This is a genomic window from Bacteroides cellulosilyticus DSM 14838 (assembly GCF_000158035.1).
Classification (GTDB): domain Bacteria; phylum Bacteroidota; class Bacteroidia; order Bacteroidales; family Bacteroidaceae; genus Bacteroides; species Bacteroides cellulosilyticus.
Genome location: NZ_EQ973491.1, coordinates 549,627 through 597,843 on the forward strand (window position 1 = coordinate 549,627; position 48,217 = coordinate 597,843).

The following is a 48,217-nucleotide window of genomic DNA, read 5'->3' on the forward strand; positions in this document are numbered from 1 at the left end:
AATAATTGTTTCCTGAAAGGCGACAAATGATCTATATACAGTTTCCCTTCCGTATGCTCAAACTCATGTTGGATGATTCGTGCCGTATATCCGTGGTAAACCTTGACTTGCTCATTAAATTCCTTATCCTGATACTTTATTGTTATGGACCAGGGTCGTGTCACTTCCTCATACAGATCGGGAATACTCAGACAGCCTTCTCCTGTAGTCCATACCTCGTCACTGTATCCTGTTATTTCCGCATTTATGAATGTTTCTTCTATCCCGCAATCATCTTTTGAAAAGAAACGTTCCCTCTCTCTAATAGACATACATGCATAGCTATCCCGGCTGTTCACTACAAATAACTTGATAGGAAGATTGATTTGTGGAGCAGCCAGACCGCAACCGTCTGCATTTCTCTGTGTCTGCCACATCGTCTCTATGACTTCCTGGATACCCGGATAAGTTTTCTCTATACTCACACATTCTTTTCTCAGTACGGGATTCCCGTAAATCGTTATTGGCTTAATCATATTACTTTTTTAGGCAAAAGTAGTCCATAGCCATCAACCCTTATGGTAAATTTTAGACATATCGTTCTGTACTATCTTATATTTGTGTACTTTTGCACACATGCCGGTAAGCCTATTAGAACATATCATATCACATCCTTTCGCCTCTCTTGGCGGGATAAGAGCAATGACTCCTGCAAAAGATTTGCAAGAGTATGTCGATAGTTTCTTTATCTTTCCTTGCTGCGATTTATCCGATAGTCTGGCGTATAATGACGGAACACCTATGTTAGCATTCCTGTCCGAGGCGGAAGATGAAGTAGAGTTGGAGTATAATGGGGCAACTTCCAGATTCAAATCCGGTTGGTTCAGTACAAGGTCTTTTGAAAAGATGACTGTCTGCTTCTCCGGAAAGGGCACTTATCTACTGATAGTACGGTTTAAACCTGCATCTTTTTACCGTCTGTTTGGGTTGGATGCCAAAAAACTCAATACCCGTCCTTTCTGGAATCTACAATCCGTATTTCATGAATCGGATGCTTTGCTGGAAGAAATGCAGCAATGTGAGGAAGTAGAAGAGAAGGTAGAACTTTTAGAAAACTGTATCCGTGATGTCCTATCCGTAAATGAAAAATCTAATAAACTGCTGGATGAGGCCATTCGCTATATCAAGTTGCATAAAGGAACATTATCCATAGATGAATTAAAGTCTCATTTAGGTGTTAACTATAAATGGCTGGAACGAAACTTTTCCGAAGCAGTCGGCATGACGCCTAAGTGCTACTCTTCTTTGCAGCGGTTCATCCATGCTTATACCGCTTTTCGGGTACAGAAAGATTTGGTTCGCATTACTGCGGATAGTGGTTATAGCGACACGAATCATTTCATTAAGGACTTTAAGAAGTATACCGGACAAACTCCCATGCAGTATTTGCGTACATGCAATGATACTTTATAAATGGAAGTTTTAAGCATTCTACGACTACGCGATTTCAAAGAAGATAAGAGTAGAGTATGACAGTAATATCGTTTGATCGTAGAATGCTTTTTATTTTATTCGGTTCCTCCTCCCAAGGCATGATACAAATTGATAACACCCTCTATTTCAGAATATCGGTCTGCTACCAGGTTCAGCCGGGCTGACAATAGAGACTGCCGGGCCACCAGTACCTCCAGATAATTGGTAGTGCCATACTTCATCAAGAGCTGTGTGTCATGTTCCGTAGTCTCCAGATGTTGTATCTGTTTGGTTGCCAACTCTATTTTGTTGCGTGCCGTTTGCCATTGAGTCAAAGCGTTGTTGACTTCGCTCCCTGCATCCAGCAAGGCTTGACGGAAGGTGAATACAGCCTCCTGCTGCTGAGCCTTGGCTATTTTCAGGTTGGCAATGTTGGTTCCCCGGTTAAATAAAGGTTGAACCAACGAACCTACCGCCTGCAAAAGCCATGAACCGGGATTGGTAATAGCTGCCCCGCCACTGTTTGTCCATCCTGCTGAACCACTCAACGTTATGCTTGGATAAAAAGCGGAACGTGCCTGATTGGTTGAATAGAACGCTTGCTTTAAGGAAGCCTCAGCTTCACGTACATCCGGACGGCGTGATACCAGATCAAGAGAAACACCTGCGGAAAGTTCTTGCGGGAAAGTCTGCCCGTTCAGTTTCCCTCTTTTGATAGGTCCTGGTATGCGCCCCAAGAAAGTGGAAAGAGTATTTTCCAGTTCATTGACTTGTTGTAACAGGTCTTGCAATGTAGATTCCGCACTCAGTCGGCTGGCTTCTGCCTGACTGATTGTTGAACGGTCTGCTTGCCCTGCTTTCATCAGCACCCGGAGGCTATGGACATATTCCTCCCAGCTTTTTATGGTGGCTTTGGTTATATCTACCTGTTCATCGAGCATCAGAAGTGAATAATAGTTGGCGGCAACCGTGGCTACCACTTGTGTTTGCACTGCCAGCCGATAAGCGTCACTTTCCTCCAAGGCGGCACGGGATTTGCGTTTGGCATTGGTCAGTTTGCCAAAGACGTCTATTTCCCAGCTTGCAGAAGTTCCCAGGTTGTAGGTCTTCGAAGGCTTTGCCCCGTCAAAACTGCTTAGCGTACCTTCCGGAGATAATTGTAGGGAAGGAAGATAAGCCAATTTGGAAGACATAAGGGTAGCCTGGGCTTCTTTTACTTTCAGCCGGGCAATATTCAGGTCCGTATTAGATTGCAATCCCTCTTGTATCAAACTTTGAAGGTCCGTATCCGTGAAAAGTTCATCCCATGATAAATCGGCTATGCTTACACTGTCCGACTGCGTTTCTTCTACACGGTACAGGTTTTCAGTATTTACTTCCGGCCTTTTATATTGGGTGTAGATGCCGCAACTGCTCACTAGGGCAGTCAGTACGACTCCGGACACGATTTTTGTTATCTCTTTCATCTTTAAACCTCCTGTTCTTGTTCTGATTCTGATTGTTTATGGTTGGGCATCACACGCTCCTGTATGGTCTGGAATACGATAAAGAATACAGGCACCACAAAGAGCAATGCCAGTGTACCGATAGTTATTCCTCCTACAACTCCTAATCCCAACGAAATATTTCCATTGGCTCCGGCACCGGATGCGAATACCAATGGCAACATGCCGAATACCATGGTAAGGACGGTCATCAGGATGGGACGCAAACGGACTCCGGCGGCGGACATGGCAGCGGCAGCGATACTCATTCCTTGTTTGCGGCGGGTGGATGCATACTCGGTAAGTAGGATGGCCGTCTTTGCCAGCAAACCGATCAGCATAATCAGTCCCACCTGCATATAAATGTTATTTTCCAGTCCGAAGAGTTTGGCGAAAAGGAAACTGCCCATTAGTCCGAAAGGTACGGACAGCATGACTGCCAACGGAATAAACAGACTTTCGTAAAGCGCGCACAGTATCAGGTAAACGAATATGATACAGATAGCGAAAACTATAACCGTATTGTTTGTCTCTGCTTCTTCACGCGTCATTCCTGCAAACTCGTATCCGTAGCCCACGGGCAAAGTCTGTTTAGCCACCTCGGCAATGGCATTGATGGCATCGCCTGTGCTATAGCCGTCGGCGGGCATACCATTTACTGCGATGGAACTGTAAAGGTTGAAACGGTTCAGTGTTTCGGCGCCATAGACCTTTGTCAATGTGATAAACTGTCCGACGGGAGCCATCTCACCGTCTCCTGTGCGTACAAACATATTATTCAATGCATCCTTGTCCAGCCGGTAATCCGCCTTTGCCTGTACCATGACGCGGTAAAGTTTGGAGAAACGGTTGAAATTGGACGAGTAGTTACCTCCGATAAATCCGGAAAGGACGCTCAGCACGTCCGATGCGGAAACATTGGCACGCTGGCATTTGACTGCATCCACTTCGACCATGTATTGGGGAAACTTAGTGTCGAAGGAAGTATATGCCATCGAAATCTCAGGACGCTGGTTCAGACCGGCAATAAACTTGTTGGCGTGTTCCTGTAAGGTGGCAATGTCTCCGCCCGCACGATCCTGCACGTAAAGTTCGAAGCCGCTACCCATACCGTATCCCATAATGGTGGGCTGGGCGAAGGCATATATCTTACCTGACTTGATATGCGAGGTTCGGGCATAAATCTGATTGATGACTGCACTTATCTCGTCACTCTTTTCCGGACGTTCCTTCCAGTTTTTCAATTTGATGATGAGCATACCGCCCGAAGGAGCCTGACCGCCCAGCATGCTGTAGCCCGTAACGTTGGAGAATTGCTTGAGTTGCGGAATATCTTCTATACTCTCGGCTATCTTGTCCATCGTTTTCTTGGTTTGTGCCAAACTGCTACCCGGAGGTGTCGTCACGTTTACAAAAATAGTTCCCATGTCTTCATCCGGAATAAGCCCCGTTTTAGTTGTATTCATAAAGAACACCAACAGGACAACGGCAATCGCCAGTCCGCTCCATGCCATCCATTTACGCTTGAAGAAGAACTTTACACCTCCTTTATATTTGAAGAGAATACGGTTGAAGGATGTCTCAAAGGCTTTATGGAAGCGGGAAGAGAAGCTCAGCTTCTGTCCGTTGGACGTATCGATATGGGGAGTCATCAGCAAGGTACACAAGGCGGGACTTAATGTCAATGCATTCACGGCGGAGATACCTACAGCGACAGCCATGGTCAGTCCGAACTGTGTATAGAATGTACCACTGGTTCCACCCATGAAGGAGGTCGGGATAAATACAGCCATAAACACTAACGAGGTAGTCACAATAGCCGCCGAAATGCCGTCCATCGCAGTTGTCGTAGCCTTGTAGGGCGAACGGTAACCTTCATCAAACTTAGCCTGTACGGCTTCTACCACCACTATGGCATCATCCACCACCGTACCGATGACCAGCACCAGGGCGAACAAAGTGATAAGATTCAGGCTGAATCCCATCAAATAGATGAAAGCAAATGTTCCCACCAGCGAGACAATGATCGAAATACTCGGAATAATGGTGGAGCGCACACTTTGCAGAAACACATACACCACCAGTATAACCAACAGGATGGCTTCAATCAGCGTTTTCACTACTTCGTGAATGGAAGCATCGAGAAAGTCTTTCGTACTCATCAAGTCTTCCAGTACCAATCCTTTCGGCAGTTCCTTCGCTATTTCAGCCGTCAGTTGGTCTATCTCCTTAATAATTTCATTGGCATTGGAGCCGGAGGTTTGCGAAATCATACAGGTACTTCCGGGATGCTTGCCAACGGCACTTGTATAACCATAGCTTTGTGCCCCGAGTTCCACTTCTGCAATATCCTTCAGGCGCAACACTTCACCGGACGAAAGAGACTTGACAACCAGATTCTCAAACTCTTCGGGAGTCTGGTAGCGTCCACGGTATTTCAGTGTATATTGGAATGTGTTTTCGGAATCTTCGCCCAGCGTACCGGTGGCAGCCTCCACGTTCTGATCCGCTAAAATGTTTATCACATCATCGGGTACAAGTTTGTATTGCGCCATTTTAGCCGGGTTCATCCAGATACGCATAGCGTATTCGTCTCCCATAATCATGACGTTTCCCACTCCCTTGATACGGGAAAGGCGGGGTTCGATGTTGATGCTGAAATAGTTATTGATGAAGTTACGGTCGTAGCTGTCATCCGGACTATATAAAGCGAGGATTTTCAGCATACTATTTTGCCGTTTCTGTACAGTGACTCCCACTTTGGTGACCTCAGCAGGAAGCAGCCCTTCTGCTTCTGCCACGCGGTTCTTTACGTTTACGGTGGCCATGTCCGGGTCGGTTCCCTGGTTGAAATAAACCATAATGGAACCGGAACCGGTATTGGTGGAAGTAGAGGTCATGTAGAGCATGTTTTCCACACCGTTGATGGCTTCTTCCAGCGGAACAACCACACTCTTTTGTACCGTTTCGGCATTGGCTCCTGTATAACTGGCGGATACACTGATGGTAGGAGGGGCAATGTCAGGATATTGTTCCATCGGCAGGTTCACAAGGCTGATGATTCCCACCAGCAGAATCAGCACCGAGATGACGCATGACAGGATGGGGCGGTCTATAAATGTTCTTAGTCTCATAGGAACCTCCTTTATTTAGCGGTTTTAACAACAGTCCCTTCTTGAATCAGACCCGCACCTTCTGCAATGATGATGTCGCCTTTTTCCAGACCTTTTTCTACCACGTATTCTTTGCCATTGTCTATGGGATATACCTGCAATTGGGTTGAAGTGGCTTTTCCGTCCACTACCTTATAGGCAAAGACTTTGTCCTGTACTTCAAAGGTGGCTTCCTGCGGAATGATAATCACGTTTTCCTTGTTATAGGGGAAAATGACCTCCCCGCTACTGCCATTCCGAAGCATCTGTTCGGGATTAGGAAAAGTTGCGCGTACGGAGATGACTCCGGTTCCGGCTTCAATCGTCCCGCTGATGGCATCAATTTTTCCCTTGTGCGCATACGTCTGCCCGTTACTTAACTGCAAGTCAACTTCGGGCATCTCTTCCAGGGCTTTTTCCAGCGTTCCGCTCTGGCTGACGAGTGAAAGTATTTGGTTCTCGGTCATGGAGAAATAAGCATATACTTCCCGGTCGTCGGAAACGGTGGTCAGGGGAGTTGTGATGGATGAACTAACCAATGCTCCGACGCGGTAGGGCAACATGCTTGCTACGCCGTCCACCGGACTTTTCACTTCCGTGTAAGAAAGATTGTTGCGGGCGTTCACTTCCTCGGCCTGTGCCTGTGCAAGGGCTGCTTCCGCTTCGAGCAGAGAGTTGCGGGCGGTCTGCAGGTCAAAGTCCGAAACTACTTTTTCCTTGCACAGTTCCTCCTTGCTCTCTGCTGTCATGCGTGCGGTGGCAACAGCAGCTTCCGCACTCTTCACGTTGGCAATGGCGGTTTGCAGGGCTGCCTTATAAGGAACCTGATCGATAATAAACAGGACCTGATCCTGATGTACTTTAGCACCTTCGGCTATGCAGACTTTGGTGATGATGCCACTAACCTGTGGGCGTATTTCCACACTTTGCCTTCCGTTGATGACAGCCGTATAGCTTTGGCTCAATGTGCAATTTCCATATTCTACTTCCATTGTTTTATAATCCGCACTTCCCATGGATTGCGGCGCATTTTTGCATGAGGTTACAAGCAGCAGGGACAGCATCCACAGGCTTGTACATAGAAACACTTTCTTCATTTTACTTCTGTTTTTTTATATTCTACTCATTAATCATATATTTGCGGATAACTATTCCAATCATCCGTGAGCAATTACTTTTCCTTGATTTCTGCCGCAAAATTGCCAATATACTTCGGGAGCCAATTTGTTTTAAGGAGCACTTTTTTTGTCTATATGGAAACACTTTGAGTGAATTTTGCTATTTGGAAAGTTTATTTGTTTATTACGAACTATGTGTTGTATATCAATAAGTTATGTTGAAAATTGTAAACTGTTATCTGAGTCTGTAGAGACTGATAGATGATTTTAAACCAATAGTCGGTGAAATGTATTTCTTTATCGATTCTTGAATTAAAAATGTGACGGTAGCCCTTACATTTGCAATTGTACAAAATGGAATGCCTATGAAATTTGTAGACTTGATTTCTTATTACCATATACCTTATGTATCGGAAAAGGGCATAGCTATCTGGAAGATAAATTCGGAAATTCGTGAAGAGGAGAATATTCCCGGAATAGATTCACATGCGATATTGTTTGTTGTTGGCGGCAGCATGGAGATCAGTGTGCAGGGTAAGATACAGTCGCTGACCAGAGGTTACTTTGTGGATGTGTTGGGGGACAAACAATCCGTTAAACTGCTTTCCGCCTCTCCGGATATTCAGGCTTATTTCTTGCTGCTTACAGACGAGTATCTCCTGGAACTTTTCAAGAACAGGCCGCCTTTGCCATTGTCCTATGCAATGGATATCATGCAGAATCCGGTGTATATGATTGAAAATAGCTTTATTGTCTCCATCATCAAATGTCTGGATGATATAGAACAAACCATGGCTAACCCATTGTATCATTTTCAGGACTCAATGCTGAAATGTAAGATATCCGTACTGCTTCTACAGATGTCGGAAATATTATTGCACAAAACGCAAAAAGAAAAAAGGAAAAGCAGGGAATCGGATAGAAAAAGGACGCTGTTCGCACAGTTTATGAAACTTCTTTCCGAATATGTAAAGGAAGAACATACCGTGAATTTTTACGCGTCCCGTTTGAATGTCACCCCTCAATATCTGAGGCGTGTAGTGAAAGTCTGTTCAGGAAAAAATGCCTATACATGGATTTGCGAGGAACTGGTGAGGGAGATTGTGAATCTGTTGATAAATACGGATAAGACTATGCAGGCAATAGCAGATGAATTGCATTTTTCGGATCAGGCCGTATTGACCAAATTCTTCAGGAGGATTAAAGGGGTGTCTCCTTTGCAATACAGAAATGGAATAGAATAGTGGTATTACTTGCTTATCTCTATAAGTGATCTTATATGAAATCCTGCCTCACAGAATCGCGAAGCAGGATTTCTCTTGAAAAGTCTAGTTTAGATTGTTCCATTATTTTGTAGAGAGCGGCAGTGATTTATACTCCCTGTATTCTCTGTAATCTTTTCCGGGAACAGTTATCGGATCGTCATAAGTTTCGTATATGTGCAATTTGTCGGTGGTCAGCTGTTTTATTTCCCAATATAACCCGCTATCCATATAGATAATCTTAAAATTAGGTATCGTGAACGACCAGCGGAAATAACCCATATTTTCGGAGACTTCTCCATCGTCATAGTTCCACACGTATTTACGGGAGCCGGTGGCATCACTTTTGAAAACCCACAATTCGTATACATCGCACTCTCTGCCATCATACGACGTCATGTGGTAGGATCGTTCCCATCCCTTGTTCTTGGTCAAGTTGTCGATAATCTCTTGTTGCCCGTCATCGTAGTAGCCCGATTTCTCGACGCAGCCCGTCAGCAGGGAGAGAATGATAAACGACAAATAGATATATGACCTTTTTATCATGGATGTGAAATATTAAGTCTTGCAATGGTGGTGTTACTGTCGCAACTGCTTGCTACTCCGAAGTTCCATTCCGTATCCGGCTGGGCTGCATGCCATGCAAAGCGGGGAGCAATCATTCTAGATCCTACACCGCAAAACAGCACGTTCACCATTTGTCTGTTGCCGTTTTCTTTCATTTCACAAGAAACGAGGAATGCCCAACCTGCATTCTTGTAGGCTTGTGGAAAGAGTTCAATGGATGTTTCAATATCCCCGCTTCCATAAACGGTGTATTCCTTTTCGCTATCGGTTACTTTTAAGGAAGCAGTCCTGGGATAGTAGCTGCGGGTAGCTTCATTCTCATTCATCCTTTCCAGCACTATGGGGGAATCGCTTTTGGTACGGCTCACATAGACTTCGTTGCCGGTCGTCATCACCACATAATCCACTCCGTGATTGGACGCAAATTGTCCCGACAGTTTGCTTATCCGGTCGACGCTCTGCTGAAATACATCAAGATTCAACGAATTGACGACAGCCAACTCTTCCGCACCGTCATTGGTGATATAAGACAAAGCAGTAGTCCGCTTATTGGGATTGATATAATACTCATGCGTCGTCTTGTTTATGTCGACGAATCTGTTCAGTACCTCTGCGTCCTGCTCATAGCTTCTGCTTGCTTGTTCGGACGGAACGTTAAAATCATCTTGGCAGCCTTGAATGGACAGAGCCACTAATGCCATTAACAGAATATGTATACGTTTCATAATTATGTATTTTGAGAGTGATTCTTCTTTATCGAACGTTTAATTCTACTTTTGTATGGTATCATTAGTCTTTAATGTTTAACTCGCTACAAATAAAGTGCATAAAAAAAAGAAAAGCCTTGAACGAATTCAAGGCCTTCAAAATAAAGTGATAATCCTATGATTTTTTAACAAAACTCTATTCCCTTGGTATTCTTTCGTATATGGCTGATTGTTTCAGGGGTGACACGAAGAAAAGAAGCTATCTCCCTGAGTGTGATATAATTTAGAAAATCCGGGTAGCGTCTTACTAAATCCACATAGAGTTCAGTAGGTGTTTTGCAGTAAATATCCAGCAAGCGCTTATAAGTCTGGACAAAGAGCTCTTCCGCTAAAATTTTTTCCAATTCCTGAGTAGATTTATCGGTGGAAAAGAAGTTGGTTATTTCTTGGGCAGATGCATAATATATCAGAGAATCGGTGGTTGCCTGAATGCTTACCATTGCTTTATCTTTTTTTATGCATTGTGGATAATCACCGACATATTCTCCTGCAAAAGCATAGCCTACAATGTGTTCACATCCGTTTTCATCCGTACAGACATAGCGGAACATACCTTTCTCGACATAGGCGGCATGTGTCGTGACAATGCCTTGTTCCGCAAAATATTCTTTTTTCTTCATTTCCTTGCATCGTCCATGATCCAAAAAGAATTTTTTGAATATGGAGAATTCTTCACGCTCCGTATAGTTATTAAAGCCTTTCATGTGTGTAGATTAGTTTTTGTCTTATTGATAGCAAAAATACAAAAGGGAGAATAAAAAGTATATTATCGGATTAATAAAAAAGATTATTTAGGCAGAAGGCTTTAATTTTATGGTTTATTTATTTTTTCAGGTAATTGTCTGTCGATTGACGTTAATGCTAATATTCCTTGCTTATCTCTATTAAATAGTCTACCTTTGTTTAATAAACAGTGGTGTTTACATGTGCATGTTAGTGATATTGAGATGTGCATGTTGATACTACTTACATGTGCATGTCAGTAGTCCTAACATGTGCATGTAGGTATCTGTATTCTTTAAAGAAAGACGGACTGTTTAATAATAAAGCGTTAACTGTTAATACATTTGATATATGGCAATCCCTTACATAGTCTGCCGCAAGGTGGATGCAACGAAAAAAGAAAAACCGCAATTGTGGTATGCCGTCGGCAAGAAAATGCAGAAGAAAAGCGGCAGAACGGAGCGGGACGTAGCACATCGGGTAGCTCAACGGACTGGTTTTCATCCGGGAGTGGTAGAAGCTGTCCTGGCTGCAACGGGTGAAATCATTGAAGAGGAGTTGAGCGATGGACGCTCTGTGACGTTGCGCGGCATCGGGTCGTTTCAGACGGCAGTCACAAGCAAGGGGTTCGAACATCCGGAAGATGTGTTGCCACATTCCGTCAGACTCTCACGCGTGTACTTTAAGGCGGATCGTATGCTGACGCTGGCCGTGAAGCGTGCGGGATGCCATCGGATTCCATTTAAGTATTACTTCCCGAAGGAGCTGCTGACGAAGAAGATGGAACTGGCCGATAAACAGGCGGAACGGGAAGAGGATGAGATGGATGCTTATTAGCGTGCATCATGTTACTTTACAAATCGCCGTTATGGATCATATTGTGTTACTGATATGTCTGTTTCCCATCGTCTTCATGTTGCATGATTTCGAAGAGATCATTATGCAACAGAGGTGGATGGAACGGAATGCAGATGAATTGTCCCGCCGCTTCCCGGTGTTGAGAAAGCAAATCATGCAATTACGGGAGTTGAGCACGACCGGTTTTGCAATAGCGGTTGCCGAGGAGTTTATTATTATCAATGGCGTATCTGTCTATGCAGTTCTTTCCCGGCATTATTTTTTGTGGATGGCTTTGTTCCTTGCATTTGGCATACATTTGCTCGTGCATGTGGGGCAATTCGTACTGCTAAGGAAGTATATTCCGGCTATAGTAACCTCATTGCTTTGTCTGCCTTATGCGGTTTATGTCTGTTATTTCTTTTATTCTACGGGCTTGTTTACTGCAATGGATTTTCTATTGGGCGGAATATTGGGTGTCTTTATTATGGTGTTGAATTTGAAATTGGCTCATGCGTTGGGGCGCAGGCTGGATGCCCTCATTTGATAGATCAGGATGCTTTAATTCCTCCAACGGGTTTGAGAATTATTCTCTGCCATCCTTCCTTGCGTATCTCCACAAAATAGCCTACCTTTGTTAGTAATTTGAAAATAAAGATATGAAGATATTTCCTACTCAAAGCATCAAAGAGTTGGATGCTTACACAATAGAAAATGAACCGATTGCTTCCATCGACCTGATGGAGCGTGCCTCGCAGGCATTGACAAAAGCGATTACGAAACGCTGGGAGGCTGAAACACCGATTACGGTATTTGCCGGACCGGGCAATAATGGTGGAGATGCATTGGCAGTCTCCCGATTGCTGGCGGAAAAGGGTTACCAGGTATCGGTTTATCTGTTTAATACCAAAGGAGAACTTTCTCCCGATTGCGAGGCGAACAAGGAACGACTGGCGGATGTGAAGAATGTGGATTTCCATGAAGTGACATCACAATTCGTCCCGCCCGTGCTGACGATTGACCATGTGGTTATCGACGGACTGTTCGGTAGTGGATTGAACAAGCCACTGAGTGGTGGCTTTGCTGCCGTGGTGAAGTATATCAATGCTTCATCGGCACAGATCGTGGCTATTGATGTTCCTTCGGGATTGATGGGGGAGGAGAATACCTTCAATATCAAAGCTAATATTGTCCGTGCGGATGTGACCCTGAGTCTGCAATTGCCGAAGCTGGCTTTTCTCTTTGCTGAGAATCAGGAATTCGTGGGTGAATGGGAATTGCTGGATATCGGTCTGAGTGAAGATGCGATAGAGGAGATGGCGACTGATTATAGTCTGTTGGAAGCTGAGGATATGCAGGATCTGTTGAAACCGAGAAATAAGTTTGCCCATAAAGGGGACTTCGGACGCGCCCTGCTTATTGCCGGTTCGCAAGGAATGGCGGGAGCGTCGGTGCTTGCCGCAAAAGCTTGCCTGCGTTCTGGAGTAGGGTTGCTGACGATGCATGTGCCTTATTGTAACAATATGATTGTGCAGACTTCCGTGCCGGAGGCTATGACGGAACTGGACCCCAGTGATACCTGTTTTGCCTGTCCTACGGATACGGATGATTATCAGGCAGTGGGCATCGGTCCGGGTTTGGGAAAGGCGGAAGAGACAGAGGGTGCGGTATTGGAACAGATAGACAGCTGTTTATCTCCTATGGTAGTGGATGCTGATGCTTTGAATGTGCTGGCAGGGCATCGCAATTATATCGGACGCTTACCGAAAGGGAGTATTCTGACACCGCATCCGAAAGAACTGGAACGGTTGATAGGAAAGTGTCAGGATTCTTATGAACGCTTAACGAAAGCACGTGAGTTGGCGCGAACATCAGGAACATATATCATCTTGAAAGGTGCTTACTCTGTGGTTATTACTCCGCAAGGGAAGTGTTATTTTAATACTACAGGTAATCCGGGTATGGCAACAGGTGGCAGTGGAGATGTGTTGACGGGTGTAGTGCTGGCTTTGTTGGCACAGGGTTATGCTTCGGAAGATGCAGCCTGTCTGGCGATGTATGTTCACGGGCTTGCCGGAGACATTGCTTGCAAGAAGTATGGGGCGATAGGAATGACAGCCGGGGATATCGTGACGTGTCTGCCGTTGGCGTGGAGGATGATGGAAGAATGAAAAGACAAGATATCAGGTTTTAAGTATGCAGTGTCATGGTGCAGTCTTAATACTGCAATACTTAAAACTTAATACCTAATTTATTATTTTCCTCTCGTCGTAATATGGAAGCATCCTTGCTTCAACTCATACTTTATATAGCATTTATCCGCTTTTCGCAAGTCGCGCAATACTTCGGAGAGAACGAGTTTCAATGTATCTGAACTGACATCCTGTAGCGGGCGTCCATCTTCATCTTCTACTTTCTTGAAGCGCTTCCAACTGACATCGAATGTTGTTCCGTAAAAGTGCGCAGAGTTTGCCGAGGCATTGCCATTGCGGCGACGCAGGCGTTTTACGTCGTCTTCGGTGCGGAGTACGGAGGTTACAATTATTTTATTGGGGTTTAGTCCTTTGGCAGTCAGCGAGTCAAGGAAATTGGTACCGATGGTATCCAGTAGTTGTGCTGCACCTTTAATGAGATATGGGATGGAGTGTGTCAACGAGTCTACTACATATAAATCGTTCGTTTCGATGTGCTGAAGTTTTTCCTTCATGTGTTCGGCCTCTTTGCGGGAGGCAATTGGCGTAATGCCTATGGCTTGTGCGACATTCAGATGCGCTTCATTCAAGTCGCCGAAGGTTCGTCTGTAGCTGATTACTCCTTTAATGTTTCGCGGCTCGTTCAGTTTGAGGGACATATCTTTCTTTTTGCATCCGGCAAGGGAAGTGCCGGCCATAAGTATTGCTAAAAATAAAAGCGGAAGTTTGTTGTATCTTTGTTGCATATGGCTTGAAAATGTTTTTATGTGGGCACAAAAGTAGGAAAAAGAAAAGAGAGTTCTTGTCTATATACTATCGTTTTTTAAAGAAAAAAGTGACGGCTCAATCTATTTCACAAATAGCGTTCTCTTTCATTAAGGTGAACTCTTCTAAAGAAGATGGGGTTATGTTTATCATTCCGGATTTTGATTGTTTGTGTAATTTTGCTAATGTGAAATATTCATCGTCTAATACATCTTGTATTCCCCAGATATCATTTTCTTCATCTTTTATATATGACTCTATAGCTGTGCCATTCATATAATGTACATAGAAGATCATATCTTCGTGATGATCATAGAAACTAAGATAAGTCTCTACGGAATGAAGATATTTATCTTCTATACTTCTCAGCAAATTTCCTATAAACAAGAGCTGGGGTTTAGATATGAGTTTGTCAGCTTCGCAGCATATAGAACAGTCCCAAATATCATTGAATAAAGATTTTTTGTGGAACCGTATAACGTCTTTATGCTCCGGATGCTCAGTGATGAATGATTGTATCTCTTTCGAAATTTTGTGCTGCACCTCTTTATTTGGATCACTTTTTAATATGAAATTTATCTGGAATAGGCTGTGGCATTTATTTGGCGATATTGAAAACTGGTAGTTGGCTGCTGAAGTTTGAAGCTTGAAATTGGTAGATTTATTTTTGAGTGATGAGTTTATTGAACTATTATCGCGATTGGCCTTTAAAAGTTCAAAGATTTGCCTGGTGGTATCTTCTGCTGATTTTCTTTTTAGAAAATCCCAATACATGAATCCAGAGAGAATTGATGCGCCTACAATGAGAGAGGCTGGTTTACCAAAGAATCTTTCTGTTAAACCGATACTGCCTCCTGTTATGAGAACAAGGATTATCCAAATGGCAGTATTTTTTAATAATCTTGCAGTTTCACGTTCCATGTTTGTATAATTCAAGATTTACTTTATTATATGATAGTAAATTAGTGACGAAGGTACATATATAAAATAATGGAAGCAAGATTTGTTGACGTATTCTTTCATTTCTTTTGGGGTTTGCGCTATCTTTGCGCCCGAAAAATGAAGCAAAAGAGTATGCAACGGTATTTTATTTATTTAGCTTACGACGGAACCGCCTACCACGGCTGGCAGATACAACCCAATGGAGACAGTGTACAAGAGTGTCTGATGCGTGCACTTGCCACACTGATGCGCCGTGAAGTAGAAGTTATTGGCGCCGGACGTACCGATGCCGGGGTGCATGCTTCTCTGATGGTTGCCCACTTTGATAGTGACGAACCGCTTGATACAGCTTTCTTTACCGACAAACTAAACCGCCTTTTGCCGCCCGATATTTCTGTTTACCGCCTCCGTGCTGTGAAACCCGATGCGCATGCCCGTTTTGATGCAACGGCACGCATGTATAAATACTACGTGACTACGGCAAAGTCTCCCTTCAATCGTCAATACCGTTGTCGTCTTTTCCAGACACCCGATTTCGAACGAATGAACGAAGCGGCCCGTAGTTTGTTTGATTATACAGACTTCACCAGTTTCAGCAAACTGCATACGGACGTAAAAACAAACAACTGCCGCATCATGCATGCCGCCTGGACTCAGATAGACGATGTAACCTGGGTATTCACCATTCAGGCGGACCGTTTCCTGCGCAATATGGTTCGTGCAGTTGTCGGCACTTTGCTCGAAGTAGGCCGTGGCAAGCTCACCGTTGATGGCTTCCGGCGTGTTATCGAGCAGAAAGACCGTTGCAAGGCTGGTACTTCCGTTCCGGGCAATGCTCTGTTTCTGGTAGATGTCACATATCCGGAAGAACTGTTTATAAGCAGTTAAGCAGTCGGATCAGTTTCTTAAGTCGGATAACTTTATCCCTGAACTGCCTTTTAATTTTTAATTTTCAATTTTTAATTCACATGTGGTTATTACTCGCCTTTCTCTCAGCTGCCTTGCTGGGTTTTTATGATGCATTTAAGAAGAAATCATTGCGCGATAATGCTGTGCTTCCCGTTCTGTTTCTGAATACGGTATTCTCCAGCCTGATATTTCTTCCTTTTATACTGATTTCCGCTTTTACTCCTGCTTTGAACGGAACAATGTTCGAAGTACCTGTTGTAGGTTGGGAGGTACATAAGTTTATCATTGTCAAGTCATTTATCGTTCTATCTTCCTGGATATTCGGTTACTTTGGCATGAAGCATTTGCCGTTGACGATTGTCGGCCCGATTAATGCTACCCGTCCTGTAATGGTGCTGGTGGGTGCCATGCTGATATTCGGTGAACGTCTGAACCTATACCAATGGATCGGAGTCATGCTTGCCATACTTTCTTTTTTTATGCTGAGCCGTTCCGGTAAGAAGGAAGGCATTGATTTTAAACATAACAAATGGATTTACTTCATCGTGCTGGCTGCCATCACCGGAGCTATCAGCGGACTTTATGATAAGTATCTGATGAAGCAATTCAATCCTATGGCGGTGCAGTCGTGGTATAATGTCTATCAGGTATTTATCATGTGTCCCATCATCCTTTTACTATGGTATCCCAAACGAAAAGAAAGTACCCCTTTCCGTTGGGACTGGACTATCATCCTGATATCCGTCTTCCTTAGTGCAGCTGACTTTGCCTACTTCTATGCCCTGAGCTATGAAGACTCCATGATTTCCATTGTCTCTATGATACGTCGTGGGAGTGTGGTTGTCTCCTTCCTTTTCGGAGCTCTCTTCTTCCGTGAAAAGAATTTAAAAAGTAAGGCTGTCGATCTCATTTTGGTATTGATTGGAATGTTCTTCTTATATTTGGGAAGTAAATAAATCTCAAGACAGAATATATGGCAGAAGATTTATGTATCAGCAACGGCAGCAAGGCCGAAAAGTATCAGACTTTGCTTCCCCAGATAAAGAGCCTGATTGAAGGCGAAAATGACCTTATAGCCAATCTGGCTAATGTTTCGGCTGCACTGAAAGAGACTTTCGGTTTCTTTTGGGTGGGATTCTATCTGGTGAAAGGGGAAGAACTGGTATTGGGACCTTTTCAGGGACCGATAGCCTGCACACGTATCCGGAAAGGACGGGGTGTTTGCGGTACGGCATGGGCTAAGGCGGAGACGTTGGTGGTGCCCGATGTAGATGCATTCCCCGGACATATAGCTTGCAGTTCGTTGTCGCGCTCGGAGATCGTCGTTCCGTTGATTCGTGAGGATGGCGAGGTGTGGGGCGTGCTCGATATAGATAGTGAAAACCTGAATACCTTTGACGAAACAGATGCACGTTTTCTGGGAGAGATATGCTCCTGGCTCTGAAGATTGTGTTGAAGTAATAAAATACAAAATAGGAATAACAGAAAAATAATATGATGAAGAAATTGACTATGTTTTTGTGTTTGGCTTGTGCCTGGATGTGTTCTCTGCAAGCTCAGGAAGCTAAAACCTTTTTCAAAAATATGCCCGATAGCCTCAGTCCACTGCTTACTGCCGTGAACCGTGCCGACTGTATCGACTTCCTTGAAAGTAAGATGAAAGCGGAAGTAACCAACCGTTTCGGCGGCAAATCGGAAATGACGGAGCTTGCTCCCGACTACATCCGTATTCAGATGACACCGCAAAGCTCTTGGCAAATGAAGTTGCTGGCTACGAGCGACAGTACGAAAGTAATCTGTACCGTATCTACAGCTTGTGCCCCTGCTTGTGATAGTGATGTCCATTTCTATACCACCGGTTGGGAAGAATTGCCTGCTTCTTCTTTCCTCACGCCTCCTGTAATGAAAGATTTCCTGTCATTACCCGATACGGTGATGGATTATGAAGTGAGAGATGCCGGGGAACAGGCAGATATGTTGCTGATGAAAGCTGATCTTTCTGCAAAGGACAATGCACTGACCTTTACTTTTACAACTACCGACTATATGGATAAAGAAGCGGCAGAGAAACTGAAACCGTATCTCCGCCGCCCTATAGTGTATGTTTGGAAAGAAGGTAACTACGAGCTACAAGCTACAAGTAACGAGTAACTGCATAAAGGTACTTGTAGCCCGTAGCTCATCACTCGTAGCTACTTCACCTTTATTCTGTCGAACCCTTCTCCATATACTCCGATTACCGCACTTTGTGATACAAATGCGTTTGGATCTATATCCTTTATCAATCGGAATATAATTGTTGATTCGCGCTTCTTGGCAAGTACGAACAACATCTTCTGTTCCTTGCCGCTATAAAATCCGGAAGCATTGATGACGGTGGCGCCCCGGTGTGGATATACATTGATGTGCCGGGCTATTTCATCATATTTCTCACTGATGATAAAGAACTGTACGGATTGCCGGGCACTGTTCACTACCTGATCCAGAACAAAACTGCAAATGTACAGGGTTACATAACCGTAAACCACCTTCTCCCAATCTTTCAACACAAAGTAGCTGGAAGAAATGATAATCAGGTCACAGATCAGCATTACACGACCTAATGTGATATCCCGGTATTTATTGATGATGGCGGCAATGATATCCGTTCCGCCTGTGCTACCGTTGGAAGAAAAAGCGATGCCTATGCCGCCTCCGCAGAGGGATGCACCGATGACGCACGCCATGAAAGGCTGATCGTGCAGTAAGACCACACCGCTTGCCAGTCTCTGAATGATGGAAAGGAAGAATGTCAGGGTGAATACAGCGAATACTGTTTTGATACTGAACTTCCAGCCCAGGATGCGGATAGAGAGTAGTAGCAGGATGAGGTTGATACTGAAATAAGTGTACTGCACAGGGAAGCCGGTGGCGAAATAGACTATGGAGGCGATACCCGGCACTCCTCCGGTGGTGATGTCATTGGGCAACAGAAATACTGTCCAGCCTATACCATAAAGAATTAATCCGAGGGCGATCATTAAATAATCTCTTGTTTCCCGAATCAGGCTTTGCTTAGTAGGGACGTTTACGATTGTTTTCATCTGTTTTATGCGTAAGTTTGGTAATGAGTTTTAGAAACTTTCTCTATAAAATGTGCGTTGTTTGTTTACGCCTGCAAAGATAGATGTAATATTCGGAAATCTTGTCTAATCTGTCATGGTTCATGAAGGGATGTGCCCAATTTTTATTTGCTGATTAAATTCTTATAGACTACTGTTTGCAGTAATTCCTCCCGTCGCAGGGCTGAAACAGGAAGTTCTTTCCCGTTGATGAAGACTCTTCCTTTGGCGATGGAATCAATGTGCGAGAGGTTTACAAGGAAAGACTTGTGTATTCTGAAGAAGGCGCTTTGAGGCAGAATTTCTTCCAGTGAAGTCATGGTCTGATGGATGATGAGAGTTTTGGACTTGAAGTGCAGTTTCAGGTAGTTTTGCATACCTTCTACATACAGTATATCTTTCCAGGATATCTGGGTAAATGCATCCCCCTGCCTGATATACATTTCCCGGGTGGTTTCTTCTATTCCATTATTTTGCAGTAAGAGTTGGGTTCTGAAGATATGGGCGGCCTTGGTCACTGCCTGAAAGAAACGCTGAAAAGAGATTGGTTTCAGTAAGTAGTCAACAACATTAAGTTGATAGCCTTCCAGGGCATATTCGGAGTAGGCGGTAGTTAGTATGGTCAATGGTGCTTCATCCAATGATTTCAGGAAATCGATGCCGGAAAGATAGGGCATATTGATATCCAGAAACATGAGGTCGATAGACTGGTTTTCTAATATTCCTCTTGCTTCGAGTGCAGAAGAACAGGTAGCGTTGACTGTGAGAAAATCCAGTTTGCTGATGTGGTTGGCAATGCCTTTGATGGCGATTTGTTCGTCGTCTACGATGAGGCATTTTAGGGGTTGTTGTTCAGGGGAGTCTTTCATCTTTTATATTTCAATGCTAAGTGAGGTTTGATAATAGGTATCTGTTTGGTTGACGGACAACTGGTACTTCTTGTGAAACAGGATGTCCAGTCGTTTGACTGCATTGGCCAGTCCCAGTCCGGTGCCTGGTCGTTGCAGATGCGGGGAGCTGGTATTGCCGACTTCAAGAAGGATATGATGGGCATTCTGTTTGAACCGTATCTGTACCTGTCCTTTCTCCGTGGGTGTGTGCGATGCATGTTTAAAGGCATTTTCTATGAATGTCAGTAATAACAGAGGCGGGAATCCGATGTTGCCGTCTTCTACTTCCCATTCGGTGCTTACGGCCAGTTTATCTTCCCAGCGAATGTTTTCTATCGCTATGTAGTTTTGCAGGAATTCTATCTCCTGTTCCAGGCTGATAAGTTCTTTCTGACCGTTATACAATTGGTAGCGCAGGATATCGGAATATTTCTCTAAAAGGGAAGAAGCTAAAGGCACATTATCCTGCATCAGGATATTGATGTGATTCAGCACATTGAACATGAAGTGAGGGGTGATTTGCTGCCGTAATGTCTGGAAGAGGAATTGAGATTTCTCTTTTTCTAATTGCAGGTTTTCTGAATAGAAGCACAGGCCGCAGAAGGCGAGATTGATAACCAATGTACCCGGTAGCAAGAGGATAGAGTTGAAAAGAAGGTTCTCTTCTCCCTCTATGAAGATGTTGGATACAGGGAATATACCTGTTTGTTCAAGATACTGGAAGAGGACGAAGTAGGAGGCTACCAGTGTACTTGTGGGGATGCAAAGTACTATAAACAATATCCAGAAAGGCTTCATCTGCTTGGTGCGTATCGCTTTTTTCAGCAGATGGTTGCATAGATATTGGTTCACTAGCATATAACTGCCGCTTATGCAGATGGTGAGAAGCGTTGCTTCGCATATACTGGTCGACATATTGAGGAATTGTATCCAGAAAGTGCCGGCAATGAGTAGCCAGAAGATAGTAGAGAGCTGTTGCGATTTGAAAGTTAGATGTTTCTTCATGTTGCAAAGATAAGGGATAAAGTGGTTGCTGCTTATCCGTTTCGTCATAAGCAGGCCGGGGTTTGGTCAAAAAGATTTTCTCGTTCGCATTGATATTGACAATCTTTGTGGCATACAAATCATTAAAAGAAGGAACAAAAATGAAGTGGATATCTATTACAACAGTCTTATTACTACTGGTTTCTGTGGAAAGCACAGCACAAATCACTATTAAAACAGAGTATTTCGGTACATCGGCTTATCGGGATGAACACAATCAGAAAGTGGGTAACAGTAAAGGTTCCGCTATGGTCTATCACGGAAGTGCCAATCTGCCTTTGTCGATGAAAAAGAACGAAAGTAATCAGCCTACGATATGGGGGATCGGGCTTTCGGGCGATTATGCGTCTCTGAATAATAAGAATATTGCAGAGCCTCTTGTGTTGTCCGAGATTCTGAATTTGCAGATGTCGCTTTTCCATGTGCGGCCTTTGAGTGAGAAATGGTCGATGATGGCAAGCGTCGGTGTCGGCGTGTATACGGATGATACACGGTTTTCGCATTTACGTTTTCGGAGTGTATTGGGAAGTGCGGGGTTGGTCTTTGTCAGGCGTATACTCCCTAATCTGGAACTGGGTGCGGGTTTGGCATTGAACAATGCTTTCGGTTATCCTATGGCGTTTCCCGCATTATACGTAAACTGGAATTATGGGCATAAACTGACTTGCAGCTTTTCGGCTTTGGATGGAGCTAACCTTGCGGTTGGCTATAATGTGAACAAAACGTTCAGCATCAGTTTCATTACGGAAATGGGTGGGCAGATGGCTTTGACAGAGTTGAATGGTGATGATAAGATTTTTACGCATCAGTACATTGTGGTAGGTTTCCGTCCTGAATTCAAGGTTTCCAAGCATATTTCTGTGCCTGTTACGGTGGGGATAAATGCGGTACGCAATGCTTATTATGATGGCAGAAGCTTGTCGGCGTTCTTTAAGGCGATGGGGAGGGAATATGATCCTTGTTTCCAGATAGCACCGTATTTCTCGGTAAGTATTGTATTGCAGTAAGTTGTATTTCCGAAAACATTGTTATCTTTGTACTTGTAAACGGAAAGCATAGGAGGCAACCTGATGAAAACTACAGAAGAAATTCTTAATATCCTACGCGAGTTCAAGCATACTGCGGGTGATAAGTACGGAATAGAGCAGATAGCTTTGTTCGGCTCTGCTGCACGTGGTGAGCTACGGGAAGACAGTGATATTGATGTTTGCGTGAAGCCACGCAAGGCTATCGATTACTTCACTCTGCAAGATGTCAGGGAAGAACTTGAGAAACTGTTTCAACGTAAGGTTGATTTATTAACTCTGCATGAGAATATGCGACAGCTATTCCGGCAAAATATTGAGCGAGATGCAATTTACGTCTAAAGAAGAACTGGCAGATATGCTTCGCTTTGTTGAACGCCAAACGGTGTTTACCATTGAGACTACTGCAAAGGTAGAAACCTATCATGACTTTCTTGCTTCTCAGGAGGCCATGGTATTATTTAATTCTACCTGTATGTGTTTACAAACCATTGGTGAAACTATTCGTAGAGTTGATGAACGCACAAGTGGAAGACTTTTTGCCTGTTATCCCGAAACACCTTGGAAGAAGGTAATAGGTATGCGCAATATCATTTCGCACGAATATCTTTCAATTGATCCGCAAGTGATTTTTGCCACAGTGAAAACTCGTCTTAATCCGCTTTTATCTGATCTACGGCGGGTATTGTCTGATATTGATGCCGGTTTGAGAGATGAGGAATTGAAATAATATATTAATCAGCGATTGTTATAACTAAGACGCTGTACGCGCACAACACCTTTAACTCCGGCATCTGGATATTTTGTCTTATAATACTCGGTCAAATCCTCGTAAAACCAAAGGCGATTGAAAGAAGAACCGGCAATTTGAGTGATAATGGCATCGTATCGGCGTATCATTTGTTCAGAACCCGATAGAAAGATAAAAGTCCATTTTACATGCGTAACGATTTGCTCATTTGGCGGCAATAATTTATAGGAAGCTGGAAGTTCTGCTTGAGGATTGTTCTCCCTCTGATACATCCCACTTAATAGTGTAGTATAATCTGCATCAACAAGTGTCCACTTTAAGAGTTCTTCATTAAATACATAACCGCTGCCGATAAGGTGCGATGAAGTATTTCGTAAATCATCTTCTATGATACTTTTGAGTTCCGCATCAACCGCATACGTAAGTTGAATCTTAAATGGTGCTTTATGTTGGAATATAATCTCTCTCAATTCATACCTGACTGTAGGCCCGTCAGTGGAGGGATTTTCAAGAGGGGTTACCTTAACCTTTAACTTGTAATCATATCCCTTATTGTATTCAAAACCTTCTATTTGATCTGGAGCTATATACAATTTTTCATTATCTCCCTCAATAATACATTCCATAACTTGAACACGAGGGTCTCTCATCCATACTAACTCAGGTGATACAGATATGACCGCAATATTCTCCACATTGTCATCATCCTTGTCACAACTAATAAAACAGAATGCGTAAAGGAATAATAACATTATCCCAAGTCTTTCTTTTGCTCTCATAATACTGATCGAATTAAGGTACAAAATTATTTAATTGCAAAGTAAGGCAAAATAAAGGATAGGAACCTTGATTTGAATCAAGATTTTCTTTTCGATACAATTCTTCTTCTGATCCGGCTCAAGGTCTCCGGTGTAATCATTAAATATGAAGCCATCTCTCTGAGTGTTATCCTGTTTAGTACGTCAGGACATTTGGTGACTAATGATAGATACCGTTCTTCCGGAGTATCGCAATATAGAGATTTAAGTCTCTGTGCCATTGAAAAAAGAACAACTTCTGCTATCCTTCTGCCAAGAAACTGAGCATCCATGCTACTATTGAAATATGAATTTATCTCAGATATAGAAAGTGTATATATGACGGAACTTTGAACAGCTTGTATATTAGAAATTGCGTAACAATTATTCTGCAAAGGCGAATAATTGCCGAGAATTTCGTTCTCAAATGCATAAGACAAAATATGCTCTTTTCCATCGGAATCATCACAGGTGTATCTGAATGCACCTTTCTCAAGATAAGCTACAAAAGGGAAATTCTCTTCTGCCCTGCAAAAATACTCGTTCTTTTCTAAGGTAATTTTCTTACCCTTATTAAGAAACAGATGAATGAAATCGCTAAAATCGAGTATTTCATTGTATATATTGAATTCTCCCATAAGCGTACTATTTTTTATTTGAACAAATGTACATGAAATTCATCTGTTTCTATATCAGTCTTATAAAAAAAGCAAGGTTATCTTCTTTTCTATTGTCTTTTTAGAGTAGCTTATGCCTACTGTCAGACAGAATACACCACCTCATGTGCCTCCCCCAGTTGCGGAACTTCCAGCTTCCCGAACATTGTATCCAGTACCGCTTCCGGAACCATAAATTCCCGTTCACGATTTTGTTTCCTCCATACCACATACGGCTTTTCGATATAAACAATCTTCACTTTAGCCCCGTAAGTGAGGAATAAATCAATCAGTTGCGAGCGCATTTGCTTTGAGGTATTGGTTGCATTCCATACAAAACCTTGCTCTTTACGCAAATAGCTGCGAGCTTCTTCCTTGGCTTCCTGTACCACCCTGCCATTGGCAGCCTTATCCGTAGGGCTGACTTTGTACTTTCGCCGGATAGCATCGAGGCTTATCACAGGAATATCCTGCGGCAATGTACGGATATAATGATCTTTCCCCATCCCCGGCAAACCGGATAATAAGATAACTTCACACCGGAAATTATCATGTGGAATGTAATCTATATACCCATCCTCAGTATGAAAGTACTGAAAGCGGGCATGATCCGTTGCAAAGCTTCGTGCCTTTCCCCAGCAATCCTGTTCACGGCAAAGCATTTCGAACAACTCGGCAGACTCCATCAGTGCAGATTTATCTTTGCAGATACGTCCCTGAATATCCGCCACAGCAAGCATTTTCAGTAAACGTGTATCCACTCTGAGAGATGCTTCGCACAGCTTCTTCACAGGATTCTCCCGCTCCATAATCCAAACCGGCAAACCATGATAACGCACCAGCGCAGCAATAGTCTCCCGGATATGAAATGGAGTAGGAATATCCCTGTAAAGGATCGTGCGTGCCGTATATTCCCCACGCCTGGCATGTCCTTTGGAAGTGATAATACCTCCTCCTTCATCTACCGAAGTAGAACGCTTCTCCACATCATGCAGTAAAGCGGCTGCCCACAATATTTCCTGTTCCTGTACAGGCAAAGCCCGATATTCCGGCTGTTGCTGCAATGTCTCCAGTACCATGCGGGTATGTACGGCCACACTACCTTCTTCGTGATGTAAATGGTGCTGCATCACGAAGTTCATATCTTGTACCCACTGGAACTGTTGTTCCAGTGAGTCCCAATTCTTATTATCTGTCAGTTTCCAATTCATTTTATTCCTCCTTTCCTATTTCCCAGATGAGGCGGGCACGCTTCCAGTTGCGTGTCCAGTGCTCATCGGTCTTCACATGCCCCTTGCGTACGTACTTGAATACGTTGCGGGCAAATTCACTTACAGGATATTCACCTATATTACGGGTGACTACCCCTTCGCGGGTACAATCTGCGCCTGTTTGCGGATCGCGTGTTCCGAACACACCCGGTTCTTGTGCCAGACTAACAACCTGTTGCTGCAACGCTTCCTGCGTCAATCTTTCTACCGTTTCCACTCGTAATTCGGGCACCGTAGGCAAGTCGAACAGAGCGGCATAGAATTTCACTTCCTCCCATGATAGCCACTGATCCAGACAGCGCACGGCAAACACATAGAAGTGCGTTTCCAGTTTGCGATACTCTATCGAATGTATGGCATACAGGTTTTCACCGAATATCTCGATGTTCCCTAAATCATTTTTCATGAGTTCCCAACGCTCGCGCAGCTCCCTGGTCCACGGTGAGGTGGTGGGCGCTGCATGCGAGCGGGCAAATACACCGTAGCGGTTCAGACAATTATTTTCTCCGTCCAGCTTTTCGGTGTGTATCAGGATTTCTATCTGTTGAATGTCTTCCCAATACGTATGGTTGATGCGGTCGTCACTGGTCGTTCCGGGAGAAAACGGATAATGATACGTGCGACCATATTTTTCTGATAACATAAGTTACTCCTTTCTTTTTAAATCATTCATCTACTTTAAATCAGCGGCTCCTGGATCACCTTCACCGGATTGCCACGTTGCAGGCAGTTGTGATTACTCCAGTTGGCCTGTGCCTGAATCATGGCTTGTTCTATGCTCCATGATGCCAGTTTCAACAGCAGGCGTTCGGTAGCCAGTTTTTTGTTTTGCCATTGCGAGCGTTGGTCGGAAGCTACCACGCTCATTCCGGTAGGGATATGGACGGCACGGACGGCAGACTCCGTCTTGTTCACGTGCTGACCGCCCGGTCCGGATGCCCGCAAGGTCTCATAACGGATTTCCGCTTCCGTAGCCTCTTGGCTTTCGGAGAGCGTGAAGGTCTGCACACCGACAAACCAGTTCTTCCGTTTATGATAAATGCGGTACGGACTTTGGGCAATCCACTGCACGCTGCCTTCCCAGTCCTCAATCAACGCATGATAATCTCCGCCTTGCAGAGAGATGACGGCTGAGAGCAGGGTACGGTTGAGAGGTCCCGTTTCGCGTTCCACGATTTCTGTTTTCACTCCTTTGGCGACGGCTTGTTTCAGAATCTTTTCCAGCACCAGCGCCACTACGCGACAACATTCGGCAGGGCCGCGTCCGGAGGTTATTTGCATATATACTTTCTCCATAGCCTCTTACTCTTTATTCATCCTTACAATGCGCGGCATGAATTTGCCCTGTACTTCTACCAATGTCTCTTGGGGTTGCATCACCCGGTCGATGTTCTTGTAGGCTAATGGCATCTCTTCGATGCTACCCCCAATCAGTGTGACCCCGGCCTGCGAGAGAAATTTCTTCATGGCCGACTGGGTGAAACTCTCCTTTGCCTTCTGGCGCGACATGGCCCGTCCGGCACCGTGCGAAGCGGAACATAACGACTCTTCCACACCCCGACCTGCTACCAGATAACCGGGAGTTGCCATGCTTCCGGGGATAAGTCCCGGTTGCCCAACCTGTGCAGGAGTAGCCCCTTTGCGATGCACGATGGCGGTGTGTCCGGGTGCAATCTCCTCTTTCCAGGCGAAGTTGTGATGATTGTTCACGTTCGCCATTGGCTCCAGTCCCAGAGCTTTCGAGAGGTTCAGGTGGATTTGTTCGTGACAGGCACGGGCATAGTCGCCTGCCAGGTTCATGCTCATCCAGTATTCCTGTCCTTCTTCCGAGTTCAAGTCGAGCCAGGCAAAATGTTGCGCTTCACGTGGCAGTTTGCAGACTTCACGGGCTATCCGGCTGTAATGCATGGCAATAGCTGCTCCAAGTCCGCGCGAACCGGAATGTGACAGCAATGCCATATAATTGCCTTCGGGCAGTCCCAGCACATTTTCTCCTTGCAGAAGAAGCTCTCCGAACTCCACGAAATGATTTCCACCACCGGAACTGCCCAACTGACGGATGGCCTTTCCGCGTAAGTCCCTTAGAAGAGGGGTTAATTGAAATTCTTCCCGTTCTGTCACTTCATGCTCCTGTGCAAAGGTCAGGCCGCCCTCCATGCCGAAGTGGGTATAGTTTTTCAGTGCCTCTTTTATCTGATGCGAGTATCTTTTCAGATAATCCGCTTTGGCATCGAACACCGTCAGGCTCATCCGACAACCGATATCCACCCCTACGACATAGGGGATGACGGCATTGTCCGTGGCGAGTACACCGCCGATGGGCAGACCGTATCCGGCATGTGCATCGGGCATCAGTGCGCCGGCTACGCTGACGGGGAGCCTCATGGCCAGGTTCATCTGCTGTTTGGCGAGGGTTTCTATGAACTTGCCGCCATAGGTTTTATAGGGCAACGGCTCGTCGAGCAAGTCGTATGCTGTGAACTTCTTTTCGATGAGGGTGGGGGACAGGTGTTCGGCCAGTTTGCCCCATGTCTCATTCTCTTTATAAGTATCGGGATTTTCCAGCACGTCACTCAGTGTCTTGATAATCTGTTCTTTGCTTTGGTGCTTGCAATGTTTACCGACGATGGCTACTGCCAGACTGCGTGCTACATTGTCTCTATATCCCAGCTTACTTAAATCTTTTAATCGTATTCCCATATTTTCTTTTTTCATGTGTACGCATACGGCATGGGCTGCCCGCCTCGCGACGGGGCAGTGCAATATGCGTTTTGTATCCAATGCATGAGGGATGATGATAGATACAACGCTATCCGTCCACTGCATTGAAGTGAATAATAATAAAATTATAAATGTGATTGTAGGACTAATCAAGAAAATTGCAAAGCCCCATCATCCCGATGAGTCAACTTAGTCCTGGCTGAGATATTATAGTTCCAACATAAATTAGTCCCTTTCTTTCAGTTTTAAAGGGGTGAATACTGTGTTTAACGGTGGCAAAAGTAATGTATCTTTTTAAAGTATGCAAGGAAAAAGAACGTTTTTTTGCAGATGTAAACAGTTTAGGGCTTTTTATAATATCAATTCTTGAAGTCCATGTGAGGTCGTCCGGACTGAACAGGTCAATCGTCTTTATCCCACCATTCCCGGCATTCGTCGGATATGGGAGTAGCGGGTATTTCTTTGTATCATTATTAGACTGATCCCTGTATCACAAGATTAGTTTTTTGCAACACAGGGAAAAGTCTCCCATGCGCCCCGTGTGAAGTCAGGTATTTCTACCGGGCGACTACCATTCAATACCGATTGTTCACTAAGCTCGGTGATGCACGACCATTCGGCGGCATCGTAGACGTCCATATCCAAGGGAAGCCCGTGGTGCAGGCAGTAGATGAGGCGGTAATCCATGATATAGTTCATCTCGTTCGGGGCACCTTTGAGGGCTCCTTCTTTGCCGATGGTAGCTGTAAAAGGATGTTGATAGCGTTGCAAGAGTTCTTCGGTAGTTGCGCTGTCTGCCTCTCCGCTACGCACATCTTCCAGGCTGATTGTGGCTACCGGATATTTCTGTGCAAACCCTCGCGTGCCGCAGATGGTGTGCGAACGGCTGTAAGGGCGTGGATGAACGGTGCAGTATTGCAGTTGGATGGTCTTTCCCTTGACGGTATGGATGAGGGTGGTGTTCATGTCTCCCAACAGGTAAGCCTGTTGTGCTTCGGGAGATTCTTTGCCGAAAGTGCGGCGGGCATATTCTGTCATTCCCGCCTGGTGGGTGGACATGGATACAAGGTAATTCAAACGGTCGCCTCGGTGAATGTTTAGGATCTGGCATACAGGACCTAAGCCATGAGTGGGATAGGGGTTTCCGGTGTGTTCCATACAGTAAGCCTTGTTCCAGTGGTTATGGAAACCGCCTTGGTTTTCATCGCTGAAGTACATGGAGCGCAGGTCGTGTATATAAGCACCTTCCACATGCATGATTTCACCGAACAGGCCTTGTCTTGCCATGTTCAGCGTGGTCAAGGCAAAGGCGTCATAGCAGCAGTTTTCCAGCATGATGCAGTGGCGCCGGGTACGTTCGGCGGTGTTTACCAGTTGCCAGCACTCGGCTACGGTCATGGCGGCGGGCACTTCGATGGCGACATGCTTACCTTGCTCCATGGCGTAGGTGGCCATAGGGGTATGAGTCAGCCAGTCCGTACATATGATGATGAGGTCGATATCAGGGTTGCAACACATCTGTTGCCAGCCGTTTTCTCCGGCATAACCGGTTGCAGCGGGATGTCCGCCTTTTGTCAGTAGGGCTTGTCCTTTTGCCAGGTTTCCGGGGCGTATCTCACACAAAGCTTTGATCTCTACGTGCTCTATGAGCATATAACGCTCCAATGTGAGTAATCCGCGATTGCCTAAGCCTATGAGTCCGATGCGTACAACGGGAATAGGAGGATGAGCCAGGCCCAGGACATGAGTAGGAGGTTCGTTTTTCATTGAAATAGTGTATAGGTTAAATTGAAATTGCTACAAAGATATTTATTCTCAATAAAAAAAGCTGCCTCTTAGAAGCAGCTTTTTAGAATAAAATTGAAAATTCTTTTTTGGATAGCAAGGATAATTATACTCCGCTGAATGCACTAAATCCGCCATCTATCGGCAGCAATGCACCTGTCACGAAACTTGCCGCATCGCTACACAGGAATTGTACGGCGCCGTTCAGTTCGTTGATATCTCCAAAACGTTTCATTGGAGTTTTGGCTAAAACTTTCTTGCTGCGGTCTGTCAGCGAACCGTCAGGATTGATAAGCACGGCACGGTTCTGGTCGCCGATGAAGAAACCTGGAGCGATAGCATTTACACGGATGCCGTCTCCGTACTTCAGTGCGAGTTCGCTTGCCAGCCATTGAGTGAAGTTAGCAACGGCTGTTTTAGCTGCCGAGTAACCCGGAACGCGGGTGATGGCGCTGTAAGCAGCCATGGAAGATACGTTTACGATACAACCTTTACCTTGCTTAGCCATCACTTTGCTGAATACCATAGAAGGATAAACAGTTCCGTTCATATTCAGGCTAGTCACTTTCTCCCAGCAGGTAACGTCCATGTCGAAGAAGTTCTGGTCGGGAGCCAGCGTAGCACCCGGCATATTGCCACCGGCAATATTGAGCAGGATGTCGATACGTCCCCATTTGGCAACGATGTCATCAGCCAATTTTTCAAGGCTGGCGATGTCCAATACATTACCTACGATGCCGATCACATCTTCACCGTAAGCTTTCAGTTCTTCTACACGTTTGTCCAGTTGTTCCTGACGGATGTCAACGGCTACTACCTTGGCGCCTTGCTCCATGAAACATTTGGCAATGCTGCCACCCAATACGCCACCTGCACCGGTGATAACGGCTACTTTACCTGCAATACTGAATTGTTCGTTCATAATCTCCTTATTTAATTATTAGTTTTTAATTGTTTATTTGGTCTTGCACCACTGCCATCATTCCTTCTACCTGTGCCAATGCCAGCATACGGCCATGGAATGAATATCCGGGGTTATATCCTTTGTCTTCGTCACCCAGCATCATTCGTCCGTGGTCTACACGCATAGGCAGTCCTGGATTTTCTTTCTCAAAGATGCGGATGAGGCCAATCAGATGTCCGCGTCCGGTCAGGTGCGAGCTCTCTATAAAGTTGCCTCCGGGCATGGCGGCCGTGCTGCGCAGGTGGACAAAGTGAGTACGTTTAGCGAATTTCTTTGCCAATTCACGGGTATCGTTATGCTCGCCTGCACTGAGGGAGCCGGCGCAGAAGGTCAGTCCGTTATGCGGGTTATCCACTGCATTCAGGAACCAGGCGATGTCTGCTTCGTTGGTGACAATACGCGGCAAACCTAATACCTGGAACGGAGGATCATCGGGATGCACACACATATTTACACCATATTCTTCGCAGACAGGCATGATGGCGGAGAGGAAATAACGCATGTTTTCGCGTAGCATATCACGGTCGATACCTTTATAGAGGGCCAACAGCTTTTTGAAGATGTTCACCGGATTCTTATCTCCTTCTTTGATATTTCCGTTGACGAAACCTTGCGTCTTTACGATGATCGTGTCGATAAGATCATCCTTTTCTGCTTCGGTGATGGTCTTGTCCAGTTCTGCAACCTTTGCCAGTTCTTCGGCGGAGTAGTCCTTTTCGGCTCCTTCGCGTCCGAGGATTCGAAGGTCGAAGTAAGCGAAGCGAACACGGTCGAAGTAGAGTGACGAAGTGCCGTCTGCCCAGGGATGTTGCAAATCCGTGCGTATCCAGTCGATAACGGGCATAAAGTTATAGCATACGGTTTTCACACCGCACTTGCCCAGGTTTGCCAGACTGACTTTATAGTTTTCTATTAACTGTTCACGTTCCGGTCCGGCATACTTGATCGCCTCGCAAACAGGTAGGCTTTCTACTACAGACCAGCGTAAGCCGTACGACTCGATATAGGTTTTCAGATCGTTGATAGCCTCTTCGGTCCATATTTCACCATTGGGCACATCGTGCAAGGCAGTCACAATTCCTTCCACGCCGATTTGCCGCAGCATGTCGAGCGTGATTTTGTCTTTCTTGCCAAACCATCTCCAGGTTTTTTCCATAACATTTATATATTAATAGTTTAACTGATTATTGACTGCAAATATACGTGCAAAAATAATGCTGCGATAAATGGATATTTGCAGAATATATGCGGATTTTTGCATGTATGCGGTAGCATTTCTATTGTCTTTCCTTATCTTTGTGTGTGAATTAAACTTTGCAGAATATATGCGCCGACCGATTATAAATGAAAAGTTGCCTATATCGGAGTCGAATCCGATCAAGGCTCGGCATTACGATTATGATCGTTTCACTTATCCGTGGCATTTCCACAGCCAGTATGAAATCATTTACGTGAAGGAGAGTCATGGCCTGTGCTTTGTAGGTGACTGCATTGAGAAGTTCTCTGCGGGTGATGTGATTCTGTTCGGTACTAATCTGCCCCATTACATGCGGAGTAATGATATTTATGGTTCGGAGAACGTCACTTCACGTGTGCAAGGGACTATTATTCAGTTTGAGCAGAATTTTATGCAATATTCCTTTGATTATTATCCTCAGTTTCTGCAAATAAAAATGCTGTTGGAGGAATCGAAGAGAGGTATCATTTTTCCGAAACAGGATGCAACCCGGGTAGGGGAGTTGCTTTCCGGCTTTCTTTCATTAAGTGGTTTTCACCAGATAAGCGGGTTGCTGGATTTGTTGCAGGAGCTGGCAGTCAGTCCGCAAAGGAAGACACTGGCAAGTCTGCATTATTACGAAAAGTTTCCTACGCTGGGGAGCAAGCGGATTGATAAAATCATTTCCTTTATAAACAATAACTACACCCGTAACCTCAAATTGAATGAAATTGCCGGAATGGCGAGCATGAACTCCAGCGCCTTCTGTCGTTACTTTAAGGAGAATACAGGGAAGACGCTTTTGCAGTATGTGATGGAAATGCGTGTGGGATATGCTTGTAAGTTGTTAGCATTGGGAGAAATGGATATTTCGCAGATAGCTGTGGAATGCGGCTTCGATTCGATCACTCATTTCAATCGCACGTTTAAGCAGTTGGTTAATCTGACGCCGACGCAGTATAGGAGTAATATTATGAAATAAGAGGGAATATTTTTGAAATTATTCTGTTCGCAATGAAACATTCTTTATTGTGATTTGCTTCAAATTAAAAATAATGTTTACTGATCGGCAGATAATCGTTGCCTTCTGTCAATAGCAGATTTATGTATTATTAACGGGAATACTGCCAAGATGAGTGTCATGACTCGAATGTCTTGTGATTGTGAATTTCTGATATTTTTTGCCTGTGGTTAGCGAGGCAAATGCCACACTTTATTCTCCTCTATGCTACATCTTAGTCCGCTGAATGCCACATGTTTAAATTGTTGAAGTGTGGCATTGGAGACGACGGAGTGTGGCATTACGGTTGTACAAGTGTGGGCTCACGCTTATATAAGTGTAAGCCCACGCTTATATAACCGTGAGCTATCGGAGCCTGCTGTGTTGAGGGAATAAAAAAACGGGGAAGCAGTTGCTTCTCCGTTCCTATATGCCGTGAAATGTAGTTTAATGCAAAGTTGAATAAAGATTATCTATAAAAGGATGATACAAAGATACGATATTGAGAAGGCGATGTCAAGTGTTTCGCTAATTATTTCCGGTTTGCATATTTGTTTTTTAGCTTCTTGCATTCTTTTCCTACCATTATATATAACATTTACTCTTTGTTAGGACAGTTGGACTTAGATATGCTTCTATTGAAATCTCAAAACTTGGAACTTACAGATATACCTCTATTTTTCAGGTAAAAGTAACCTCTATTTTTAGAATGTTGTATCTTTGCAAAAAACGGTGTATGAAAGATGTACTTAAAATATCAATCTTACTAATTCTTGCACTTAGCAACGGGGCTTTATTTGCACAGACGAATAGATCTTTCAATTTAAATAGAGATACGTTAGATATAAAATTTGTAAAAGACACGTTGGTAACGAGTACAATTCAAGATACCCTTGCTACTATACCTGCTGTTAAAGATTCAATAACTGCAAAACAAGATGAAATTAATGACTCTGCATTGTATTATCGGCTAATCTTACACTACCGAGACAGTGTGAATCACAATCTTAAAAGAATATACAATAAAGATGCCTTTAAATTTAAGGATGATTATTTTCGAGAAAAAATGAGAGAACCGTGGATAGGAGATGTTTTAAGAGATATATTTTTTAAATAATTATGAAGTTATATTTTTTATCCTTATGTATAATGCTTGCTGTCAGTTTTGCTGCTAAAGCACAATCAAAGCTTATTTTTAAAGATAAGTTTATGTATACGGATGTACAGGTGTTCAATGAGACAAAAAGGCACTCAATACCCTCTCTAATTGATACGGGTTGTTCGTTATGTATAATTGATTCTATTTTTGCTATTGATTCATGCGGAATAAAAGAAGATGAATTACAAACAATTCCTGTTAACCAAACTAAAGATAAGATTTCAAGTGCTTTTATAGATTCTATCTTTTTTTGTGGAAAGACATATCATAAAGTGTATTGCTTAGTTGCAGATCTTACTGGGCATTATCAAAAATATGCACCAAAATTTATCGTCGGGGCTAATATCCTTAGATCAGGAGCTTGGAAATTTGATATGGAAAAGAATATTGTTGAACCCTACGATTCTAATAATAAAGCGAAAGGAATTATTTATAAATGGAAAAACCATGAGGACTATCCTGATGTGGCAATAGATTATATCATTTTAGATAGTAAAGTCAATGGGAAAAAAACACGATTTGCTTTTGATACGGGATGTAGAAACAATAAGCTTCAACGTGGTTTATATGTAGGAAAACCTGAGCTAATCCAAAAGGAAACAGCTAATATCGTAAATAAATTATCAATTAAGACGGCTGAATTATGTAGAAATGTAACATTCAAGATAGGAAAGGATGAGTATACGTTGGATTTTATAATAGGTAATGGCAATATTGGGCTCTTAAACATCGAATTCTTGCAAGGCCATTCCTTTATACTTAATTATAAGAAGCAGATACTTGAATTGTTGTAAAAGAGAGCTTGAATTATTAATTTCAATCTATTTAGCTCGGAGAGAAATTCATAGGTTATTGGAATTGGCAAATCTTATCAGTCCTTCTGTCTGTCTTCTCTTATAAGTCTCTGTTCGTTCAAACGTTCCTGCTGCTTCCTTTTCTCTTCTAACGATGCGGTAGCTTGCCCAATGAGGGTATTGATTGATGAGTGAACTCTATCTATTACTTGTGAAATTCATTAATATATTCCATAAACCTTATGATTATGAGTTTCAGATGTAGGTAATCATTTTCTTTTGCTAAAGTTTTCCATTTGTAGCACGCTACGTTGATTGTTGTGTTCATAAGATTTTGGTTTAACTCTCGGTTTAACTCACTCGGTTAAACCACGCTAAATTCAGCACCCTCTAAAAGCAAAAATCAGATAGAAATCTTTCGATAACTATCTGATTTTCTTAAGAGCGGAAGACGGGGCTCAAACCCGCGACCCTCAGCTTGGAAGGCTAATGTCCTTTAATCCTGCGGATTAAAGGCAACCAACTGAGCTACTTCCGTTTATGATAGCTATCTTTAGAATCTGATTCTATTTAGAAACTATTGGTTGATGTCTTGGTTGACTTTTAAGGTCAAGTACCAAGAATGGTTCATAATAAATAAGTTAATAATCTCTTTGCAGTATTGCAACTGCACCACAAAATTAGTAAATATCATGCTGTTATGCAATGATTCTTTCTAATAGTTTTGCTTTTGACTGTCAGTTTTTTACCTATCTAATGATATGGTATATAATAGCATAGTGTAGCTTCCCCTCCGCTGAAAAAGTATTCATATATTGCACTTCCATAGCATAATATAGTATCGGTATAGAAATCAGTAGTGGGTATATAAAGCTATATCTTCTCAAAAATCTACCTGCTGAAAAATCTGCTCTTATTGTTTTGTGTTCTCTGCATCTATAAATATGCTTGTGTAACACATAGTTTTGTAGTTAATAAGATGTTTGTTTAGAACTGAAAAAGCCAACTTATCCGTTGTTTGAAGTGCATACTTCAAATGGGTAGGTTGGCTTTTTGCTTATGTACTATTTTATTAATTCAAACTTTTCGCCTTTTAGTTGATAGGTCTTATTGATAATATTGCTCCAACCATTAGAGCCGTAAACAGTAATGGTCTTGTTCTCTGAATCAAACTCGCATTGTCCGTTTTCCAACTCTGTAAATGGTGCTTCTGTTTTCTGCATAAAGTAACCGTATGGGCTGACATCGTACACATCATAGGCATTTGATTCTCTTGAACCACTTTTATAGCGATTGATAATAAACTCCTCTTCTCCGTCAAAATCAACATCGGAAAAGAAGAAAGGAGAATCATCCGAAAGGTATTCTTCGCTCTTTAATTTAGCCGTATAGTCTAACTCTATAACTGTGTTGTTAGGATATGTGTTACCTTTATCATACAGAATCTTATCAGTCCATTTCTCCGCAAAGTAGTAATATTGTACTCCTTGTTTCTCTAAACAGAATAGGGCATTACCTACCTCACCATTTTGCAGCCACATTACTTTTACTGTATATCCGTTTACAGGCTGTTTGTACTTGATGTAAATATGTGGCTGATTGAAACATTCAAAATCCTGCGGAACAGATATTTTGTCTGTTTTGCAGGCTATTAAACTAAGTAATCCTATAATGATAAATAACAATCTTCTCATTACCTTTCATCCATTATAACAACAATCTGCCTAAACACATCACCTGCCATCAGTCCACCACTTGCAGGTAATCCTTTCTTATTAATGGAAACAATGATACTGTATTTCGGATTATCGGCAGGGAAGTAGCCGCAAAACTCTACGGCATATTCTCCATTTGAAAGTTGGATTGTTCCCGTTGCTCCTGCTACTTTAACTTTATCTGATTGGGTAGGTTTAGCTAATCCATTAGAAACAGAGTATTCCAATGCTTCTTTTATGGCAGTCTTACTTTTAGCTATGTAATTAAAGAAAGTCAAGTTCTGTAATGGAGTAGTGAGTATGCCATATCCTAAAGAGTTATAAACCAAACTTGTATCTTTCACTTGATAACCGTATTTTGCAAGTACTTCCGCAAAGGCTTGTTCATTATCAAATGCCTTTCTCACCGCTTTGTAATTGGCGATATTGGATGCAAGTCCGAAACCTTGCTCCACCGTGATTTTACCATATCCACCTCTATGCCAATTATGGTCGCACAATGTATCTTTTCCAATAGCTAAAATACCATCGCCAACATCTATTGTATCAGATAGTTTAACCGCCTTTGTTTCCAATACCGCCAAAAGTGAAGCGGTACGCACCAATCCCGATTCTTGCAGGATGGAATCAGTACCAACAGAAGCCTTAATTTCTCCTGTCTGCACTTCCATTACAATAACTTGCCCTGTTGTAGCATCAAGTTCGGATAGCTTGTTTTGCAGGATAGAATCAACTTTTACCTGCAAGGTACTGTCTATGGTAGAAACTTGTTCTGTTTTTTGTTTGGCGCAAGCTACGAATGTAGCTATGCTGATTAAAAGGATAACAGTATTTTTCATAAATAAGCTAATTTGTATATTTAAATTGTCTTCTGATGAATCTTACAGTTTCCCCATCTTTTAATTCACGGCATTCAAGCCAATTACCGTATTTATCGTACTTATCATATTCATATTCTTCCTTAACCCTCTTTCCATCTCTCCATGTATCAAAATAAATAGTATCACCATATTGATTATAGCGATATGTACCATGCCTTAATATATGGCTATCATCATAAAAATCAGATGATATAAGGTTTCCATTATTGTCATAGTTGAACTTAGAATTATACTCTCTACCTCTAATATGTTTACATATACGTGTTTCTTTTCCTTGATTATTATAATAATACGTTGTTCTACTTACTATTTTGTTATCACCATCTACCACTTGCTCAAAAACAAGTTTGCCTTGCGCATTATATTGGCATGTTATTTCTGATTTCAATTTCCCATATTCTTTCATGTAACGAATCTTAATAAGTTGATTGTCATTGTCATATATGTAATTTGTATCAGCCTTTAATCTATTGTTCGCATCATAGATTGCCATATATGACAAATCTCTATTGCTATTATAACATTCGTGACAAGTTTCCCCATTTGTCCATTTACGAACAATCTTGTCATTCTTCGGTTTTAAAGGTGGCTCTCCTTTCTCTTCTTGTCCAGTAGAGAAATATGTCATACTAATATTGTTTTTATAATCAGTTACCCAATGTATAAAATTTGTTGGGTCGCAATTCACGTATAATTTACGCTCTTTCGTAACAACTTCTCCATTACTGAATATAATCTTTTCTTCTTCTTGTAAAACTTCGGTATATACCTCTTTTACAGAAAACCATTTACTAATATAATCTTTCTTTAAAATAAAAGTTTGTTCTATAACAATTTGAATAAATTCTTTTTTCCTATAGGTACTACTAACATAACTCATATTCGTGATAAGTAATTAGTTATTTATTCTAAAGAAAATCCTCTTAATTGGGCATATTCTTTTAGGCTATATTGCATTGCTTTTTTAGTGGTTTTACCCATTATTATTAAGGTATCAAATCCCAATGACATGAGTTGTCTGACAAAAGCCTTATTTGATAATATATATTGAGATATATCTCTTATTTCAGAATCCCGTAAATCAGAATCATTCTCAATGGAGATTTTAAATCCGCTTCTAAAAAAGATAGCACTCATTTCGTGTCTATAACTATCGTTTCCCATTGTTATAGATACTTTACACAATCTGTTTAATTCACCCGAATAATAGTATTCTTTAAATGCTTGATTCATAGTAGATATGATTTTCATTTTTTCAAAAGAACCATCAAGCAGTGAATTTAATAAGTTTTTAAATAAATCTATGATGTTCATTCTTTTATATATAATTCTTTGTTTATTATGTCCTGCAATTTTAATAACTCACTGTAATTAAACCTATTCTCATTTATACGCTCTGATAATCTGGTTGCCAATTCTTGATTGTTGGGATGCTTATCAGGATGAGCATATAGTATTAGCTCTTTATGTAATTTCTTTGTTTTTGCTATACTATTTACTATATTAATAGATTCATTAGTTTTGTTCTTTGCAGGAAATACCCATCTAAACCATTTTGCAAGTCTCATAATATAGAACTTAAAATTGTTTAGATATGTATATGGCTTCTTGCATTGGTGCTTCACTATTTGAAATTCTACGGCATTGATGCCCGAAATTCATTAAATAAGTTTTGCATTCTGTTATATCTTCATTAGTCGCCAAGGACTTAAATGCTTGAATTATTTGTTCTATACCTCCAACTTCTGAAATAATATTTCTTGCTTCATTAATAAAATTTTCGTATTGAAAGTTTCTATCAATTGCACAACTTTTCCCCATTTCCATATATGTTATAAAGGCATTCTTTATATTAACCTTTGTTGCAGAAAGGGATTGATTAGGGCATTTGGATAGAATGCTAACTAAGAAGCAAGAGTAACACGTTAAAATATTATCATCAGTCATATTAATAATATTGCACTTCCAATTCCCCGAAGAAGCGGATAAAAAATAAGGTGTGGGAACTATATCTGCTTTATCCTTTTCTCTGGCTTCTCGCATTGCCTTGGCATGGATAAAACAATAGCAACCCACACCAATTTTGACAATATCTAAGAGCCTTATGGATATAAGGTAGGTATATATCAAATGGTGGGGTGCTACTGCTATCATCTTCATGCCTTTTCAAATTTTGCGAGAATTTGAGAAAAGAAGATAATCTCAATAACACCTTTTCGTTAAATATGTCCTTTCAGAGCATTAAGCCCACTGAAATTGCTGCAAAGTTAGCGAAAGGTTTTGAATAGCTAAAGATAAAACACTGATAAATGTAGTTCCAAGTGTTTTAAAGCACATCCGTAGTAAGCAATTAGGTAGTATCAGCTTCTTTTAGTTGTAGCTCCATACCTATTGTTAGTTATAAGGATTATAGTTGCTTTTCTGATATTGCAGATTGGTACGGCTGTTCAGACCTTATAAGTAATTTCCTAAAATCACACATACCATAAACTACAAGCCACATCATGCCTTTTTAAAAAGATAATTTTCTTACGCTTGCATCAATGCGGAACTAACTGCGTTATCGCTATCTGTTTCGCTTGAAACTATGCCTTACCATATTTATATATAGCCATTATTTACAGTTTCTCTTACATTGCAGTTTTTAAAAGTTGCTGTATATTAGGGAACGGGACAAAGTTCTTTGTTTCTGAAAATTGCATGATAACAACAGAAATTTCAAACTTTCTCCCATCCCAACAGATTAGAAACTCAAACAGTCATAAGTGTTTAACAGTTCTTCTTGTCTAAGTCCTAAGTATCTTTTAGTTATGGTTACAGAACTGTGATTAAACAGTTCCATCAGCTTAACCAAAGCCAATTCAGCATTTTCAGAGGATTCAAACACTTTCCTGCCAAAAGTCTTTCTAAGTGAATGAGTGGAAAAATGGTCTATCTTTAAATTGTACTTGTTCTTCAACTCTTTAAGTACAATGTTTATCCATTGGATAGAATAGACCTTGTTCTTACCTTTTCCCGATAAAAAGCAAAACTCATTCAAGTTCTGAATATCCAAAGCAGTATAACAGTCTTTAATGTGCTTCTGAAACTCCTTATTAATTCTCACTTCCCTGCGTTTGCTTGTTTTCTTTTCAGTAATGGTAAACTTTGCATCCTTATTCAGGAGCATTTCCCAAGTAAGTTGCAACAGGTCAGAAATGCGTAAACCAAAGAATATGCCACACCCAACAAGCAGGCTTATCCTATAATTCTTATCCCTATATAACTTTCTTACCAAGTTTGTGGCACTGTCCCATTGCAGGCAGTCACTTGTTGTATAGCTGTTCTTCAAACTCATGTTGTTTCAATTTTGTAGGTTTAACAATAAAAGTGAAAGTAAATTCGGGAATCATTTTGTAATAGTCTGATTCTCAAATTACTTTCACTTCTATTAGAAAGTGTAACTATGATTGTATATAAATAAAGATGGATAAAATCAGTATCAGCAAAAAAGGATTGATAATACCAATTATTATCAGCAGGAGAACTACCAATGTTCCCCATAGTATCAATTTCCCATCATCTTCCATATTGTAGTATTTTTAAGTTATTAAAAAGGTCTGTTCCCATATTTATACTCTAATATGGAGTTACACACCCTATCATAAAAGGAAAAACCACAACCCGTATAAAAGTAGCTTAAATAGGTTGCTTGGTACTCTTCTTGTAATGCTTGGTTGTTACTAAGCAGGTCTGCAAACTTTTCCAACCAATATTTCAAGGCTTGTATAACTTTGATATAGCGTAGGTTGTTATCCACATGCCCCAATCTGTTTTCCAAGTCTTTAATGTGCTTTATTACTTTCTCTGTCTGTTTATCCATAGTTCTGTAAAAATAGGAAAGGACACCTAAATAAATAGATGTCCTCTCATTAATTAGTCAATAAACCATTTGTAATGCTCATCCCCATGCAGGGCTGCATTGATTCCAACAGCCATTTCAGTTGCATTTAATGAGCGGTCTAAGAATGAATCTATATAGCTGCTCTTATTTGCACCCGTTAATAGGTTGTAGAACTTCCACATATTCAAGTCATTTCCAAAGCTGCCAAAGTTCTCATCATTAATGTAGGCTTTTGCAACACTGTTAATCTGTGTATCAGTAAGCAACATTCTTGGCAGTCTCTTTTGGTAGCCATTGGGCAAACACTGATAAAGTCTCATTTTGCCCAATATTTGTGCAAATTGGTGTTCACTCATTGAAGTATTGCCCAACTGTTGCATCAAATGCAGATGTTTGGCAGGATTGTAGTTGTTGAACAGTTCCAAGGCAGAACGGTAAAGTTCACTTGTATTGCTCACCCTTAAATCATCCTTGTAACCATCTGTAAAGACGCACATGTTGCAGCATACTTGGTTCTTAAAGCCAATAGCCAACCTAAACAACTCTGGAACTTTCTTGCTGTATAAGTTCATTTGATTATAGGCTCTGACCCCCACTATTGAAAGGTTCAACTTGTTTCCCTCAACCGTTTCATAGATTGTGGGAATGTCAATACTGAAAGCTGCCCTCTCATAGTAGATTGTTTTGTCTGATTCCAACAACTGATTGGCAGGTTTGTGGATAGCTTCGGGGATGCGCCCCTTAATCACATGAGAGACACGAATATCGGGTGTTCCGATAGTCTCACCATTGTAGTAGGAGTTTGCAGCTTCCCAAACAGTTTCAATAAATGCAGCATGGTTTACTGTAAGCTCATTGTCTTTTGCAAAAACGGGAGTAATACAGTCATTTTTCAAATGTTGCAAGGTAGCTTCTTGGGTGTTTGCCTCAATGAAATGATTTACTCTTTTAGGCGTTGCAGTTTCTTCAATAATGGTTGCTTCTTCTGCAAACTCACCTAAATTCATTCTCTCTCTGTTCTCTGTTGGCATGATAACTAAATTTGTCATAATGATAAAAGTTTAAATGATTAATAATTCTTTTTTATATCAATATACAGAGGGGGACTTGAGGGGTTGTGAACTCGTGAGGCAGACACTCTTATATATTTTAGGTCACTGGCTGAATGGGGAGGGGGGGATTTCTGTATTAAGTACCTTATATGTCTGTTCTCTTGACTTTTAGCTAAACTGCATATAGGTGATTCTTTAATTAGGTAGCCTTTTTAATGTCATTGGCTGTATGTGGAATATTATAAAGTATAGGCTATATAACTCTAATAAAAAGCGAAAGTTGGATTCCGCCATATTGCAGGTTTCCTCCAACTTTCTTTCTCTGCCGTTACTTGCACCATTCCAATGCGTTGTCTTTCACGTTCACCTTGGTAAACGATTTCAGCGATTTCAGTTCCGCAATGAGTTGCTGGACTTCTTCTTGGGTAGGCTCTGGCAGTACAATTCTCCTGCAAGAGTTTCTTCCTATGTTCACCAACTTGGGGCTGCATCTTCTGATAAAAGACACCATTTCTTCATGGTCAAACTGCATCAAAGGTTCTGCCGTTACCATTGTGGGGCGTCCAAGCCTTGCTATCTCTTCCATAGCTTCCACCCGTTCATCAATTCTTGGAGCTTTGTTCATTATCTCCGGATAGAAACGGTTGGTCTCAATGGTCGTGCAGAATACCACACGTTCCATAATCGGATGGTTGATGAACTCCAAAAATCTCTTGGGGTTCTTGGACTGCAACAGGTAAGCGTTGGGCAGTAACATGTTTCTGTTCTGATAGCAGTAATCCAACACTCTGGCAATCCATTCGGATGGTATGTCTTCTGCGAACATATCCGTGGAACTGCCAATAAAAATAGACCTGCCACAGCCAAGGTCTGTATTAAGTTCATATTCTGCCAATCTTGGCGGATTGGCATTTGGATTTATCTGCTTCATATAGCAATAGCTGCAATCGTGCAGGCATTTGCCTTTGATAGGATTCCAAGTATAGTTAACAAACTTGTACATATCCCCCTTGCTTAAATTTAATCCCATAATAAATAAGTTTTAATATTACACAATCAAACTCCTAATCCAATATCCGTTTCGTGGAACACCATTTATCCGTTTTGTTCCACTCTTGATATTGTACCATTCCCTCAAATCCTTAATCTTGGAAAGATGGAACTGTTCACAGATTGCCCGTAAGTCCGCTGTCAAGTAGAATCTGCCGATTTCTATCACTTGCGAAAGTAGTCCGAACATTTCAGAACGGCTTGGCTTATCGGCTAACTTGGCTTGTAGCAAGGCTTCTTCCACCGCTTTCCTGCTTCTTAGCCTGCGTATCTCTTGAAAGCCTAACAGTTGGAACGCTTCACGGATGAAAGGGTATTGCCTTTCAATCTCTGCCCTGCCATTGTCAAAGCTGTATTGCAGGTCATAGTATCTCTGCGCTATCTCCGCAAACGCAATTCTCCTGCCCAACTTTCCAATCTCCTCGTTTGGCAATTTCTCCCATCGGATATTGCCATAGTTGAAACCTGCATGGGCATAGGCATCCGCAACATTCTCTTTCGACTGGTATATTTGGTGCATCAGCTTGTATTCATACAGGATATAGTTTACAGCCCTGTCGTTCACTTCAAACATACCGTTGTTATACCTTATATATGAGGAATCTTTGACCTCTTTAGCCTGCTGTTTCTTGGCATCCGCTGAAAAGGAATTGTATGCCTTAACCCTTTCCTCTGCTATTTCAAGCTGTTTGAGCGTGTCTTTCCTGACTTCCTCATAGCTGGCAAACATATCATCTTTCTTGGTGTTGAATATATGAAAGACCGTATGCCTTAACGGATTTTCCCTGTTTCTGATTCTTCCTGCAATTTGGGGTATGTCAATATCCATGCTTGCCAAGGTCTGTTTTTTATAGACATTGCTGATAACGAAACAAAGCCCTGTCTCAGAGAAAAAGTCCGCACCCTCGAATGATTTGCAGGTGATGAAATTGAACATCCTTGCAGGGCTTAACGAGTTGGATATTTTCATTTCACCCAGTTTCTTTTGGTTGTGGCTTGTATTGGCACATATCACCCTGCAATTGTCATTGGTCAGCCCGCACTGTCTGATGATGTGCGCAATCTCCTGTACGCTGTTCAAGAAGAAATAGGCTTCCCGTGATTCATGCCCGTTCACTTCCAAACAGCCTTGCATCTTGTATTTGCCGATAACATTGGCTGCAAACTGATAAGGCTTGTTGGTCTGATAGGGAAGGACGCATATCGGGAGCGGTTCTTTCCAATCGGCAACATATTCCGTCACGCCATCCAAAACATTTGGCTTCAAGTCCGTTTCAATCGGAGTGGCGGACATGAAACAGAAAGACTTGAACGCCTTAAAGTTATCTAATACTCCGTCAATAGCCTTGTCCCTGAACGAATACTGTTTGAGGAAATTGTGGTATTCGTCCACCAACAGCCTGTAGTCCTTTCCATCAACCAAAGCCAGCAGTTTGGGCAGCTTGTCATAGGTGCATATAATCTTCCTGCATTCGTGTTGCTGGATGTAGTCGGACAGTTCTTTTTTCAGTTTGGGCGTGAAGTTTCCGTACAAGCCAAAACATCTGTCATTGGAACTGCACTTGTTTATTATCAGTTCGGTGGTGGGTACGGCAACAACGTAATTCTCGCCGTTATTCAATGCGATGCTTGTGCCACCGCAGCCTGTCCTCGCTTTATTAAAGATACAGTTGTGTGGTAAATCGGAATCTACCATGTAACCGTCCTTTACACTTATTTTATACGTAATCATAATCTTTTCTCCTAAAAATTTTCTTACACTTTCTGTCTTTGTAAGTCAGCCACATTAGAGCATCCTCCGTTCATTGTTGTACTGTCAGACTGAATTTATATATATCCATAATCTGTTGGTTTTTCTTACATTGGAAAGAGACGCTTCTAATGTGAAGAACAAGCCTGCCTGTCACACAGGCTCATTCTTCGGAGCTGTTTAGGCGGCTCTCTTTTGCCGCATTTCAATGATGTACTTGATTAGGACATTGGCTATGCAGGTCTCTTTTATTCCGCAATCCATTAGGCGGGCACGTGTGACGCTTTCCGCTGGAATGGTTCGTAATGCCTGCATGATGGTTGCAAGGTCATAGTCTCCTGTTTTCATAACGGAGTTGATAGCCCGAATTGCGTAACGCTTCCTTGCGTCGGCTGGAGTAAACGTAAGGCAGATTTGTTTGTGGAGTTCCAACGCTTCTTCAAGGGTTCTGCTCAGCACAGGCACGTCTTTCCGTCTTATACCGATAGACATCTCCAACGTGGTGGATGCTTGGAGTTGTACCCCCAAGTACGCATAAGCACTGCTGCCGGGCATACCTGTCTTTCTCGCAAGTTCATAGACCGCTTGATAAGTGGCATCCCCTGTAGCCAAAGCCGCAATGCCTATCTTCTCGACTGTGCTTCTTGAACGGGTGAAAAGGTCTGCCATTCCTACCACTTGCGCATACTCTTCCACGCTTTCAAAGGTATGTATCTGTACGTGTTTCAGTACGGCATCGAAACTGAACCTCCAATAGTTTGCTCCTGTCTCAATAGGCACAAGCACATTCTCCTCATCTTTAGGAATTTCTTCCCCCTCACAGTCGTAGAGGGGAATCCCTGCCTTGCGGAAGATTTCGGGGTCTGAAAAGTGGAATATCTCATCAAGCAACTTGCTCTTGTCAATTTCTCCAAGGAGTTTCTCTTGGCTTTTCTTCAGCACGTCCATGCTATAGATGGTGCGAGCCAATTTAACTTCTTGTTTAACACCCTCAATGATAGCGATAACTGTTGTCTTTTCTTTCGGGCAACAGTCTGTGCTCGTCACTTCATTCATATTATTGTCGTTTTGAGATTCTACACTTGCTACTTCCGTAGCGTTAATTAACACATCTGCGTTTGAGGTCGCCACCTGTACTATTTTGCTCATAGCTAACAATTTTAATTTAGAAACTAATGTCAATCGAAAATCATTAGTTGATGCGCATCTTGGTTTTCATTTTGACGATGCAAAGAAAAATATATTTTATTTCACTGCAAAGCGCTGTAAATTAATAATATACGTACTTATCATCTGTTGCATTCAGTACGCAAAAAAAATGCGTACCGAAAAGAATAAGTCTTTCAGTACGCATTTCCTGTTGTTATATATGCCTAAAGTGCTACTGCATTATAGTTGTTAGCTATAACAGGGGGAAATTTCTCCTTACTGTATTTTCGGATGATAAGGGACAATGTCCTGTTGGGCTTTCCGTTTGGAAAGAACTCTCTGTCGTACACCTCCGAGACATAGCCTGTGGTATAGAGAAGTCTCGAAACGAATAGGTTCTTTTCAGTAGAAATCCTTACGTTTCTGTCACTTACTCTTTTTTTATCTGCTTTCTTGCCCTCCAAGAAATACAGGAACATTTCTGCAAACTTCCATCTTTTGTGGGAATAGTCAAGAGTGTACTTGCCGTTGAAATTAATTTGCGATAACAGGCTGTTATCTATAAAGCCTTTCAAGCCTAACTTCTGTAATTGTTTGATTTTTGTTTTTAGGTCTTGTTCTCCGTTTACAATCTTGCTATATGTTTCACCGAAATGATAAACAGCCCTTTGGATAATGTCTATCAAGTCTTCCCGTTCTGTAGAATAAATATTCTTGTCGCCCTGTTTCAAGGTTATGCTCGATGCTCCGCATAGATTAGTTAGAAAAGAAGCGAAATCTTCAAGTAGCGGTTTCTCTACAGTAGGCGCATCAGTTCCAATATCCTCTATAAAGTCATATACGAAAAGAAGCAGATACCAAAACTTGCTGACATCAAAATCAAATGCTTCAATGGTATGCTGTAAGTTCTTATTATTCAAAAACTTCTCTTTGAAAGAATCGTCCAACTCTCTGTATTCCCGTTTCTTGTATTCTTCTAAAGTCCCCTTAAAAGTTTTTATTTCTTTGCTTCTTTCGTATCTTTCTTCAACGGATAAGTTTCTCTCCGCATATCTATTGGCGAATATGGCAGGTGCGGAAGATTCTACAGGTATCATTCCCGTATCTGCTTCTTCATAATCGGGCAGGAAGTGATTGGCTACTTCCCACACATATTCTAATAGTGGTTCATTAAGGCATTTGTAGCTTTCATGCCAAGCCACTTTAAAATCGGGCAGTTCTTCTATTTGGTACAGTTCTTCTTTTGACATAGTACGATGTTATTAATTATACCGCAAAATAAAAGAAAAGTCTGCAATCTTTTTCGGACTACAGACTTCTTTTTGTTATAGCAAGTTCTTCATCGCTTCATCCACCTGCTCATTATCGAAGCTATCCAAGTATATTTGAGTGG

At 42.3% G+C, this 48,217-nt stretch carries 49 protein-coding genes and 1 tRNA gene; 15 read left to right on the top strand and 35 right to left on the bottom strand.

The window, feature by feature from the left end; translation table 11 throughout:
• Positions 1-515, bottom strand: a 515-nt coding sequence (gene def, locus BACCELL_RS14450; RefSeq protein ID WP_007212596.1) for a peptide deformylase, incomplete at its 3' end; no start/stop codon positions are given.
• A gap of 166 nt (positions 516-681) precedes the next feature.
• Between def and BACCELL_RS14455 the strand changes: the two genes are divergently transcribed.
• The gene (locus BACCELL_RS14455) at positions 682-1,452 is read left to right on the top strand and encodes a helix-turn-helix domain-containing protein (RefSeq protein WP_236100695.1); all 771 of its coding nucleotides are present in this window, start codon (positions 682-684) and stop codon (positions 1,450-1,452) included.
• Positions 1,453-1,547: 95 nt separating this feature from the next.
• Here the strand turns inward: BACCELL_RS14455 and BACCELL_RS14460 are convergent, their stop codons facing one another.
• From BACCELL_RS14460 to BACCELL_RS14470, 3 genes are read right to left on the bottom strand one after another with little or no spacing between them, the layout of a single operon-like run.
• Positions 1,548-2,918, bottom strand: coding sequence for an efflux transporter outer membrane subunit (locus BACCELL_RS14460; protein WP_007212598.1), 1,371 nt, complete (start codon positions 2,916-2,918; stop codon positions 1,548-1,550).
• A 2-nt stretch (positions 2,919-2,920) separates the two neighbouring features.
• The gene (locus tag BACCELL_RS14465; RefSeq protein ID WP_029427108.1) at positions 2,921-6,070 is read right to left on the bottom strand and encodes an efflux RND transporter permease subunit; all 3,150 of its coding nucleotides are present in this window, start codon (positions 6,068-6,070) and stop codon (positions 2,921-2,923) included.
• Between the two features lie 11 nt (positions 6,071-6,081).
• Positions 6,082-7,185 carry an efflux RND transporter periplasmic adaptor subunit gene (locus BACCELL_RS14470; RefSeq protein WP_007212600.1) on the bottom strand — a complete coding sequence of 368 codons (1,104 nt, stop codon included), beginning with the start codon at positions 7,183-7,185 and terminating at the stop codon, positions 6,082-6,084.
• 386 nt (positions 7,186-7,571) lie between these two features.
• Between BACCELL_RS14470 and BACCELL_RS25760 the strand changes: the two genes are divergently transcribed.
• A complete protein-coding gene (locus BACCELL_RS25760) occupies positions 7,572-8,450 on the top strand; it encodes a helix-turn-helix domain-containing protein (RefSeq protein ID WP_157133914.1) in 879 nt (292 codons plus the stop codon).
• 102 nt (positions 8,451-8,552) lie between these two features.
• On the opposite strand, the gene BACCELL_RS14480 is transcribed toward BACCELL_RS25760, so the two are convergent.
• The 3 genes from BACCELL_RS14480 to BACCELL_RS14490 all read right to left on the bottom strand — a co-directional run bounded on the left by BACCELL_RS14480 (position 8,553) and on the right by BACCELL_RS14490 (position 10,506).
• Positions 8,553-9,014 carry a hypothetical protein gene (locus tag BACCELL_RS14480; protein WP_007212603.1) on the bottom strand — a complete coding sequence of 154 codons (462 nt, stop codon included), beginning with the start codon at positions 9,012-9,014 and terminating at the stop codon, positions 8,553-8,555.
• Complete coding sequence (locus tag BACCELL_RS14485) at positions 9,011-9,760, bottom strand: hypothetical protein (protein WP_007212604.1); 750 nt, start codon at positions 9,758-9,760, stop codon at positions 9,011-9,013. The genes BACCELL_RS14480 and BACCELL_RS14485 overlap by 4 nt, the downstream gene beginning before the upstream one ends.
• Before the next feature lie 167 nt (positions 9,761-9,927).
• The gene (locus BACCELL_RS14490; protein WP_007212605.1) at positions 9,928-10,506 is read right to left on the bottom strand and encodes a Crp/Fnr family transcriptional regulator; all 579 of its coding nucleotides are present in this window, start codon (positions 10,504-10,506) and stop codon (positions 9,928-9,930) included.
• Positions 10,507-10,876: 370 nt separating this feature from the next.
• Between BACCELL_RS14490 and BACCELL_RS14495 the strand changes: the two genes are divergently transcribed.
• The 3 genes from BACCELL_RS14495 (at position 10,877) to BACCELL_RS14505 (ending at position 13,533) form a co-directional block, all read left to right on the top strand.
• Positions 10,877-11,362 (top strand): HU family DNA-binding protein, encoded by a 486-nt coding sequence (locus BACCELL_RS14495; protein ID WP_007212606.1) that lies wholly within the window; start codon positions 10,877-10,879, stop codon positions 11,360-11,362.
• A gap of 31 nt (positions 11,363-11,393) precedes the next feature.
• Positions 11,394-11,909 (top strand): HXXEE domain-containing protein, encoded by a 516-nt coding sequence (locus BACCELL_RS14500; protein ID WP_044154029.1) that lies wholly within the window; start codon positions 11,394-11,396, stop codon positions 11,907-11,909.
• A 112-nt stretch (positions 11,910-12,021) separates the two neighbouring features.
• The gene (locus tag BACCELL_RS14505) at positions 12,022-13,533 is read left to right on the top strand and encodes a bifunctional ADP-dependent NAD(P)H-hydrate dehydratase/NAD(P)H-hydrate epimerase (RefSeq protein WP_007212608.1); all 1,512 of its coding nucleotides are present in this window, start codon (positions 12,022-12,024) and stop codon (positions 13,531-13,533) included.
• Between the two features lie 83 nt (positions 13,534-13,616).
• Here BACCELL_RS14505 and BACCELL_RS14510 read toward each other — a convergent pair whose 3' ends face one another.
• Positions 13,617-14,300: a DUF5715 family protein gene (locus tag BACCELL_RS14510; protein ID WP_007212609.1), complete on the bottom strand. Its 684-nt coding sequence runs from the start codon at positions 14,298-14,300 to the stop codon at positions 13,617-13,619.
• A 97-nt stretch (positions 14,301-14,397) separates the two neighbouring features.
• Positions 14,398-15,240: a hypothetical protein gene (locus tag BACCELL_RS14515; protein ID WP_007212610.1), complete on the bottom strand. Its 843-nt coding sequence runs from the start codon at positions 15,238-15,240 to the stop codon at positions 14,398-14,400.
• Positions 15,241-15,393: 153 nt separating this feature from the next.
• Here BACCELL_RS14515 and truA point away from each other — a divergent pair, with 153 nt between their 5' ends.
• The 4 genes from truA to BACCELL_RS14535 all read left to right on the top strand — a co-directional run bounded on the left by truA (position 15,394) and on the right by BACCELL_RS14535 (position 18,321).
• Positions 15,394-16,149 (top strand): tRNA pseudouridine(38-40) synthase TruA, encoded by a 756-nt coding sequence (truA, locus tag BACCELL_RS14520; protein ID WP_044153890.1) that lies wholly within the window; start codon positions 15,394-15,396, stop codon positions 16,147-16,149.
• Between the two features lie 80 nt (positions 16,150-16,229).
• On the top strand, positions 16,230-17,126 hold the full coding sequence (locus BACCELL_RS14525; RefSeq protein WP_007212612.1) for a DMT family transporter: 897 nt from the start codon (positions 16,230-16,232) through the stop codon (positions 17,124-17,126).
• A gap of 17 nt (positions 17,127-17,143) precedes the next feature.
• Positions 17,144-17,614: a GAF domain-containing protein gene (locus BACCELL_RS14530; protein WP_007212613.1), complete on the top strand. Its 471-nt coding sequence runs from the start codon at positions 17,144-17,146 to the stop codon at positions 17,612-17,614.
• A gap of 50 nt (positions 17,615-17,664) precedes the next feature.
• Positions 17,665-18,321, top strand: coding sequence for a DUF3256 family protein (locus BACCELL_RS14535; protein ID WP_007212614.1), 657 nt, complete (start codon positions 17,665-17,667; stop codon positions 18,319-18,321).
• Positions 18,322-18,362: 41 nt separating this feature from the next.
• Here BACCELL_RS14535 and BACCELL_RS14540 read toward each other — a convergent pair whose 3' ends face one another.
• The 3 genes from BACCELL_RS14540 to BACCELL_RS14550 form a co-directional block, all read right to left on the bottom strand.
• Positions 18,363-19,253: a YitT family protein gene (locus BACCELL_RS14540; RefSeq protein WP_007212615.1), complete on the bottom strand. Its 891-nt coding sequence runs from the start codon at positions 19,251-19,253 to the stop codon at positions 18,363-18,365.
• A 143-nt stretch (positions 19,254-19,396) separates the two neighbouring features.
• Positions 19,397-20,140 (bottom strand): LytR/AlgR family response regulator transcription factor, encoded by a 744-nt coding sequence (locus BACCELL_RS14545; RefSeq protein ID WP_007212616.1) that lies wholly within the window; start codon positions 20,138-20,140, stop codon positions 19,397-19,399.
• A 3-nt stretch (positions 20,141-20,143) separates the two neighbouring features.
• Positions 20,144-21,166 carry a sensor histidine kinase gene (locus BACCELL_RS14550; RefSeq protein ID WP_007212617.1) on the bottom strand — a complete coding sequence of 341 codons (1,023 nt, stop codon included), beginning with the start codon at positions 21,164-21,166 and terminating at the stop codon, positions 20,144-20,146.
• Positions 21,167-21,306: 140 nt separating this feature from the next.
• Here BACCELL_RS14550 and BACCELL_RS14555 point away from each other — a divergent pair, with 140 nt between their 5' ends.
• The 3 genes from BACCELL_RS14555 (at position 21,307) to BACCELL_RS14565 (ending at position 22,960) form a co-directional block, all read left to right on the top strand.
• Positions 21,307-22,212, top strand: coding sequence for a DUF6268 family outer membrane beta-barrel protein (locus tag BACCELL_RS14555; RefSeq protein WP_044154030.1), 906 nt, complete (start codon positions 21,307-21,309; stop codon positions 22,210-22,212).
• Positions 22,213-22,275: 63 nt separating this feature from the next.
• Positions 22,276-22,572: a nucleotidyltransferase family protein gene (locus BACCELL_RS14560; RefSeq protein ID WP_007212619.1), complete on the top strand. Its 297-nt coding sequence runs from the start codon at positions 22,276-22,278 to the stop codon at positions 22,570-22,572.
• Positions 22,556-22,960 (top strand): HepT-like ribonuclease domain-containing protein, encoded by a 405-nt coding sequence (locus BACCELL_RS14565; RefSeq protein WP_007212620.1) that lies wholly within the window; start codon positions 22,556-22,558, stop codon positions 22,958-22,960. Before BACCELL_RS14560 ends, BACCELL_RS14565 begins: the two co-directional genes overlap by 17 nt.
• An 8-nt stretch (positions 22,961-22,968) precedes the next feature.
• Here BACCELL_RS14565 and BACCELL_RS14570 read toward each other — a convergent pair whose 3' ends face one another.
• The 9 genes from BACCELL_RS14570 to uxuA all read right to left on the bottom strand — a co-directional run bounded on the left by BACCELL_RS14570 (position 22,969) and on the right by uxuA (position 32,331).
• Complete coding sequence (locus BACCELL_RS14570) at positions 22,969-23,760, bottom strand: DUF4377 domain-containing protein (RefSeq protein WP_007212621.1); 792 nt, start codon at positions 23,758-23,760, stop codon at positions 22,969-22,971.
• A gap of 77 nt (positions 23,761-23,837) precedes the next feature.
• Positions 23,838-24,416, bottom strand: coding sequence for a Crp/Fnr family transcriptional regulator (locus BACCELL_RS14575; RefSeq protein WP_007212622.1), 579 nt, complete (start codon positions 24,414-24,416; stop codon positions 23,838-23,840).
• A gap of 122 nt (positions 24,417-24,538) precedes the next feature.
• Positions 24,539-25,645, bottom strand: coding sequence for an AAA family ATPase (locus tag BACCELL_RS14580; RefSeq protein ID WP_007212623.1), 1,107 nt, complete (start codon positions 25,643-25,645; stop codon positions 24,539-24,541).
• Position 25,646: 1 nt separating this feature from the next.
• Positions 25,647-26,348 (bottom strand): RNA ligase family protein, encoded by a 702-nt coding sequence (locus BACCELL_RS14585; protein ID WP_007212624.1) that lies wholly within the window; start codon positions 26,346-26,348, stop codon positions 25,647-25,649.
• A 35-nt stretch (positions 26,349-26,383) separates the two neighbouring features.
• On the bottom strand, positions 26,384-27,001 hold the full coding sequence (gene prfH / locus BACCELL_RS14590; protein WP_007212625.1) for a peptide chain release factor H: 618 nt from the start codon (positions 26,999-27,001) through the stop codon (positions 26,384-26,386).
• 6 nt (positions 27,002-27,007) lie between these two features.
• Positions 27,008-28,405, bottom strand: a complete 1,398-nt coding sequence (locus tag BACCELL_RS14595; RefSeq protein WP_044153894.1) for an RtcB family protein — start codon at positions 28,403-28,405, stop codon at positions 27,008-27,010.
• Positions 28,406-28,924: 519 nt separating this feature from the next.
• Positions 28,925-30,193, bottom strand: a complete 1,269-nt coding sequence (locus BACCELL_RS14600) for a Gfo/Idh/MocA family protein (protein ID WP_007212628.1) — start codon at positions 30,191-30,193, stop codon at positions 28,925-28,927.
• A gap of 124 nt (positions 30,194-30,317) precedes the next feature.
• Positions 30,318-31,133 carry an SDR family oxidoreductase gene (locus tag BACCELL_RS14605; RefSeq protein ID WP_007212629.1) on the bottom strand — a complete coding sequence of 272 codons (816 nt, stop codon included), beginning with the start codon at positions 31,131-31,133 and terminating at the stop codon, positions 30,318-30,320.
• 25 nt (positions 31,134-31,158) lie between these two features.
• Complete coding sequence (gene uxuA / locus BACCELL_RS14610) at positions 31,159-32,331, bottom strand: mannonate dehydratase (RefSeq protein WP_007212630.1); 1,173 nt, start codon at positions 32,329-32,331, stop codon at positions 31,159-31,161.
• Positions 32,332-32,401: 70 nt separating this feature from the next.
• On the opposite strand from uxuA, the gene BACCELL_RS14615 reads away from it, so the two are divergent.
• From BACCELL_RS14615 to BACCELL_RS14625, 3 genes are all read left to right on the top strand, one after another.
• The gene (locus BACCELL_RS14615; RefSeq protein WP_007212631.1) at positions 32,402-33,373 is read left to right on the top strand and encodes an AraC family transcriptional regulator; all 972 of its coding nucleotides are present in this window, start codon (positions 32,402-32,404) and stop codon (positions 33,371-33,373) included.
• A gap of 754 nt (positions 33,374-34,127) precedes the next feature.
• Positions 34,128-34,508, top strand: coding sequence for a hypothetical protein (locus BACCELL_RS14620; RefSeq protein ID WP_007212633.1), 381 nt, complete (start codon positions 34,128-34,130; stop codon positions 34,506-34,508).
• 2 nt (positions 34,509-34,510) lie between these two features.
• Positions 34,511-35,344: a pepsin/retropepsin-like aspartic protease family protein gene (locus BACCELL_RS14625; RefSeq protein WP_044153896.1), complete on the top strand. Its 834-nt coding sequence runs from the start codon at positions 34,511-34,513 to the stop codon at positions 35,342-35,344.
• Positions 35,345-35,787: 443 nt separating this feature from the next.
• Here the strand turns inward: BACCELL_RS14625 and BACCELL_RS14630 are convergent.
• The 14 genes from BACCELL_RS14630 to BACCELL_RS14695 all read right to left on the bottom strand — a co-directional run bounded on the left by BACCELL_RS14630 (position 35,788) and on the right by BACCELL_RS14695 (position 48,074).
• Positions 35,788-35,881: transfer RNA gene (locus BACCELL_RS14630), tRNA-Gly, on the bottom strand.
• A 527-nt stretch (positions 35,882-36,408) separates the two neighbouring features.
• Entirely contained in the window at positions 36,409-37,038 is a 630-nt protein-coding gene (locus tag BACCELL_RS14635) for an XAC2610-related protein (protein WP_007212637.1), read from the bottom strand.
• On the bottom strand, positions 37,038-37,898 hold the full coding sequence (locus tag BACCELL_RS14640) for a penicillin-binding transpeptidase domain-containing protein (protein WP_007212638.1): 861 nt from the start codon (positions 37,896-37,898) through the stop codon (positions 37,038-37,040). The genes BACCELL_RS14635 and BACCELL_RS14640 overlap by 1 nt, the downstream gene beginning before the upstream one ends.
• Before the next feature lie 7 nt (positions 37,899-37,905).
• On the bottom strand, positions 37,906-38,820 hold the full coding sequence (locus BACCELL_RS14645) for a hypothetical protein (protein ID WP_007212639.1): 915 nt from the start codon (positions 38,818-38,820) through the stop codon (positions 37,906-37,908).
• A gap of 23 nt (positions 38,821-38,843) precedes the next feature.
• Positions 38,844-39,254 (bottom strand): hypothetical protein, encoded by a 411-nt coding sequence (locus BACCELL_RS14650; RefSeq protein WP_007212640.1) that lies wholly within the window; start codon positions 39,252-39,254, stop codon positions 38,844-38,846.
• Positions 39,251-39,508: a J domain-containing protein gene (locus BACCELL_RS14655; RefSeq protein WP_007212641.1), complete on the bottom strand. Its 258-nt coding sequence runs from the start codon at positions 39,506-39,508 to the stop codon at positions 39,251-39,253. The genes BACCELL_RS14650 and BACCELL_RS14655 overlap by 4 nt, the downstream gene beginning before the upstream one ends.
• A 10-nt stretch (positions 39,509-39,518) precedes the next feature.
• Positions 39,519-40,100, bottom strand: coding sequence for a hypothetical protein (locus tag BACCELL_RS14660; protein ID WP_007212642.1), 582 nt, complete (start codon positions 40,098-40,100; stop codon positions 39,519-39,521).
• Positions 40,101-40,683: 583 nt separating this feature from the next.
• Complete coding sequence (locus BACCELL_RS14665) at positions 40,684-41,277, bottom strand: tyrosine-type recombinase/integrase (RefSeq protein ID WP_007212644.1); 594 nt, start codon at positions 41,275-41,277, stop codon at positions 40,684-40,686.
• 252 nt (positions 41,278-41,529) lie between these two features.
• Positions 41,530-41,802, bottom strand: a complete 273-nt coding sequence (locus BACCELL_RS14670; protein WP_007212646.1) for a hypothetical protein — start codon at positions 41,800-41,802, stop codon at positions 41,530-41,532.
• A gap of 53 nt (positions 41,803-41,855) precedes the next feature.
• Positions 41,856-42,872: a DUF3871 family protein gene (locus tag BACCELL_RS14675; RefSeq protein WP_007212647.1), complete on the bottom strand. Its 1,017-nt coding sequence runs from the start codon at positions 42,870-42,872 to the stop codon at positions 41,856-41,858.
• 331 nt (positions 42,873-43,203) lie between these two features.
• Positions 43,204-43,905 (bottom strand): radical SAM family protein, encoded by a 702-nt coding sequence (locus BACCELL_RS14680; RefSeq protein ID WP_007212648.1) that lies wholly within the window; start codon positions 43,903-43,905, stop codon positions 43,204-43,206.
• An 18-nt stretch (positions 43,906-43,923) separates the two neighbouring features.
• On the bottom strand, positions 43,924-45,657 hold the full coding sequence (locus tag BACCELL_RS14685) for a DEAD/DEAH box helicase family protein (RefSeq protein WP_007212649.1): 1,734 nt from the start codon (positions 45,655-45,657) through the stop codon (positions 43,924-43,926).
• A gap of 198 nt (positions 45,658-45,855) precedes the next feature.
• Positions 45,856-46,824, bottom strand: coding sequence for a hypothetical protein (locus tag BACCELL_RS14690; protein WP_007212650.1), 969 nt, complete (start codon positions 46,822-46,824; stop codon positions 45,856-45,858).
• A gap of 224 nt (positions 46,825-47,048) precedes the next feature.
• Entirely contained in the window at positions 47,049-48,074 is a 1,026-nt protein-coding gene (locus BACCELL_RS14695; RefSeq protein ID WP_007212652.1) for a hypothetical protein, read from the bottom strand.
• Between the last annotated feature and the right edge of the window lie 143 nt (positions 48,075-48,217).

Excerpts from the sequence above, each read along its gene's own strand:
- BACCELL_RS25760 (WP_157133914.1), top strand. The coding sequence starts at position 7,572 with ATGAAATTTGTAGACTTGATTTCTTATTACCATATACCTTATGTATCG.
- BACCELL_RS14660 (WP_007212642.1), bottom strand. The coding sequence starts at position 40,100 with ATGAAGATGATAGCAGTAGCACCCCACCATTTGATATATACCTACCTT.
- BACCELL_RS14580 (WP_007212623.1), bottom strand. The coding sequence starts at position 25,645 with ATGAATTGGAAACTGACAGATAATAAGAATTGGGACTCACTGGAACAA.
- BACCELL_RS14640 (WP_007212638.1), bottom strand. The coding sequence starts at position 37,898 with ATGAAAAATACTGTTATCCTTTTAATCAGCATAGCTACATTCGTAGCT.
- BACCELL_RS14690 (WP_007212650.1), bottom strand. The coding sequence starts at position 46,824 with ATGAGCAAAATAGTACAGGTGGCGACCTCAAACGCAGATGTGTTAATT.
- BACCELL_RS14605 (WP_007212629.1), bottom strand. The coding sequence starts at position 31,133 with ATGAACGAACAATTCAGTATTGCAGGTAAAGTAGCCGTTATCACCGGT.
- BACCELL_RS14695 (WP_007212652.1), bottom strand. The coding sequence starts at position 48,074 with ATGTCAAAAGAAGAACTGTACCAAATAGAAGAACTGCCCGATTTTAAA.
- BACCELL_RS14645 (WP_007212639.1), bottom strand. The coding sequence starts at position 38,820 with ATGAGTTATGTTAGTAGTACCTATAGGAAAAAAGAATTTATTCAAATT.
- BACCELL_RS14620 (WP_007212633.1), top strand. The coding sequence starts at position 34,128 with ATGAAAGATGTACTTAAAATATCAATCTTACTAATTCTTGCACTTAGC.
- BACCELL_RS14585 (WP_007212624.1), bottom strand. The coding sequence starts at position 26,348 with ATGTTATCAGAAAAATATGGTCGCACGTATCATTATCCGTTTTCTCCC.
- BACCELL_RS14600 (WP_007212628.1), bottom strand. The coding sequence starts at position 30,193 with ATGAAAAACGAACCTCCTACTCATGTCCTGGGCCTGGCTCATCCTCCT.
- BACCELL_RS14655 (WP_007212641.1), bottom strand. The coding sequence starts at position 39,508 with ATGAGACTTGCAAAATGGTTTAGATGGGTATTTCCTGCAAAGAACAAA.
- BACCELL_RS14685 (WP_007212649.1), bottom strand. The coding sequence starts at position 45,657 with ATGATTACGTATAAAATAAGTGTAAAGGACGGTTACATGGTAGATTCC.
- BACCELL_RS14460 (WP_007212598.1), bottom strand. The coding sequence starts at position 2,918 with ATGAAAGAGATAACAAAAATCGTGTCCGGAGTCGTACTGACTGCCCTA.
- BACCELL_RS14615 (WP_007212631.1), top strand. The coding sequence starts at position 32,402 with ATGGATATTTGCAGAATATATGCGGATTTTTGCATGTATGCGGTAGCA.
- BACCELL_RS14500 (WP_044154029.1), top strand. The coding sequence starts at position 11,394 with ATGGATCATATTGTGTTACTGATATGTCTGTTTCCCATCGTCTTCATG.
- BACCELL_RS14480 (WP_007212603.1), bottom strand. The coding sequence starts at position 9,014 with ATGATAAAAAGGTCATATATCTATTTGTCGTTTATCATTCTCTCCCTG.
- BACCELL_RS14530 (WP_007212613.1), top strand. The coding sequence starts at position 17,144 with ATGGCAGAAGATTTATGTATCAGCAACGGCAGCAAGGCCGAAAAGTAT.
- BACCELL_RS14490 (WP_007212605.1), bottom strand. The coding sequence starts at position 10,506 with ATGAAAGGCTTTAATAACTATACGGAGCGTGAAGAATTCTCCATATTC.
- BACCELL_RS14485 (WP_007212604.1), bottom strand. The coding sequence starts at position 9,760 with ATGAAACGTATACATATTCTGTTAATGGCATTAGTGGCTCTGTCCATT.
- BACCELL_RS14455 (WP_236100695.1), top strand. The coding sequence starts at position 682 with ATGACTCCTGCAAAAGATTTGCAAGAGTATGTCGATAGTTTCTTTATC.
- BACCELL_RS14625 (WP_044153896.1), top strand. The coding sequence starts at position 34,511 with ATGAAGTTATATTTTTTATCCTTATGTATAATGCTTGCTGTCAGTTTT.
- BACCELL_RS14635 (WP_007212637.1), bottom strand. The coding sequence starts at position 37,038 with ATGAGAAGATTGTTATTTATCATTATAGGATTACTTAGTTTAATAGCC.
- BACCELL_RS14665 (WP_007212644.1), bottom strand. The coding sequence starts at position 41,277 with ATGAGTTTGAAGAACAGCTATACAACAAGTGACTGCCTGCAATGGGAC.
- BACCELL_RS14555 (WP_044154030.1), top strand. The coding sequence starts at position 21,307 with ATGAAGTGGATATCTATTACAACAGTCTTATTACTACTGGTTTCTGTG.
- BACCELL_RS14525 (WP_007212612.1), top strand. The coding sequence starts at position 16,230 with ATGTGGTTATTACTCGCCTTTCTCTCAGCTGCCTTGCTGGGTTTTTAT.
- uxuA (WP_007212630.1), bottom strand. The coding sequence starts at position 32,331 with ATGGAAAAAACCTGGAGATGGTTTGGCAAGAAAGACAAAATCACGCTC.
- BACCELL_RS14495 (WP_007212606.1), top strand. The coding sequence starts at position 10,877 with ATGGCAATCCCTTACATAGTCTGCCGCAAGGTGGATGCAACGAAAAAA.
- BACCELL_RS14515 (WP_007212610.1), bottom strand. The coding sequence starts at position 15,240 with ATGGAACGTGAAACTGCAAGATTATTAAAAAATACTGCCATTTGGATA.
- BACCELL_RS14675 (WP_007212647.1), bottom strand. The coding sequence starts at position 42,872 with ATGACAAATTTAGTTATCATGCCAACAGAGAACAGAGAGAGAATGAAT.
- BACCELL_RS14465 (WP_029427108.1), bottom strand. The coding sequence starts at position 6,070 with ATGAGACTAAGAACATTTATAGACCGCCCCATCCTGTCATGCGTCATC.
- BACCELL_RS14550 (WP_007212617.1), bottom strand. The coding sequence starts at position 21,166 with ATGAAGAAACATCTAACTTTCAAATCGCAACAGCTCTCTACTATCTTC.
- prfH (WP_007212625.1), bottom strand. The coding sequence starts at position 27,001 with ATGGAGAAAGTATATATGCAAATAACCTCCGGACGCGGCCCTGCCGAA.
- BACCELL_RS14650 (WP_007212640.1), bottom strand. The coding sequence starts at position 39,254 with ATGAACATCATAGATTTATTTAAAAACTTATTAAATTCACTGCTTGAT.
- BACCELL_RS14540 (WP_007212615.1), bottom strand. The coding sequence starts at position 19,253 with ATGAAAACAATCGTAAACGTCCCTACTAAGCAAAGCCTGATTCGGGAA.
- BACCELL_RS14570 (WP_007212621.1), bottom strand. The coding sequence starts at position 23,760 with ATGAGAGCAAAAGAAAGACTTGGGATAATGTTATTATTCCTTTACGCA.
- BACCELL_RS14670 (WP_007212646.1), bottom strand. The coding sequence starts at position 41,802 with ATGGATAAACAGACAGAGAAAGTAATAAAGCACATTAAAGACTTGGAA.
- BACCELL_RS14545 (WP_007212616.1), bottom strand. The coding sequence starts at position 20,140 with ATGAAAGACTCCCCTGAACAACAACCCCTAAAATGCCTCATCGTAGAC.
- BACCELL_RS14565 (WP_007212620.1), top strand. The coding sequence starts at position 22,556 with ATGCAATTTACGTCTAAAGAAGAACTGGCAGATATGCTTCGCTTTGTT.
- truA (WP_044153890.1), top strand. The coding sequence starts at position 15,394 with ATGCAACGGTATTTTATTTATTTAGCTTACGACGGAACCGCCTACCAC.
- BACCELL_RS14470 (WP_007212600.1), bottom strand. The coding sequence starts at position 7,185 with ATGAAGAAAGTGTTTCTATGTACAAGCCTGTGGATGCTGTCCCTGCTG.
- BACCELL_RS14680 (WP_007212648.1), bottom strand. The coding sequence starts at position 43,905 with ATGGGATTAAATTTAAGCAAGGGGGATATGTACAAGTTTGTTAACTAT.
- BACCELL_RS14535 (WP_007212614.1), top strand. The coding sequence starts at position 17,665 with ATGATGAAGAAATTGACTATGTTTTTGTGTTTGGCTTGTGCCTGGATG.
- BACCELL_RS14505 (WP_007212608.1), top strand. The coding sequence starts at position 12,022 with ATGAAGATATTTCCTACTCAAAGCATCAAAGAGTTGGATGCTTACACA.
- BACCELL_RS14595 (WP_044153894.1), bottom strand. The coding sequence starts at position 28,405 with ATGGGAATACGATTAAAAGATTTAAGTAAGCTGGGATATAGAGACAAT.
- BACCELL_RS14510 (WP_007212609.1), bottom strand. The coding sequence starts at position 14,300 with ATGCAACAAAGATACAACAAACTTCCGCTTTTATTTTTAGCAATACTT.
- BACCELL_RS14560 (WP_007212619.1), top strand. The coding sequence starts at position 22,276 with ATGAAAACTACAGAAGAAATTCTTAATATCCTACGCGAGTTCAAGCAT.
- BACCELL_RS14575 (WP_007212622.1), bottom strand. The coding sequence starts at position 24,416 with ATGGGAGAATTCAATATATACAATGAAATACTCGATTTTAGCGATTTC.